Annotated in this window: 46 protein-coding genes and 1 pseudogene (1 of these 47 only partly in view); 30 read left to right on the top strand and 17 right to left on the bottom strand. The window is 66.2% G+C overall.

Annotation, left to right across the window (positions count from 1 at the left end):
* From tssM to F7R19_RS19210, 4 genes are all read right to left on the bottom strand, one after another.
* Window positions 1–1,842: type VI secretion system membrane subunit TssM (gene tssM / locus F7R19_RS19225; protein ID WP_150981659.1), on the bottom strand; the 1,842-nt coding region annotated here is incomplete at its 3' end.
* A 46-nt stretch (window positions 1,843–1,888) separates the two neighbouring features.
* Window positions 1,889–3,451 carry a hypothetical protein gene (locus tag F7R19_RS19220; protein WP_150981658.1) on the bottom strand — a complete coding sequence of 521 codons (1,563 nt, stop codon included), beginning with the start codon at window positions 3,449–3,451 and terminating at the stop codon, window positions 1,889–1,891.
* 46 nt (window positions 3,452–3,497) lie between these two features.
* On the bottom strand, window positions 3,498–3,764 hold the full coding sequence (locus F7R19_RS19215; protein WP_061959593.1) for a PAAR domain-containing protein: 267 nt from the start codon (window positions 3,762–3,764) through the stop codon (window positions 3,498–3,500).
* A gap of 52 nt (window positions 3,765–3,816) precedes the next feature.
* Window positions 3,817–4,668, bottom strand: coding sequence for a M15 family metallopeptidase (locus F7R19_RS19210; protein WP_150981657.1), 852 nt, complete (start codon window positions 4,666–4,668; stop codon window positions 3,817–3,819).
* A gap of 183 nt (window positions 4,669–4,851) precedes the next feature.
* Here F7R19_RS19210 and F7R19_RS19205 point away from each other — a divergent pair, with 183 nt between their 5' ends.
* From F7R19_RS19205 to F7R19_RS19185, 5 genes are all read left to right on the top strand, one after another.
* Entirely contained in the window at window positions 4,852–5,691 is an 840-nt protein-coding gene (locus tag F7R19_RS19205) for a hypothetical protein (RefSeq protein ID WP_150981656.1), read from the top strand.
* A 90-nt stretch (window positions 5,692–5,781) separates the two neighbouring features.
* A complete protein-coding gene (locus tag F7R19_RS19200) occupies window positions 5,782–8,643 on the top strand; it encodes a type VI secretion system Vgr family protein (RefSeq protein ID WP_150981655.1) in 2,862 nt (953 codons plus the stop codon).
* A gap of 3 nt (window positions 8,644–8,646) precedes the next feature.
* A complete protein-coding gene (locus F7R19_RS19195; RefSeq protein WP_150981654.1) occupies window positions 8,647–9,537 on the top strand; it encodes a DUF4123 domain-containing protein in 891 nt (296 codons plus the stop codon).
* Entirely contained in the window at window positions 9,534–10,163 is a 630-nt protein-coding gene (locus F7R19_RS29805; RefSeq protein WP_170292615.1) for a DUF3304 domain-containing protein, read from the top strand. Before F7R19_RS19195 ends, F7R19_RS29805 begins: the two co-directional genes overlap by 4 nt.
* A complete protein-coding gene (locus F7R19_RS19185) occupies window positions 10,153–12,150 on the top strand; it encodes a T6SS phospholipase effector Tle1-like catalytic domain-containing protein (protein WP_150981653.1) in 1,998 nt (665 codons plus the stop codon). The genes F7R19_RS29805 and F7R19_RS19185 overlap by 11 nt, the downstream gene beginning before the upstream one ends.
* An 88-nt stretch (window positions 12,151–12,238) precedes the next feature.
* Here F7R19_RS19185 and F7R19_RS19180 read toward each other — a convergent pair whose 3' ends face one another.
* From F7R19_RS19180 to tssJ, 6 genes are all read right to left on the bottom strand, one after another.
* Complete coding sequence (locus F7R19_RS19180) at window positions 12,239–13,192, bottom strand: hypothetical protein (protein WP_150981652.1); 954 nt, start codon at window positions 13,190–13,192, stop codon at window positions 12,239–12,241.
* Entirely contained in the window at window positions 13,189–14,499 is a 1,311-nt protein-coding gene (locus tag F7R19_RS19175) for a hypothetical protein (protein ID WP_223505680.1), read from the bottom strand. Before F7R19_RS19175 ends, F7R19_RS19180 begins: the two co-directional genes overlap by 4 nt.
* A 181-nt stretch (window positions 14,500–14,680) precedes the next feature.
* Window positions 14,681–17,437, bottom strand: coding sequence for a type VI secretion system Vgr family protein (locus tag F7R19_RS19170; RefSeq protein WP_150981650.1), 2,757 nt, complete (start codon window positions 17,435–17,437; stop codon window positions 14,681–14,683).
* A gap of 16 nt (window positions 17,438–17,453) precedes the next feature.
* The gene (gene icmH, locus F7R19_RS19165) at window positions 17,454–18,248 is read right to left on the bottom strand and encodes a type IVB secretion system protein IcmH/DotU (protein WP_150981649.1); all 795 of its coding nucleotides are present in this window, start codon (window positions 18,246–18,248) and stop codon (window positions 17,454–17,456) included.
* A complete protein-coding gene (tssK, locus tag F7R19_RS19160) occupies window positions 18,245–19,591 on the bottom strand; it encodes a type VI secretion system baseplate subunit TssK (RefSeq protein ID WP_061959604.1) in 1,347 nt (448 codons plus the stop codon). The genes icmH and tssK overlap by 4 nt, the downstream gene beginning before the upstream one ends.
* 48 nt (window positions 19,592–19,639) lie before the next feature.
* Window positions 19,640–20,272, bottom strand: coding sequence for a type VI secretion system lipoprotein TssJ (gene tssJ / locus F7R19_RS19155; RefSeq protein ID WP_150981648.1), 633 nt, complete (start codon window positions 20,270–20,272; stop codon window positions 19,640–19,642).
* Window positions 20,273–20,619: 347 nt separating this feature from the next.
* Between tssJ and F7R19_RS19150 the strand changes: the two genes are divergently transcribed.
* From F7R19_RS19150 to F7R19_RS19095, 12 genes and pseudogenes are all read left to right on the top strand, one after another.
* Complete coding sequence (locus tag F7R19_RS19150) at window positions 20,620–21,312, top strand: outer membrane protein assembly factor BamD (RefSeq protein WP_150981647.1); 693 nt, start codon at window positions 20,620–20,622, stop codon at window positions 21,310–21,312.
* 47 nt (window positions 21,313–21,359) lie between these two features.
* Complete coding sequence (gene tssB, locus F7R19_RS19145) at window positions 21,360–21,884, top strand: type VI secretion system contractile sheath small subunit (protein WP_061959506.1); 525 nt, start codon at window positions 21,360–21,362, stop codon at window positions 21,882–21,884.
* Window positions 21,877–23,364, top strand: a complete 1,488-nt coding sequence (gene tssC / locus F7R19_RS19140; RefSeq protein WP_061959505.1) for a type VI secretion system contractile sheath large subunit — start codon at window positions 21,877–21,879, stop codon at window positions 23,362–23,364. Before tssB ends, tssC begins: the two co-directional genes overlap by 8 nt.
* A gap of 110 nt (window positions 23,365–23,474) precedes the next feature.
* The gene (locus F7R19_RS19135; RefSeq protein ID WP_061959504.1) at window positions 23,475–23,978 is read left to right on the top strand and encodes an Hcp family type VI secretion system effector; all 504 of its coding nucleotides are present in this window, start codon (window positions 23,475–23,477) and stop codon (window positions 23,976–23,978) included.
* A gap of 64 nt (window positions 23,979–24,042) precedes the next feature.
* Complete coding sequence (tssE, locus tag F7R19_RS19130; RefSeq protein ID WP_061959507.1) at window positions 24,043–24,516, top strand: type VI secretion system baseplate subunit TssE; 474 nt, start codon at window positions 24,043–24,045, stop codon at window positions 24,514–24,516.
* Between the two features lie 46 nt (window positions 24,517–24,562).
* Window positions 24,563–26,414, top strand: a pseudogene (gene tssF, locus F7R19_RS19125) (type VI secretion system baseplate subunit TssF).
* On the top strand, window positions 26,378–27,550 hold the full coding sequence (tssG, locus tag F7R19_RS19120; RefSeq protein ID WP_150981646.1) for a type VI secretion system baseplate subunit TssG: 1,173 nt from the start codon (window positions 26,378–26,380) through the stop codon (window positions 27,548–27,550). The pseudogene tssF and the gene tssG overlap by 37 nt, the downstream one beginning before the upstream one ends.
* Window positions 27,551–27,565: 15 nt before the next feature.
* Window positions 27,566–30,226, top strand: a complete 2,661-nt coding sequence (tssH, locus tag F7R19_RS19115) for a type VI secretion system ATPase TssH (protein ID WP_150981645.1) — start codon at window positions 27,566–27,568, stop codon at window positions 30,224–30,226.
* A gap of 43 nt (window positions 30,227–30,269) precedes the next feature.
* Window positions 30,270–33,020 carry a type VI secretion system Vgr family protein gene (locus F7R19_RS19110; protein ID WP_223505682.1) on the top strand — a complete coding sequence of 917 codons (2,751 nt, stop codon included), beginning with the start codon at window positions 30,270–30,272 and terminating at the stop codon, window positions 33,018–33,020.
* A 4-nt stretch (window positions 33,021–33,024) separates the two neighbouring features.
* The gene (locus F7R19_RS19105; RefSeq protein ID WP_150981643.1) at window positions 33,025–34,167 is read left to right on the top strand and encodes a DUF4123 domain-containing protein; all 1,143 of its coding nucleotides are present in this window, start codon (window positions 33,025–33,027) and stop codon (window positions 34,165–34,167) included.
* On the top strand, window positions 34,164–36,776 hold the full coding sequence (locus F7R19_RS19100) for a T6SS effector BTH_I2691 family protein (RefSeq protein ID WP_150981642.1): 2,613 nt from the start codon (window positions 34,164–34,166) through the stop codon (window positions 36,774–36,776). The genes F7R19_RS19105 and F7R19_RS19100 overlap by 4 nt, the downstream gene beginning before the upstream one ends.
* Before the next feature lie 29 nt (window positions 36,777–36,805).
* Window positions 36,806–37,921 carry a DUF6708 domain-containing protein gene (locus F7R19_RS19095; protein WP_061959494.1) on the top strand — a complete coding sequence of 372 codons (1,116 nt, stop codon included), beginning with the start codon at window positions 36,806–36,808 and terminating at the stop codon, window positions 37,919–37,921.
* Between the two features lie 52 nt (window positions 37,922–37,973).
* On the opposite strand, the gene F7R19_RS19090 is transcribed toward F7R19_RS19095, so the two are convergent.
* Window positions 37,974–38,465, bottom strand: a complete 492-nt coding sequence (locus F7R19_RS19090) for an LEA/WHy family protein (protein WP_150981641.1) — start codon at window positions 38,463–38,465, stop codon at window positions 37,974–37,976.
* A 344-nt stretch (window positions 38,466–38,809) separates the two neighbouring features.
* Between F7R19_RS19090 and F7R19_RS19085 the strand changes: the two genes are divergently transcribed.
* Window positions 38,810–39,262, top strand: coding sequence for an Hsp20/alpha crystallin family protein (locus tag F7R19_RS19085; RefSeq protein WP_061959492.1), 453 nt, complete (start codon window positions 38,810–38,812; stop codon window positions 39,260–39,262).
* 34 nt (window positions 39,263–39,296) lie between these two features.
* A complete protein-coding gene (locus F7R19_RS19080; protein ID WP_150981640.1) occupies window positions 39,297–39,734 on the top strand; it encodes an Hsp20/alpha crystallin family protein in 438 nt (145 codons plus the stop codon).
* A 151-nt stretch (window positions 39,735–39,885) separates the two neighbouring features.
* Here the strand turns inward: F7R19_RS19080 and gcvA are convergent, their stop codons facing one another.
* Window positions 39,886–40,794, bottom strand: a complete 909-nt coding sequence (gene gcvA / locus F7R19_RS19075) for a transcriptional regulator GcvA (RefSeq protein WP_150981639.1) — start codon at window positions 40,792–40,794, stop codon at window positions 39,886–39,888.
* 146 nt (window positions 40,795–40,940) lie between these two features.
* Here gcvA and F7R19_RS19070 point away from each other — a divergent pair, with 146 nt between their 5' ends.
* On the top strand, window positions 40,941–41,783 hold the full coding sequence (locus F7R19_RS19070) for a DMT family transporter (protein WP_150981638.1): 843 nt from the start codon (window positions 40,941–40,943) through the stop codon (window positions 41,781–41,783).
* Window positions 41,784–41,878: 95 nt separating this feature from the next.
* Here F7R19_RS19070 and argC read toward each other — a convergent pair whose 3' ends face one another.
* Complete coding sequence (gene argC / locus F7R19_RS19065) at window positions 41,879–42,856, bottom strand: N-acetyl-gamma-glutamyl-phosphate reductase (protein WP_150981637.1); 978 nt, start codon at window positions 42,854–42,856, stop codon at window positions 41,879–41,881.
* 196 nt (window positions 42,857–43,052) lie between these two features.
* Between argC and F7R19_RS19060 the strand changes: the two genes are divergently transcribed.
* A complete protein-coding gene (locus F7R19_RS19060; protein WP_061959488.1) occupies window positions 43,053–43,937 on the top strand; it encodes a LysR family transcriptional regulator in 885 nt (294 codons plus the stop codon).
* 144 nt (window positions 43,938–44,081) lie between these two features.
* A complete protein-coding gene (locus tag F7R19_RS19055) occupies window positions 44,082–45,314 on the top strand; it encodes an MFS transporter (protein WP_150981636.1) in 1,233 nt (410 codons plus the stop codon).
* A gap of 51 nt (window positions 45,315–45,365) precedes the next feature.
* Here F7R19_RS19055 and F7R19_RS19050 read toward each other — a convergent pair whose 3' ends face one another.
* On the bottom strand, window positions 45,366–46,388 hold the full coding sequence (locus F7R19_RS19050) for an acyltransferase (protein ID WP_150981635.1): 1,023 nt from the start codon (window positions 46,386–46,388) through the stop codon (window positions 45,366–45,368).
* A 396-nt stretch (window positions 46,389–46,784) separates the two neighbouring features.
* Here F7R19_RS19050 and F7R19_RS19045 point away from each other — a divergent pair, with 396 nt between their 5' ends.
* The 3 genes from F7R19_RS19045 to F7R19_RS19035 all read left to right on the top strand — a co-directional run bounded on the left by F7R19_RS19045 (window position 46,785) and on the right by F7R19_RS19035 (window position 50,816).
* Window positions 46,785–47,300, top strand: coding sequence for a sigma-70 family RNA polymerase sigma factor (locus tag F7R19_RS19045; protein ID WP_150981634.1), 516 nt, complete (start codon window positions 46,785–46,787; stop codon window positions 47,298–47,300).
* A complete protein-coding gene (locus F7R19_RS19040; protein ID WP_150981633.1) occupies window positions 47,297–48,271 on the top strand; it encodes a FecR domain-containing protein in 975 nt (324 codons plus the stop codon). The genes F7R19_RS19045 and F7R19_RS19040 overlap by 4 nt, the downstream gene beginning before the upstream one ends.
* Before the next feature lie 97 nt (window positions 48,272–48,368).
* Window positions 48,369–50,816, top strand: coding sequence for a TonB-dependent siderophore receptor (locus F7R19_RS19035; protein ID WP_150981632.1), 2,448 nt, complete (start codon window positions 48,369–48,371; stop codon window positions 50,814–50,816).
* Between the two features lie 54 nt (window positions 50,817–50,870).
* Here the strand turns inward: F7R19_RS19035 and F7R19_RS19030 are convergent, their stop codons facing one another.
* Window positions 50,871–51,509 (bottom strand): histidine phosphatase family protein, encoded by a 639-nt coding sequence (locus tag F7R19_RS19030; protein WP_150981631.1) that lies wholly within the window; start codon window positions 51,507–51,509, stop codon window positions 50,871–50,873.
* A 184-nt stretch (window positions 51,510–51,693) separates the two neighbouring features.
* Here F7R19_RS19030 and F7R19_RS19025 point away from each other — a divergent pair, with 184 nt between their 5' ends.
* Window positions 51,694–51,906 (top strand): CbtB domain-containing protein, encoded by a 213-nt coding sequence (locus tag F7R19_RS19025; RefSeq protein WP_150981630.1) that lies wholly within the window; start codon window positions 51,694–51,696, stop codon window positions 51,904–51,906.
* A 12-nt stretch (window positions 51,907–51,918) separates the two neighbouring features.
* Entirely contained in the window at window positions 51,919–52,653 is a 735-nt protein-coding gene (locus F7R19_RS19020) for a CbtA family protein (protein ID WP_150981629.1), read from the top strand.
* Between the two features lie 40 nt (window positions 52,654–52,693).
* Here F7R19_RS19020 and F7R19_RS19015 read toward each other — a convergent pair whose 3' ends face one another.
* On the bottom strand, window positions 52,694–53,026 hold the full coding sequence (locus F7R19_RS19015) for a CzcE family metal-binding protein (RefSeq protein WP_150981628.1): 333 nt from the start codon (window positions 53,024–53,026) through the stop codon (window positions 52,694–52,696).
* Between the two features lie 412 nt (window positions 53,027–53,438).
* Here F7R19_RS19015 and ydfG point away from each other — a divergent pair, with 412 nt between their 5' ends.
* The 3 genes from ydfG to F7R19_RS19000 all read left to right on the top strand — a co-directional run bounded on the left by ydfG (window position 53,439) and on the right by F7R19_RS19000 (window position 55,965).
* A complete protein-coding gene (ydfG, locus tag F7R19_RS19010) occupies window positions 53,439–54,194 on the top strand; it encodes a bifunctional NADP-dependent 3-hydroxy acid dehydrogenase/3-hydroxypropionate dehydrogenase YdfG (RefSeq protein WP_061959520.1) in 756 nt (251 codons plus the stop codon).
* Window positions 54,195–54,289: 95 nt separating this feature from the next.
* Window positions 54,290–55,363 carry a catalase family peroxidase gene (locus F7R19_RS19005; RefSeq protein ID WP_223505684.1) on the top strand — a complete coding sequence of 358 codons (1,074 nt, stop codon included), beginning with the start codon at window positions 54,290–54,292 and terminating at the stop codon, window positions 55,361–55,363.
* Window positions 55,364–55,377: 14 nt separating this feature from the next.
* Complete coding sequence (locus F7R19_RS19000; protein ID WP_150981627.1) at window positions 55,378–55,965, top strand: cytochrome b; 588 nt, start codon at window positions 55,378–55,380, stop codon at window positions 55,963–55,965.
* A 20-nt stretch (window positions 55,966–55,985) separates the two neighbouring features.
* Here the strand turns inward: F7R19_RS19000 and F7R19_RS18995 are convergent, their stop codons facing one another.
* A protein-coding gene (locus tag F7R19_RS18995; RefSeq protein WP_150981626.1) for a creatininase family protein crosses the window boundary here: on the bottom strand, window positions 55,986–56,731 show its 3' portion. The gene runs 4 nt beyond the window's last position; the window shows 746 of its 750 coding nt (coding positions 5–750); its start codon lies beyond the right edge, outside the window; the stop codon is at window positions 55,986–55,988.

Raw genomic sequence — 56,731 nt, 5'->3', positions numbered from 1 at the left:
CATGGCGACGGCGGCCGAGGCCGGCGCGGCCGATGGTGCGGCGGACGCGGAAGCCCCGGTGGCCCCGGCGGCGACGGGCAGGGCGCCCGGTCCTTGCGCGGCCACCAGCGTGGTCGAGGCGGCGCCCGATTCGGGCGGGCGCACCATCGCTGCAAGCTGGTCCGGGTGCGCGTTCACCTCGGCAAGGAAGCGCTCGATCGCGCCGCCCACCGGCTTGAGCATCACCTGGCGCAGGCCGTTGTAGTACTCGTCCAGCAGCTTGTGCTGCAGCGTGTCGCCCTGATACAGGCCGAGCGTAAGCGCCACCGGATGCTCGCTGCGATAACGCTCCAATTGCTCGATGCGGTCCTGCAGAATGTCCAGTGCTTCGAGGCGTGCGCGCAGATCGACCCGGTTTTCCTGCATGCGCACGATCTTGTCGAGATCGGCCTGCACATTCGCAGTGAGCTGGCGGTTGCCGATGTAGGACCAGGTCCAGCCGCCCAGCAGCGCGCCCAGCAACACCACCAGGCCAAAGAACGTGACAAAGCGCGCGCGGATCTTGGCCGGGCTGGAGAACTGGCGCACGGTCTGGCGATCGGCGAATACCACCTTCGAGAACAGGTCGCGCAGGAAGAAGCCGTTCTTCGAAAACACTTCCTGTTGTTTGGTGGTGCCGTCGAGCTTCAGTCCGAAGCGGTTGGCGATGCGTTCGGCCGAAATGCTGTTGGTGGCCGATTCCTGCACCGCGCTGGTGAAGTAGAAGCCGCGGAATACAGGCTTGTACTGGAACGGATTGTCATCGAACAGCGTGATCAGGAAACTGCGCAGCGCAGGCTTGATCGAGGCGAATTCCAGCGGAAAACTCAGCAATCCCGGCGACAGCTTGCCGCCGCGCGCCTGCGCAATCTGCGCCACGCTGATTTCCTTCAAGCCGTCGTAGAGTTCGTCGAAGCGGGCGTCGAACGTGCCGGCCACGTCGAGCTTCTCGCCCGGAGCGAACGGCAGCGTGGCGCCCCAAACGCGGTCGCGCTCGTGCTTGTCGCTGTCGCTGAAGAATTCGGTAAAGCCGGTGATCAGGTCGGCCTTGGTGAACATTACATAGACCGGCGCGATCACTTCCAGGCGCTCGGTCAACTCCTGCACGCGCTGGCGCAGATTCTTCGCCAACTGGATGGCAAATTCGGGGCGGCTCTGCGTAATCTCGGGAATGCTGACGGTCACCACGATGCCGTTGATCGGCGCCTTGGGCCGGTAGCGCTTGAGCAGATCGAGAAAGCCCAGCCACTCCTTGCGGTCCTCGTCGTGCACCGCATAGCGGCCGGCGGTGTCGAGCAGGATGCCTTCGGTGGTGAAGAACCAGTCGCAGTTGCGCGTGCCGCCGATGCCGTGGATCACCGCCTGGCTCTTGTCGGCAAACGGAAACTGCAGGCCGGAGTTGAGCACCGCCGTGCTCTTGCCCGCGGCCGGGTTGCCGATCACGATGTACCACGGCAGTTCATAGAGCGCCTCGCTGCCGGACATCTGGCCCAGCTTGGAGCCCTTGATGGTCTTTACGGCGTCGACCAGGCGGCTGCGCAGCACTTCCACTTCGCCGCGCTTTTCCGATGGCGCTTCCTCGACCGCGTCGTTGGCCTGCTTTTCCAGCATCACGCCGAGCCGCGAGCTGGCTTGCCGGGCGCGCACATGGCGCCAGGCAAAGGTGATCAGCCATGCCACGATCAGCAGGCCAATCGCCACGCCCACCCAGATCAAGCCGAGTTCCAGCGATTTCGCCAGAAACAGCAGGACGATGGTCAGCGCCACGACACCCAGCACGGACAACGTGCGAGTGTGGGTCAGGAATCTGAGGATACGTTGCATAAGGGGCGGTCTGGAACTTTCTATCTCTGGATTGGATCGTGCAGGGTCATGCGGCAACTGCCGCCGCGTCCTGCGCATCTTGAGGGGCCTCTACATCGGCACCGGCCGGCGGCGACATGGCGATCGCGCCGCGCTGCTGTGCGTCGCTGGCGCTGATGGCCAGCACCGGCGCGCCGGCTTCCTGCGTCATCTGGTGAGCCAGCGCCACGCAGAGCAGTGCGCTGGCGGCGCCGGTGTAGCCGCACGCGGCGCCTACCGGCAGCAGATCGGTGGACAGGTCGCGGTCCGGGAAGCGATCGGAAAACACTCGCGCTACTTCGAGCGTGCGAACCGGATGCGGCACGATGTCCGCAAGCACCGCGCCGATTTCCGGCGGCTGTGGTTCGGCGGCGTCGCTGGCCGCGGCTGACGCGTTGTCGCCATGTTTGTCCTGGTTGTCGGGCGTCTGCGCGGCGGGCGTCAACTGATTGACCGCTTGTGCAATCAGGTTGGCCAGCACGACCGTGCGAGGCAGGCCCTTGTCGGCCGATGGCGCATCGAGCCGGGCCACGCAGGCACGACCCAGTTGCGTCGGCGCGCTGGCGTCGTCCACGCCGATCTCGCTGGCGAACGACGCGACGGGGGGCGCCAGCAGCAGGCCCGCAGCGGCTTCCGCCGGCACCACGCCGTGCGGGCAATCGGGGCCGAACAGCTTGTCGTGATGGCGCAGCGCAGCGACGGCCCGCTGGCCGATCAGCGACTCGGCCGCCACCAGCGCGCGCACGACGCGCTCGGGCTGGCGATTGAGCGTGGTGACGGCGCGATCGAGCAGCAACAGCGCGTCGGCATCGCCGCGCGCGGCCAGCGGTTCCAGCGTGATGCGATCCACCGGCCACAGCGCGGCCAGTTGCTGGCGCACCAGCCCGGCCGCCGCCGCTTGGTGGGCCGGGTCGGTGGCGCGGGGCAGCAGCAGCGTCAGTACCAGATGGATCGGTTCGGACTGCGCAGCGCTCGCTGCGGCGGGCGCCGGAAACAGCCTGGGGTAGCGCGCGAACGCTTCGGCCAGCAGGCGCTGCGAGATGTCGGCGGCCAACGCCACCATGCGCACCGCTTCGTCGCTCCAGTCCAGCTCGGCGTCGATTTGGCGCAGCGCCGCGCGCGTAGCGTCGAGGTCCATGTCGAGCTCTGCAATCGGCGCCGCATAGAGCGGATTGCCGTCGTGCAGCGCGTCGCCAACTTCTGGCCGCTTCTGCGCGACCAGCGCAGCCAGCGTCATCGCCGCGCCGGCGCCGTGCGTGCTGCGCAGCGCGCTGGCCAGCACGGGCGCATGCCAGCGGCGCGTGGGATCGTCGGACTGGGTCTCGGGCAATTCGCCGCCGGCCTGCGCCGCCTCAGTGGCGGCCGCGGGCGTGGCGCGCATGGCCAGGACGTTGCGCCGGATGCCGTCGAGCGCGCCGCGGATGACGAGGTAGGCGGCGATCATGCCGGCCGGCAGCAGGAACAGATGCGTGACGATGTCCGTGGAAGTCGGCATGCGGTTGATCGACTGCCACCAGAGGAGCGTGGCAATCCACACCACGGCAAACACCGCGATGACCGACAGGCTGAACTTGAGAACGCGTACGAACATGGCGAATAAGAGAACGCGGGGCGGGGCGCTGCGCGGCGTGGCGCGTTCAAGCGCTGCCGGTCAGGCCCTGGGTTGACAGCAACGTGCAGCCGCACGACCCCTTGTCGCCATGGCGCGCGGCGGCGCGGCCATCGATGATCACGTTCGGATCGCCACTGACGATGGTGACCTGACTATGGCCGGGCCGCGGGCAGATGACGTGATCGCCCACGCAGGCGATGCCCTTGCCGCCGGTCGTCATGGTGCCCGATGCGCTCACCACGGTGCCGCCGTGGTCGGTCTTGTCACCGAGCACGATGAATGGCTTTGTCATGTTTGCAATTCCTTCCCAATGCATCCCGTCCAATTCGCCGCCGCCGTGGTCGTCATGGCGCGGGCTTCTTGCCAAGCACGCCGGCGCGGCGCAGCTCGACGTGACCCAGGTCCATCATCTTCCAGCGGCCGCCCCAGGTAAGGCCCGCCGATTCCGCGATCTGACCGTACAGCTCGTATCCGCGCATCGCCCACGGGTCTTTCTCGCTGATCACCAGCTTGCCCTCGCGATAGAACGCGCAGTCCGCCGCCAGCCCGTACTGGTGATAGCTGTGGTACGCCCCGGCCTGCGTGACATTGCTGCCCAGCGCCGCCAGCCTGGCTTGCCGCTCGGGGCTGCGATAGCCTTCGAGCAGCGCCATCTCGTAGCCGTGTTCGTCGCGCATGAGCTTGAACACCAGCAGCAGCCGCTGCTTGAACTCTGCGTCAAGCTGCTCCCAGTTGCGGCTCGCCTCGCGGATCGCCGGCCGGATGCGCTCCACCTCGGCGGTGGTAAACACGTCCGGCGGCAACGGCGGGGGCGGCACCAGCCGCTCGCCGTTGAGCAGCGCGGCGATCTTTTCGTCGGGCTCGCGCGATGCATCGTCGTCGAACTCGAACACGTGCTCGCCCCGCAGCGCCAGCGCCACCAGCGGCGGCGTGGCCACCACGCCCGCCGCGCACAGCACGAACACGCGGCGACGCGCCACAAAATGCCTGAACGCATCGGCAGAACTGGCCGCCTGCCCGATCGACGAACGCAATGTGCCGGCCGAGCGCGCACCGGCGGCCGCGGTGCCCGCGCTGACGCGGTGCCAATGCGCGCGCGCGGTCGTGAACACCCGCTGCCGCACATCTGGCAGCAGCAGTACAGCGGCGGCAGCCACCATCAGCAGGAAGTAAAGGGTCAGGGCCAGGTAGATCATCGTTATGTCGAGCCGTGCATGACCTCACCCGGAGTACCGATGCCTGCGGCGCGGGCAATAGTATATTTGCAGTTATGCCAAATACGACATTAAAATCACCTCGAATTTATTTTGATACCGCGTCCGGACGATGACATATTGTGTCAATTTTGCCCGGACCCCAGCCGCGTTCCGAGGGCCTTGATGAGTACCAGCGACGAATCGAAACGGGATACACCCCCGACGCTCTTTGGCCCCCAGCAAGGGCAGGAGGGCGGCGCCGACGTACGCATCCTGGCTGGCCTGGAAGGGCGTGTGCCGACCGCCGCAGCCGTGCGCCCGGGCGCCAGAACCGCCCGCGGCGGCCGCCAGCGCGCGATTCTGGCGTTGGTGGCTGTGCTGATGCTGGCGGGCGTGGCCTCCGCGTGGTGGGCCCACGAGCGCGACGACGTGGTGGCCGCCAACCCGGCGCCCGCGCCGGCCCCGGCGACGAATGCCGCCCCGGCGGATCCGTCGGAGCCGACGCCTTCCACTGCATCTGTGGCCGGGATGGCACAGCCTCAAACTGAAACGGCCGTTTCGAACGTGACACCCGACGGCGCGGCAGACGCAACAGTCATCGATGTGTCATCTGCCGCTGCGGCGCAGTCGGCAAAGCGTGATGAGGTGGCGCTCGATCAGCTCGGACGCACGCCGGAATCGGCCACTGCGGCCGCCATGGCCAGCCTCGCGGCGGTTGGCGCAGCCCATGCGGCCACGCACAAGCATGCCGGCGATGCTCCGAAATCGTCGCCCGCGGTGGCAAAAAATACAAATGCCAAAAGTGATGGAAGTGCTGCGAAGGCTGAGGTAAAGTCTGGCAGCGCCAATTCACTGGCCAAGGCCGGTTCCAGCGATCGCAAGAAGGCCACGCGCAAGAAGGCGCCGGCCTCGCGCGCGGAGGACGATCCGGATGCCGATGTGCTGGCTGCGCTGATGGCGCCGCCGCCGTCTTCGACCGTCGCCACCAAGGGCCGGACCCGGTCCACCACCCGCACGCAATAGCGCGCCCACGCCGCGTACGCCGGACATTCGCCTGCCGCCGCATCCGCGACGCATGCAGGCGAAGCCCGCAGCAGCCGGCGGCAGACTGCCATGGATACCAGCAGCCAGACCCCAGATCTCCTGAACGCGTTTTCGCCCGCAGGCCGGCTGTACCGGCTAGAAGGCGAGGGCGCGGTGCAACAGCTTGCCGTGGAAGCCTGGATCGGACGCGAAGCGCTGTCCGAGCTTGGCGAAATGCGCGTGATCGCGGCCAGCGCCAATGCGCAGATTCCGCTCAAGGAGTTCATCGGGCAACGTGTCACCTTGTTTACTCGGCTGGCCGATGGCAGCGAGGCGCGCCGTTCCGGCCTGGTGCGCAGCGCCGAGAAGCTCGGCGCCGATGGCACGCTGGCGCGCTATCGCCTGACACTGGTGCCCTGGCTCTGGCTGGCCACGCAGCAACGCCACAGCCAGGTGTTCCAGGACCGCACGCTGGCCGATATCGTCGGCCTGCTGCTGTCGCCTTACGCGCCATTCCAGTCGTGGCGCTTCACCGCCAATGCACAGCAGCGCATCGACGAGATCGGCGCGCGGGCGCATGTGAGCCAGTATCGCGAAACCGACTACGCCTTTTTGTCGCGCCTGCTGGCCGAGGCCGGTCTCGGCTTTGCCTTCGTCGAAGACGAGCAGGCGCCCGCGCAGCACACGCTGACCATTTTTGCCGACAGCGCCGCGTTGCCCGAGGACTCATCGGGCGACGTGCGTTATCACCGCGCGCACAGTCAGGAAGAGGCCGACGCCATCCAGCAGCTGATCTGCCATACGCGCATGAGCGCGCCCGGCATCGCCGTGGTGGCGTGGGATCACGGCGCCAAGCGCAGCATGCGCGCGCACGCCCCGGCACGGTTTGGCGGCAGCGCGCAGTGTCCCGATTCGTACCTGTCGGTCAGCCAGTCCGTGGTCAAGGACGAGGCCGGCGCGCAGCGCCTGGCGACACAACTGATGGAAGGCATCGAAGCGCGCGCCCAGCTGTTTGCCGGCCGCGGCAGTGTGCGCACCTATGTGGCGGGCGTGCGCACCCGGGTGACCGATTGCCCGCATCTGCCTGGAGGCGATAGCGGCGCGTATCCGCTGCTGCTGGACGTCGTGGAGCATTGCGGCATCAACAATCTGGTCGCGCAAGCGCGCGCGTCGATCGATAGCCGGCTGGGCAAGCTTGCCGATGCGCTGGTGTTCGATGCGCCGCCCACCGCGCCCGAGAATGGCCCGCAGACGATAGGTTTTCTGGTCGACAGCGCAGCCATCGAACGCCGGAATGTGGATGCCCATCTGCTTGCCGCCGCGCGCGAACAGGGCTATGCCAACGCTTTCCGGGCGATCCATGCCGATCGGCCATGGCGTCCGCGCGTGACCGATGCGACGGGCGCAAGGCTCTACGCCAGTCCAACCGTGACCGGTGTGCATACCGCGCGCGTGGTGGGACCCGAAGGCGAGACCAGCGCCTCGGGCGCGGAGCATTACGTCAGCCCGCACGGCGAAGTGCGCATCCGGTTTCCGTGGCAGAAGGGCGAGCGGCCGGACGACCGCAGTTCGCGCTGGGTGCGCGCCGCACAACGGCAGGCCGGCGCGGGCATGGGCTGGCAGTGGCTGCCGCGCATCGGTCAGGAAGTGCTGGTCAAGTTCGTCGATGACGATATCGACCAGCCTGTCGTGGTGGGCGCGCTCTACAACGGCCAGGGCGAAGGCGGCATTGCGCCCAGCCCCGGCGGCAAGGCCAGCGACAGCGGCAACGCCGAGGTGTACAAGCAGGCCAGCGATACGGCGCCCAGCGCGCAGGCCAACGTGGCCGGCGGCGCTGCACCTGCGTGGCATGGCATGAGCCAGGATCAGGACGGCCATCGCAACGCTGCGGCGCTGAGCGGTTTCAAAAGCCGCGAGCATGGCGGCGAAGGCAGCAACCAGTTGGTGTTCGATGACAGCGACGGCCAGCTGCGCACGCAACTGGCCACCACGCTGCAGTTTTCGCAACTGAACCTTGGCCACTTGATCCACCAGCAGGACAACACCCGTGGCAGTTTCCGCGGCCACGGGTTCGAGCTGCGCACCGATGGCTACGCCGCCGTGCGCGGGCAGGCCGGCGTGCTCGTCACCACTTACTACGACGCGCAATCGCAGCGTCCCGTGCCGACCGGCGACAACGCCGCCGGCATCGCGTTGATCCGACAGGCCCGCACGTTGACACGGACGCTGAGCGATGGCGCCGTGTCGCACCAGGCCCCCGCGCTGGCCGTGGCGCGCGGCGACCAGGCGCCGCTTGGCAAGCTGGAAACCGCCGCGCAGGGCATGGTCGACGGCAAGGACTTGTCCGCCGCCCAGGCCGACGCCGCCGCGCGCAACACGCGCACCCCGGGCAAGGTGCCCGCGCAGGGCGCGGCGATCGTGCACCTGAATGGCCGCGCCGGCTTTGCGGCCATTGCTGGTCAGCATCTGCAGATGGTCAGCGGGGAAAGCATCAGCCTGAGCAGCGGCGAGGACACCAATCTGGCCGTGGGCGGACAGGCGCGCTTTCACGCCAAACAGGCGTTCGGCATTGCCGCCGCGCTGGAGAAAGCCGGCGACGACAACACCGGCATCCGCTTGATCGCCGGCGAAACCGATATCGACATGCAGGCGCAGCACGACGTCATGAAGCTGCAATCGCAGGGCGACATGAAGGTGGTGTCGCGCAATGCCGCCGTCGATTTCGCCGCCGCCAAACGTATTCGCGTGGCCACGGCAGGCGGCGCGTCGATTACCATCGAGGGCGGAAATATCACCGTGGAAGCCCCCGGCGTGATCACCTACAAATCCGCACAACGCAAATTCGATGGCCCGACCCAGGTGCAGGCCGACCTGCCGCTGATGCCGAACAACGTCTGCAAGGAATGCCTGGCTGCCGCGCAGGCATCGGGCGCGCCGTTTGCGGCCAGGTAGCCGATGATGTCGCGCCAGGAACCCACGCCGCAGGAATCCCCGCTTTGGCAGTCGCTCGATGCGTTGCCGCCATCTGGATTGGGCGTGCATCGCTATCTGCTGGTGAACCAGGGAGCGCTGCAGGGGCAGGCTGCGCTGGTCTCGCGCCTGCTGACGCTGCCGCATCATGCGCTGCTGGGCCAGGACGCCGACGCCTGCAGCGACGGCGTGACGCCATTCCTGCTGCGCATCGATACCGGCATCGCCAGCCATCGGCATCAGATCGCTGCGCTGGCCGATGCGGCCTGCTATGCCAGCGCCCTGAGCGTGATCGACAGCGCGCTCGAATTGCGCGACCTGGCGCGCGTGCTGACCGCGCGCACCGAGGTGCTGCTGTCCGACGACATGCCGATGCTGCTGCGCTTCTTCGATACGCGCGTGCTGTTTGCGCTGCTCGAAACACTGACCGAGGCGCAGTGCGACGCGTTCCTGTCATGTGCGGTCCACTGGTGGGCCGCCGATCGCGAAGGCGCCATGGTGCCCTGCACGCGGCTGGATGCCGGCGGCGTCGATACCTTTACCGCGCCGCTGCGGCTCACGACGGCGCAGGAAGTGGCGATGATCACGGCATCGGAACCGGATGCCGTGATGGACCTGCTGACCACCCGCGGCACGCCCCGATTCATGGCGATCCCATACCCGGCGCGTTATCCCGTGGTGCGCGCGATCGTCGAGCGCGCACGCGGCTGGGGCTTGCGGGATCTGCCGGACATGCAGTCGTTTGCCATGCTTTGCATGCTGGCCGGCATGGATTTCGACCAGCGCGAGCCGTGGGCCGCACTGCTGCCCGAAGTCAGCGACGGCCGCCTGACATTCAACGAGGCGCTGCACCGCGCGGCGGAGCAGGAAGAATGAACCGCAAGGATGCCCAGATGTTGTCGAGTCATACCCCATCATTCATCAAGCGCCTGCTGGCCATGCTGTTATGCGTGCCGGTGTGGGCCGCCGCCAGCGCGGCGGAATTGCAGATGTCGCCCAAGACCCGCGCGATGCTCGAATCGGGCGGGCCGAGCTTCAATGGCACGCGCCTGTACACGGGGCCGCATCGCACGCCTGCGGGGATGGGCGGGCTGACCATCGTCGGCTACAACTACACCGATACCTACATCGGCAGCTTTACCGTCAATGGCGCGGGCGGCGGCAATATCGAGGTCTCGTCGAAAACGTCCGGCGGTGGCGGCGGCACCTGCTGCGCTGCGGTGCCAGCCGATACCGCATTGCCCATCACGATTGATATCGCCTGGAAGCGCGATGGCAAGGTGCCCTGGTGTCGGCAGACCATTTTGCTGGACGGCCCGGTGCCGGCCGATCCGCAGTATCTGGAGGTGCATTTCTTCCAGGACGGCACGATCAAGGCGGCGATGTCCGACTATCCGTCGCCGCCGCGCCTGCAGCTCGATCGCGTCAGCTACGTCAAGCGCAAGGCGTCGGGCAACGTGAACCACGACAGCAAATACGGTAGCTGTGGCCATGACGACTAGTGCCGAAGCGAAGAAGGTGGCGCCGCTCGACCAGCCGCGGGAAAACCTGGCCAGCGGTGCGGATGCTGCGGACTGGGATACGGCCGGCGTGGCGCCACCCGGCAAGCCGCGCAAGGCCGGGGCCAACGCGGCGGCCGCCGGTGTCAACGAACAGGGCCAGCAGCGGCCGCCGGCGCCGTGCCCGCAGTGCATCACCGTGTCGTTCTTCTTCGATGGCACGGGCAACAACATGGACGCGGACACGCCGACCGGAGAACACAGCAACGTGGCCCGGCTCTATCGCAGCCACTATGCCGACGACGATATCAAGCATATCTACCGTCGCTACATTCCTGGCATCGGCACCTATTTCCGCGACATCGGCGATCCGGGCGGCAAGATGACCGGCAGCGGCATGGGCGCGCTCGGACAGGCGCGCCTGGACTGGGCGTTCAAGGAACTGGCCAACCTGCTGATCAAGGCCGAGGCGCGCGCCAACAATCCGTCCAACAAGATCGTCAAGCTGCGCATCGCGATCTTCGGCTTTTCACGCGGCGCCGCACTGGCGCGCGCCTTCGCGCGCGATCTGCAGAAAAGCTGCGTGGGAAGTCGCGGCAACTTCAAGGTGCGGGGCGGCGCGCTGGGGACATCGGGCAAGGTCGTGAAGGGTGGGTACCCGATCGAGGTCTATTTCATGGGCATTTTCGACACGGTGGCATCGGTCGGCCTGCCCATGAGCACTAACAATGCGCCGGTCAACCGCCGGCGCAGCTTCAGCTGGCGTTCGGCGTTGAGTTACCCGTACGGCGGCATGCAGTCGGACCAGGACCTGAAAAATCTCGCCTTTGGCGAACCGGGCGCGGATCCGTCGCCTGGGCCCGCCGATGGTCACGGTGCGTGGGGCGATGGCCTGCGCATTGCCGATCTGGTTACGCAATGCATGCACATGGCTTCGGGCCACGAGATGCGCAACTCGTTCCCGCTCGACAGCGCGCTGGACGGCAATCAGTATCCGCTCGGCACCCATGAGATGGTGCTGCCCGGCGTCCACTCGGATGTCGGCGGCGGCTATCGGGAAGGCGAGGGCGGCAAGTCCAGCGTTCTGGCCATTGTGCCGCTGCGCATCATGCTGGAGCGCGCCGTGGCAGCGGGCGTGCCGATGCGCAGCCTGTCGGAGCTGGCATCGGCCGACGAACTGAGCGATTTCGCGCTGGACGACGCGGGGCGCCAGCGTTACGACAAGCTGCTGCCGCTGTGGAACGCCTATATCGCGCAAGTGCCGCAGGGCCTGCCGCTGGGCAAGACCGTGCTCGCGCATATGAAGCTGTACTGGCGCTTTCGCTTGTCCGCTGCGGTACGGCGTTCGGCAGGCGCCAACGCCACGCAGGAACAGAAGCGCATCCAGCAGAACGAGAGCGGCTTCGCCAAGGACCGCGCGGCGCTAAGCACCGCAGCGAAGGACAAGGCGCGCGATTACTACCGGCTCCAGGCGCAGCGCGCCGATGCGGAATCCGCGCTCAGCGCGGCGCAGAGCAGCCCCGGCTACGCCAACCAGACCGACATGTGGCGCGGCATGGTGACGGACCTGAAGAAGAAGGAAGAGGCGGCCCACGACGCCTGGCGCAAGGCACAGGCGCGCGTGGACGGTGCGGCCAACGACGGCGACCTGCTCGAGAACATGAAGGAGTTCGACGCGTGGCTGCTCGAGGACGCCGAGGCGCTGCACAAGTGGCACAAGGACGACCCGTCCAAACGCATGCGGCCGCACTACCAGGCGATCGTCGATGCCTACACCGAAGTCGTGGTCAACCGCAAACCGCTGGCGGAATCGTCCGACCTGTACCAGTTTTTCTCGGTCTACGTGCACGACTCGCTGGCGGGCTTCGCGCTCGACAACACCCGCACCTCGGATCCGCGCGTGCTTTATATCGGCGACGACAATAAGGAAAAATACGCCTCGCTGGAGCGCCGCAAGCAAACCACGGGCGGCGAGATGCAGACCGCCTGAGACGCGAGCCGCGCTGGCCGGAAGCGCGGCGTTTCAGCGGCGGTGACGAGCGGTCAGATGCGGACGCGCGCCCGCTGGCCACGCATGTTCAAAGCTGCGGGTCCGTCTGGTCGCGGTCCCATTGCCAGATGGTTGCGCCGTATTCCGTCCCCGCTGCGTCGGGGAACACTTCGCCTTGCTGAAAGTAGCGGCGCGAATTGGCGATGGCTGGCGTGTACCACCAGCCGCTGCGCGGGCAAACCTGCTGGCCCGCGACACGTCCGGTCAGCCGATTACCGCTCGCGGCGGGCAGCAGATCGGTCAGGCCATCGGCGACCGTGGTGCCGTCCACGCGACGCACGCGGGTCCACAGAGCAGGGGACTTGGAGGTGTACTGCTGGCCATTGAAGCCAATGCAGGCACTCGGGGCGGGTTTGCCGGCCACCAGGAACTGCGCGCAGGAACTGTCCTGATCGGGCAGATAGACGCCGGATTCGACAACCGGCTCATTGGTACGGACTTGAGTCAGGGCATCGAGCGCATAGCGGGGCCAGGCCGGTGGTGCTGCCAATGGGCCGCGGGCGTTGGCGTCGTAGCCGGTGGAAAGCGTCGACATGACCCACGATGCATAGATCGTCTGGTCGATGTTCATGGCATGCGCATGAGCCAGATTCAACAGTTCCTCATAGCGCGCCGCCGCATCGGGTTCGACTTCGTCGAACCAGTCGAGCGAAAAATCGCTCTGTCCGCGAACATCGCCCGTGACGCCCACGGCGGCCCGTAAGCCCTCATGGTCGCCATGTGTCAGGCGGATAAAGCCATCGTCGAGGATCCGCGCCGTGCTGCGAAAGTTTGGCAAGACACGCTGGCCCCAGACGATATCGGGCTGTAGCGGTTGCGGCCGGCTGCGGTAATCGGCCGGCAAGCGGGCGGTGAACCGGTTCAGGCAATCCTCGACGTGCGCGAGCATCGCTTCCCATGCCGCACGCATCGCGTCGAAGTACTCGACGGAGCTGTAGCGTTCCAGCAGAAAGACTTCCTGTGGGTAAAGTGGCGTGCTCACTTTGGCCCCCCCATCGGGTGATTTGCGGGCAGATTGCTCATGTTCAGATTATTTGTCAGCTTGGGCAAACCGAGGAATTCGTCGGTTTCACCCGGGAAATCCGTATAGCCCCAGTTGGTTGGCTGCCGTTTGCCGATGAACTCGGGGTGCAGCTGGGTCGGGTCCAGCACGATCTGGTTGGCGCCGCCCTCCAGCACGTATTGCGGATGAGCCTTCAACGTCTGGCTGGCGGCCGGGCCTTCCCACACATGGAGGCCAGCGCCGGGCGGAACGGTATAGGTGATGAATTCCCCATTGCGGTTCCAGTGACGCCACACCGCAAAACGGCGGCGCCAGTCGTCGCGGCCCTTCAGCTTCATGAATTCTTCCTTGCGCATCCAGCAAATGCTGTTGTCGGCGGACGACGGGTCCACCACACGATAAAGTACCTCGCCCGGCGCGATGGTGACGGGTTTGGCTTCGTGGAATGTCGCATAGGCGCCTTTCAACGGATGCCTTTCCCCTCGCTGAAGTATCGGGTCGAGGCTCGGCCAGTTGGCCGGCGCGGGCGGTGCGGATCGCAGCGCTTCGAACTGGCGCAGTCCGGTGTTGTCGATCCAGCCCACACGATGGCGCTCCAGCAGGGCGGCTTCGTCATCCCAGTTCAGCCATTGATACTTGTGCGGGTTGATGGCATCGACATTGGCGCGATACAGCATATCCCCCTCGATCTCGAGCCGGCGCGCCAGTTTCTCCAGCCATTGATTGAGGGGAGCAAGGATTTCGCCGACGCGGCTAGCCATCTGTTGCCGGATGCGCATCACCGTCTTCAGAAGATCGCCTGCGCGGGTGCCCATGCTTGCCGTGCCCCAACGCTGGATCAGGTCTACGAAATAGCGCAGCGCATCCAAGATCTTGTCGAAGGCGCGCGCCAATTCGGCGACCGTCAGGCTGCTTTTCACCTCAAGCACCTTCTTCGATAGCCAGTGATAGGGGTTGGCGACGTTGATGGCCCGGAAGGCGCGGCGCACCGCCGGTGTTTGCAGATGTCCGTTGAGCATGTTGATGCCGGCCTCGACGAACGGCTTGCTGGCCTGCCAGAAATCGGAATCCAGGGCCGCACGGCCAACGCGGAACACGGACTTCCGACCGTAGGCGAACAGAATCTTGCAGCAGCCCTTGGCGAGCGATCCCAGTACTGGGAAAAGGCCAATCAGTGTCAGGACCAACGCCACCCATGCCCATCTGTCGGACGTGTCGTTATTGATCTTTCGGCAGTTGGCCACGACATCGCGTACGTCGCAGAGCTGATCGACGAACGGAATCATGGAAATGACGGTGCCCGTGACCACCTGACCGGTCGATTGGTCGTCGGCAAAGTCTCCCTGAATCACCACCCAGATCCATTCGGCCGCAGCCGCCAGATTCTGTTTGCCACTGTCGATCCAGCCGCCGGGTGCGCTCTTGAACCAGGCGAGCGCGTTCTCAAGTTCATCCCACATTGTGTTGTTATCCCAGCTTGGAACGCGATGCCTGAATCAGTTTGGAGACTTGATCCCACGGCTCGTCGTTGCCGGGTTCCGGAAGCTCGTACTCGACGCGAACGGCGCGCGGCGGGACGTTTTCGTGTCGTGCGTGGCCGGCGGCGTCAAGCTTGCCCGAGACGACCTGGCCATCTTCGAAATGGATCTTGTAGTTCTGCCCAACGAATGGCTCGCCTTCCATGTCGCGATGGTTGACCTCGATCCAGTGGGTCATCTCGGTACTGCCGGTCGGTAGCGCAGGCAGTGCCGCAGCCCGTCCGCCGCCGCCGCTGAACGGATGGCCCGCGCCTTTCACATCGAGCAACCCCTGCGTTTCGAACGTGATCTGACCGCCGTCGAGCGTGATGATCGATGAGCCGCCGTGCAGCACCACCTTCTGCTGGGCCAGGATTTCGACCGAATCGTTCGATGAAGTCACGGTCACCTGTTTGTCGGCCAGGATTTCCATCGCATCCGCGTGGGCCTGTAGCGAGAACGGTCCGTTTGCGGCCACGGCCTTCAGGTCCTGACGCTGGGCGAACAGGGATACGCCCTGCGCGGCGGCGATTGCCGTGACGCTGTCGCTGGCGAGGTGCCAATCCGATTGCGTCGTGCAGTGCAAATGGCGCCCGGCGTAGACCGTTGTGGTCATCGGCGTGGTCATGGCGATGGCCGTCGGGGCCTCGGTGACCAGCAGCGGCACGGCAAAGCGGTCCACCGGCGCACCGTCCGGTTTTGCCGCCTTCTGGCCGTTGACCGTATCGCGGTACTTGCCGTCCTGGGTGGGATCGATGGCTTTCTGCAAAGCGTCGAAGTGTTCGTTCGCGGCCAGCGGCAACGCCGCTTGCGCGCGTGCGGCGTCGGACAGGCGGCTGGCGGTCTGCTGGGCCGCCTTGAGCTGGCCCAGCGCTTCGCTGACGTCCAGCGCGGCGCCGGCCGCCCTCGGTTGCGCCGTGGTCGATAGCAGCATGCCTTCGCCCGCGCGCACTACGGCCCACGCGTCGCTGCGCAGTTCGGCACCATTGCCGCGCCACGCGCCGCGATTGGCGTCCTGGGGATTCTGGCTGACGAGATAGCCGAGATTGAATTGCGTATCGGCCGTGGACGACGCCATGCGCATGCGCAATTGGCCCGGCGTGTCGTCGACCACCCATTGGTTGTAGCCGTCGCCGCCCATGCCTTGCGAATGCCAGCCGGACAGCGCGTGGCCGATGGCCGGTTCGGCGGCTGGCCAAGGCGGGTTGTCCTGCTCGTTGTGCAACTGCATGGCGGCGAGCGGGCGGTCGATATCGCCGTCCAGGAACGTCAGCAGAACTTCGGTGCCAACGCGCGGCAGATGGTGTGCGCCCCAGTTGGGGCCCGCTACGGCGCCGGCCACGCGCACCCATGCGGTCACCTGGGTGACATCGCTGGCATCGGGCGCGTTGAGGTTGCCGCGCTCGGGCGCGCGCAGCCACGGAAACCGCACGCGCACGCGATGATCGCGATCGGTCTGCAGCGGCGTTTCGCCTTCGGCAATCACGATCGCCGTCTGGCCTTCGGGAGCGGTGGGGCGGGGCAGATGGCGCGGCACGATCGGCGTGCTGGCCTGCACGGCCTCGAACGTGTTGCGGTAACCGCCCATGTCTTCGTCGCGCGCGCTGTCCAACAATGAACCGATGTCCGTGGCCAGGTTGTTGGTGGCTTCGTGGCGCACCCACAGCGTGACGAAGCGGTTGTCCCCGTTGCCGAAATGTTCGGTCAGCGTGAAGCGCTGGCCCTCGCCGAGCGCCCGTACCGTGCTGGTGCCGTGATAACGCAGGTGATCGAGTTCTTCCGCTTGCAGGCGCAGCGTTGCCACGGCCGCGGCGCTGTCCGCATCGTTGAACCGATAGGCGCCGCGCGCCGTGTAGGACTCCAGCGATGGCAGCTTGCCCACCGGTTCGGCACTGGCCTGCGCACCGGTCGCGGTCAGCTGCTTGTAGTCCCACGATGCCAGGCTGACCGCATTGGTGCCCACCGCGCAGGATGACGACCAGCGCGTAATGCTGTCTTCGGTCTCGGTGATATCGGCGCGATGAAAGCGGATGCTCGATTGCGCGCAATCGGGCGCGGTGGTCCGGGCGTCGAAGATCACGAGCTTGTGGCGTGCCTGCGCGTCCTGTTGCGCGTGGCCGCCATCGCCATCCTGCTCATGCTCGAAGCGATACGACAGTCCTTCCTCGGCCAGCAGACGCTGCATGAAATCGAGATCGCTCTCGCGATACTGCGCGCAGATCGAGCGCTTGCGCAGCGTCTGCGACACCGCATTCTGGTAGCTCGCGACGTCGTAGTCCTTGAAGAGGTCCTCGATGATCTCGAGCGCGGTCTTGTCCTGGTAGACAAAGCAGTCGACCCGAGCCCGCAGCCGCGCGATCCATGGCGCGGCCGTCAGCCGGTAACGGGCCAGGCCGCCGTCGCCGCCCAGGCTGGCGCAATCGACCACAAAGCCATGCCAGGCGCGATAGCTGCCGTCGGCCAGCATCTGGCGCAGCGTGATTTCCTGGCGCGCCAGTTCGGCCGTATCCAGGTGCGCGGAGGTGGACAGGCAGTCGATCTCGATAAGGAACGGCTGGGATACCGCTTCGGTCACGGTATAGCGCTCGACCACGAGGTCGGCAGCGGGCAGGGCGGTGGTCAGCTGGATTTGCCGCGAGCCCTGGCCCAGCAGGGCGTCGGTGAGGGCCTGCGGCGCGGAGGTGTCGGCGCCGGGTGTCGGACTCATGATCGCGGGCCCCGTGTCAGGGCAATGAGATGGTCAGGTGCGAAAAACGCGGCCCCAGCTTGATGACCTGCGAATACGCCTGCATCGAATCGTTGGTCTTGCTGTTGAGCGAGGTCGACAGCCCCAGGTACGCCAGCAGCGCGATCAGCGCGAACACCGCGCCGAAGATCCACAGCGGCGTTTCGCGCTTGAGCTGGTGCGCCACCTTGTCGGGCAGCGGCCAGTGCGGGGCAAACGCGGCGCGCTTGCCCTTGATGGCGGCAATCTCGTCGCCCACGCGCGCGGTCAGGTAGGCGAGTTTTTCCGGGCCTTCGAGGATGTACTTGCCGCGGAATCCCAGCAGCAGGCACATGTGGAACACCTCCAGCGCCTGCAGCCGCGCTGCGCCGCGTGCGCGCAGCGCTTCGAGCTTGTTGAAGAAGTTCTCGCCAGCCAGTTGCTCGCCAAACAGCACCAGTTGCAGCGGGCGACGCTCCCAGTCGGCACGCATCGGGAAGTTCGACGACAGGATGGTTTCGTCGATGGCGGCACAGAACGCGTACTTGGCATCGAACACGTCTTCGGCCGGCACGTTCATGCGCTTGGCGCCGCGGTCGAAGTCATCGAGGAATGCGCGCACGCGCTGCAGAAATTCTTCCGCCGTGCCCGGCGCCTGCTTGTTGCGCAGCAGGAACAGCATGAAAAAGCCGTCGTAAAGCATGTCCAGCAGCGTGCGCGCGTGGCGCGTGCCGGCATCGGCGGGATCGTGCGCCGGGCCAGGAGCGGGCGCATGGGTGTCGCCAAACAGCGAAGGGGTGGAGGTTGCGCTCATGAAGTCACCGCAATCAGTTCGAGTTTCAGTTCCCGGATGCCGGCCGGGGTGTAGATCGTGATGTTGCCCGCCTGCAGCATGCGTTCATACAGCGCGCCGCGGGCTTCCAGGGCGAAGTAGCACGCGCCTGGGCGGACCGGAATGGCCGGCGGCACCTGCGGGGTGTAGCTCACCGGCACGCCGGGCATCGACGACAGCACGAGTTTTTCCACGTCGTCGGGCGCGCCCACCTTGAAACGCGCCGGAATCGCGTCGGCCAGTTCCGCGGCGGGCATGTCGGCCGATACGGACAGGTAGAAGCGCGTCTTGTCGTCGATCTTGCCGGAATCGAGACGGCCGGCATGGAACGACGGGCGCGTCTCGTCGAGCTTGATCGCAAAGTAGCGCGTGGAGATCACCGTATCGAGCAGCTCGCGGACGATGCCGTCGATGCGCGCGAAGGCCGGGCCCGGATTGTCGTGGTCGTACACGGGCAGGTCGGTCAACGCATAGGCCTTGGAAAAGGTCATCAGCGATCCGGCCAGCCGCAGCATTTCCTGAAACAGGCGTTCGGGATGCAGCTCGGGATGGTGGTAAAGATGCGACAGCGCGGCGAAGGCGGCGTTGGCCGTATGCAGCAGCCAGAACGACGCGATGTCGCCCGAACGGAATTCGATGATGTCCTTCGACGGCTCGCGATGAAAGCCGTACAGCGCGCTGACCTTGGCCTGCAGCGCATCGAGCATGCGGCGCAGGCGCTGGTAGAGCACCGCCGACGCGTGGATCGCCAGGCTGGGCGCGACGAACGATTCATCCAGCTCGAAGCCGCCGGTCGCGGTACGGCGGATGCGCACCACGGGCAGCGAGATGAACTGCTCGCGCGGATCGGTCTCCGCCACGAGCTTTACCGCCTTCTTCAGATACGTGATGGCTGCTGGCTCGGCCTCGGTGAACAGGTCCGCGGTGTCGCGCTGGTCGCCCACGAAGCGCGACGACGGCGCGCCATCCTCGGCTTCGCGGTAATTGCCGCCGGCATCGCGCAACGGATACAGCGCCAGATGAAAGGTCAGCTCGGACACGCCGGCGGGCAGCGTTTCCAGCACCAGCGGGGCCGGCAGTTCGTCGCCCTGCGGCGCCGCATAGCATTCGCCATCGGGAAAGAACAACGACAGCTCCGTGGCGCGCAACACGCCGCTGGCCAGCGCGTCGGTATCGAAGCGCGCGTGCTGCACGCCCCAGCCATAGGGCTGGATGGCGCGCACCGCGGTGTGCAGGCGCGACTCATGGTAGGCGTCCTGCTGCTGGAAATGCTGGGGTCGAAGAAACAGTCCTTCGCCCCAGAGGATCTTGGAGGAATAGCTCACGATTACCTTTTCTGTGCTGCTGTGGCGCTGCCGATATCTGCCGCGCCGCTAGGCGTTGCACGCGGTCGGAGACAGCATGTTCAGACCGGTGCGCGGCACGCCGTCGCTGGGGGCCACCGGATCGCCCACGGTCAGCGTCATGGCGCAGGCGTGCAGGCCGATGGTGACGCCCGATTTCTCGCTCTTGACCGCATCGACGGCAAATTTCCAGCGCTGCGCGGCAGGGCTGCGGAACAGCGCCACCACGCCAAGCGCATTGGCTTCACGCGACACCTTCTCGGTCACCTCGTAGCGCTGACCGGGAATCAGCGTGATCTCGCGCACGTTCACCAGTTCGGCGCCCAGTACCTGCTTTTCGCGGGCCGGATCGGTGAACGCGTCGTAGGGCGCCTGCAGGAAGCTGGTGGATTCCCTGAGCGTGTACACACGCACCACAAGCGCGGCCGGATGATTGTCCCGGGCGGCGTTGAGATTGGTGCCGGCATAAAGCCGCAGCGGCACCTGGCGCGGCGGTTTCTGCGATTCGGGCACGTTCGACGGCTTGAGCCCCACGGCCTCCAGCGCGCCGCTGGCCGCACCGGCCAGTACCTGGCCTCCCACTGCGCAGGACGCCAGCAGGGCAATCGCCGCCAGCGCGGCGCCCACGCGTATCGAAACGCCCAAAGTTCTTGAAACGCTCATGCCCCGGCCTCTTCTTCCCCGTTGCCCCGCGAAGTTACATTTCGTAACAACATCCGCCGTCGATGTAGTAAAAATGAAAAATATGGCGTATTTACAAACGGTTCCTTATACGACCGGAACCGTCTTTACCGGTCTTTGTGTGTGATTCGAGGAATGTGGTGTTGAAAGTCACAGTTGGTGGAGTGTACTATTCCCGCGGATCGGGGCCAACACCAAGGTTCAAACGCATATAGGGCCGTGTTGCTCATTAAATTGTCATTTGCATTTCCGCTGACAATTCTGTTGAATTCAGGCTTTCTTCCGGTCCCGCGGACATACCAACGCCAAGCTGCGATACGGTCAAAAACATGCTCGACACTCGCTTTACCCGTTCCCTGATCGCCTTTGGCGCCGCTGCGCTGATTGCCGGCTGCGCCTCGACGTCGCCCAGTACACCGTCGGAAGACTCCTATAACCAGGGCATGTCGCAGGCCGAGGCCGCGTTGACGTCCGGCCAGAAAGAACAGGCGCTGAGCCTGTTCGAACAGGTGGCGCGCAACAACCCGGCGCGTGAAGAGCCGTGGTCGCGCATCGCGCAGATCCAGTACGCGGACCAGAAGTACCCGCAGGCCATCGTGGCTGCCGAGGAAGCGCTGCAGCGCGATGCCACGGACCGCAAGGCCAAGAGCATCCTGGCCGTAAGCGGCCTGCGCGTGGCGCGCCGCTCGGTGATGGAGTTGCGCGACGACAGCGCGCTGGCGGGCGACGTGAAGACCGACGCGCAGGTGCTGGCCAAGATGATGCGCGAGACGCTGGGCGAGCAGGTGCTGTTCCCCGACGAAAAGCCCAAGGCCCAGCCCGTGGTGAAGCGGCGCCCCGTGGCGCGCCCGACTCATGCCCAGGCGAATCAGGCAGCAAACGCCGCGGCCGGCGCCGCGACGAATGCCGTGACCGGTGCGGTCCCGCCGGCAGCTGCCACCGCGCCCGTCACCGCGCCTGCGCCTGCGGCCACCGCGGCGCCTGCCGCGCGCGGCGGCGATCCGTTTGGCGCGCTGCGCTGAACCGGCGACGTTCCAAACGTCGGTTTGAAACGACTGGAGTCCATCAGATGGCCAAGAAGGAAAGCGTTCAGAAGCGCCTGACCAAGGTACGCCCGCCCCGTGTGCAGCTCACGTATGACGTCGAGAAGGGCGATGCGATCGAACAAAAGGAATTGCCGTTCGTGGTGGGCGTGGTCGCCGACCTGTCCGGGCAGTCCGAAGTGGCGCTGCCCAAGCTGCGCGACCGAAAATTCGTCAATGTCGATCGTGACAATTTTGACGATGTGATGGCCGCTGTGGAACCGCGCGCGGCCTTCCAGGTGCCCAATCAACTGACCGACGAGGGCGGCAAGTTCGGCGTGGAACTGAAGTTCCGCTCGCTGGAAGACTTCAGCCCGGAAGCCGTGGTCGAGCAGATCGAACCGCTGCGCAAGCTGCTCGAGGCCCGCTCCAAGCTGGCGGACCTGCGCAACAAGCTGGCCGGCAACGACAAGCTCGAGGACCTGCTCAGCGAAGTGCTGACCAACACCGAATCGCTGCAGAAGCTCGGCAACCACAGCGGCAACGAACCCAAGGGTGGCCAAGATGAGTAACGCGCAACTGGCGGCGGCGCCCCAGGCGCAGGCGGCGGAGGGCGGCAGCCTGCTGGACCAGATCGTCGACCAGAGCCGCGTGGCCAAATCGGAAGCCGAGCACGCCCGCGCCAAAGACATCATCGGCGAACTGGTCAAGGAAGTGCTGGACGGCACCGTGGTGGTGTCGGACAACCTGTCCGCGACGCTCGATGCCCGCGTGGCCGAGCTGGATCGCCTGATCTCAGCGCAACTGTCGTCGGTCATGCACGCGCCGGAATTCCAGAAACTGGAAAGCACGTGGCGCGGCATGAATTACCTGGTCAAGGAAACGCAGACCGGGACGATGATCAAGATTAAGGTGCTCAACGCCACCAAGCGCGACCTGGTGCGCGACTTCAAGACCGCGATCGATTTCGATCAGAGTGCGCTGTTCAAGAAGGTCTACGAAGAAGAATTCGGCACCTTTGGCGGCGCGCCCTTCGGCGCCCTGATTGGCGATTACGAGATCACGCGCCAGCCTGAGGACATTTACTTCATCGAACAGATGTCGCACGTGGCATCGGCCGCGCACGCGCCGTTCATCGCGTCCTCGTCGCCCGAACTGTTCGGCCTGGAAACCTTTGCCGATCTGGGCAAGCCGCGCGATCTGGCCAAGGTGTTCGACACCGTCGAATACGCCAAGTGGAAGTCGTTCCGCGAATCCGAAGATTCGCGCTACGTCGGCCTGACCATGCCGCGCTTCCTGGGACGCCTGCCGTACAACCCGAAGGACGGCACGTCGGTGGAAGGCTTCAACTTTGTCGAGGACGTGGATGGCACCGATCACGGCAAGTACCTCTGGTGCAATGCCGCCTGGGCCTTCGGTGCGCGCCTGACCGCAGCGTTCGAGGACTTCGGTTGGTGCGCGGCGATCCGCGGCGTGGAAGGCGGCGGCCTGGTGGAAGACCTGCCGACCCATACCTTCAAGACCGACGACGGCGAGATCGCGTTGAAGTGCCCGACCGAAATCGCCATCACGGATCGTCGCGAGAAAGAACTCAGCGACCTCGGCTTCATTCCGCTGGTGCACTGCAAGAACTCGGATTACGCCGCGTTCTTTGCCGCGCAGTCGGTGCAGAAGCCCAAGAAATACAACACGGACAGCGCCAATGCCAATTCGGTGCTGTCGGCGCAGCTGCAATACATCTTCTCGGTGTCGCGCGTGGCCCATTACCTGAAGGCCATGATGCGCGACAAGATCGGCAGCTTCGCGTCGGCGCAGAACGTCGAAAACTTCCTGAATCGCTGGATCTCGCAGTACGTGCTGCTCGATGACAACGCATCGCAGGAGCAGAAGGCGCAGTTTCCGCTGCGCGAAGCGTCGATCCAGGTTTCCGAAATCCCAGGCAAGCCGGGCGCTTACCGCTCGGTGGCCTTTCTGCGACCGCACTTCCAGCTCGATGAACTTTCCATCTCGCTGCGTCTGGTAGCAGATCTGCCGCAGGCCGCCAATCAGTAAGGGAACCGCAGGCATTGCCCGCCGCGCTCCACGGCGCGGCGGGGCGGCCCGCGCGTGAGGCAGATCGCTTCGTCTCAGTGCAAACAATTCGTTATTCCTCAGAGGGTCTCATGAAGGACATCTACGTCAAGTTCGGCAATCCGGTGATCAAGGGTGAATCGGCGGACAAGGATCACAAGGACTGGATCGAAGTCACCAGCTGGTCGCACAGCATCAAGCAGCCGCGTTCGGCCACCGCGTCGACCGCAGGCGGGCACACCGCAGAGCGCTGCGAACACGGTGAGATGGTGTTCACCAAGGATATGGACGTGGTCAGCCCGCTGCTGTATCAGCACGCATCGGGCGGCACCACGTTCGACGAGGTGACCATCGATTTCATGCGTGCCGACGGTGAAGGCAAGCGCGTGAAGTATCTGGAAGTCAAGCTGAAGAACGCCATCCTGGGCGCCGTCGATGCCAAGGTGGCCACCGAAGGCCTGCCGACCGACGTGTTCTCGCTCAAGTACGCGGCCGTGCAGTGGAAGTACACGCAGCAGAAGATTGGCGGCAACCAGGGCGGCAATTCGCAGGGCGCCTGGAGCCTGACCAAGAACGACAAGACCTACACGGTCTAAAGCGTGATGGGCGACACCGTGGCGCATGCCGCAGTGCCGTCCGTCTGCAACCGCCATGGCTGCCATCAAGGGCTTTGAACCGAGTCTGCTCGACAAGCTGTGCGACGACGAGCCCGGCGCGCCGCTGCCCGCGGCCATGCGGCGCCTCTCGCTGGAAGAGCTGAAGGCGACCGTGGCGCGCGACATCGAGTCGCTGCTGAATACCCGCATCGCATATCAGGAAGCGGATCTCGATGGACTGATCGAATGCCGGCGATCCGTGCTCACGTACGGGCTCAACGATTTTGCGGGCATGAGCCTGGCCAGCTATCAGGATCGCAAGGACATCTGCGACTCGCTCAAGCGCGCCATCCAGCGCCATGAGCCGCGCCTGCAGCACGTGGTGGTATCGCTGGACATCAGCGAGCGCGCCACCAATGCCCTGTGCTTTGGCATTTCCGCGGTGCTCGTGGTCGGGCCCGCCCGCGAGAAAGTTGCGTTCGATGCCATGCTTCAGCCGTCCACGCTGCAATACACGGTGAGTCGCGGCCGCGGCTGAACCGCGGGCGCGCCGCATCGGCTTCCCATCTCGCCTGGCACACTTCATGGAAGAGCTTCTCCCATACTACGAGCGCGAACTGGCCTACCTGCGCCGGTATTCGCGCGATTTTGCCGAGCGCTATCCGAAGATTGCCGGCCGGCTGGCCATGTCGGCGGACAACTGCGACGACCCGCATGTGGAGCGGATGATCGAGTCGTTCGCGTTCCTGACCGCGCGTATCAGCAAGAAGCTTGACGACGATTACCCCGAGCTGACCGATTCGCTGCTCGAGGTGATGTACCCCCATTACCTGCGGCCGTTTCCGTCCTGCTCGATCGTGCATTTCGAGGCCAGCGCGGGCACCGACAAACTGACCGCGCCAATTGCCATCGCGCGCGGATCGATGCTGGAAACGCGCGACATCGGCCGCACCCGCTGCAATTTCCGCACGGCCTACGATGTCCGGCTGTCGCCGGTGTCGGTGGCCGATGCGCGCTACGATCCCACGGTGCTGGCGCCGCGTACGGTGTCGCTGCCCAAGGGCGCCACCGGCGCCATCCGCATCACGATCGATGCCGGACCCGAGCGCGATCTCGCCCGGGTCGGCCTCGATTCGCTGCGCCTGTATCTGGACGGCGAGCCGTCATTCATCTCTGTGCTCGGCGATGCGCTGCACCTGCACACCGCCGCGGCCTACGTCGAAGGCAAGCTGCCCGGTGTATGGCACCGGCTCAAGGACGTGCCCGTCAAGCCGGTCGGCTATGCCGAAAACGAAGCGCTGCTCGAAACGCCGGCACGTTCGCATCCGGCCTATCGGCTGCTGACCGAGCACTTTGCGTTTGCCGAGAAATTCAACTTCATCGACATCGACCTCAAGGCGCTGTGCCGCGCGTTCGGCGTCGATGCCGAGGGCCGGTGCGGTGTGCGCCGTGCCACGCTGCATCTGGTGCTGCGCGACCTGCGCGCCGATTCGCCCGCCGCGCGCCAGCTGGAGAACCTGCGCGCCGATCATCTGCGCGAGCATTGCTCGCCGGTGGTCAACCTGTTCGATCTCAGCGCGGACCCGATCGACCTCGACCACACGCGCGTGGCCTATCCGGTCGTCGCCAGCAGCCAGGCGGCGTCCTCGTACGAGGTGTATTCGATCAATCGCGTCACGCTGGTGCGCAAGGGCGAGCAGGGGCAGGTGCTGGGCGAGTTCCGGCCGTTCTATTCGCTCCATCACGGCGAGACGCCAGGCGACACGCAGGGCTACTGGGTGGCGCGCCGCAATCCGGTCATGCTGGCCAAAAGTCCCGGCTTCGAGACGGAACTGTCGCTGGTCGATCTGCACTTCGATCCCGTCGTGCCGCAGACCAGCACGCTGAGCCTGAACGTTACGTGTTCGAACCGCGATTTGCCGGCGAGCCTGGCCTTTGGCAGCCGTGAAGGCGACCTTACGCTGAAGGGGTCGTCGTCGGCGCGCACCATCCGCTTCCTGCGCAAGCCCACGGCGTCGATGCGCCTGGCCGGCGGCCGCGAATCGCAATGGCGGCTGATTTCTCTGCTGGCGCTTAACCATCTATCGCTGGTGCAGAACGGCTTGTCGACATTGAAGGAGATGCTGCGGCTGCACGATCTCAGCCATGCGGGCGTGACGGCGCGGCAGATCGACGGCCTGGTGCAACTGGAATACCGGCCGACCACGCAGTGGCTGGCGGGCAAGCCGTTCGCCACGTTCGTGCGCGGGCTGGATGACGCTCGATGAAGATGCCTTCGTCGGCACTGGCCTGCATCGCTTTATCCGCGTGATGGACCATTTTTTCGGGCTCTATGTGCATCTGAACAGCTTTGTGCAGCTCGTCGTCGTCTCGCACCGTACCGGCAAGGAACTGATCCAATGCGCTCCACGAAGCGGCGAATCGATCCTTCTGTGATGCGACGGCTGCTGACGCAGCCGCATCGCTTCCACTTCTTCCAGGCGGTGCGGCTGCTGCAGAACCAGTTCGCGCGCGAGGCGCGCACCCCATCCGCGCTCGGTGAAGCCAGCGGCATCGATGGCGTCGATGTTGTCGATGGCGCCGAGGTGCCGCGCCAGCGCGCCGCATCGCCCGAACACGTGCTGGCTACGCGCGTGCGCTTTCCCAATACGCTGCGCCTGTCGTTCCCACCCAGCGAGATCGAGAGCCTGCAGGCGCCGGGACTGCCGCCCGACGCGCTTGACGACGATGCCGCATTCGCCGAGGCGGTGGCGGCGGGCAAGCTCGATTCGGTGGCGCTGACGCCGGCGTTCTTCGGCATGCTGGGCGCGCAGGGCGCCTTGCCGCTGCACTACACCGAAATCGTGATGGAGCGCGAAAGCGTGCGGCGAGACCGGGCGCCGCGCGCGTTCTTCGACATCTTCTCGCATCGCGCTGCCGCGCTGTTCTACCTCGCGTGGCAGAAGTACCGCCTGCCCATGCAGCATGAGATCGATCGCACGCGGCACTACTTGCCGCTGTTGCTGTCGCTGGGCGGCATCGGCGAGCGTGCCGCGCGTGCGGATCTGCACGAGGCGCCCGGCACGATCCACGACGAGGCGCTGGCGGGCTATGCCACCGCGCTGCGGCACCGGCCGGTGTCTGCGGCATACCTGGGCCGCGTGCTGGCCGACTATTTCCGGGTGCCGATCCGCATCGAACAGTTCGTCGGCGGCTGGTACAACGTGCCGCCCGCGCAGCTGTCGCAGCTCGGCCTCGGCAACAACGTGCTTGGCGCGACCGCGCTGGCGGGCACGCGCGTATGGCAGCGCGACTTGCGCGCGCGCGTGTGGATTGGCCCGCTGGCGCGCGCCGACTATCGACGCTTTTTGCCCGATGCGCCCGATGCGCAGGCGCTGCGCAAGATGATGACCGTGCTGGGCGGCGCCACGCTCGAATATGAAGTCCGCCTCGTGCTGCGCAAGGAAGACGTCGGCGGCAGCGTGCTGGGCGGTGCCGGCGGCGGGCGGGTCGGCTTCGACACGTTCCTCGCCACGCGCCCCGCCGAGCGCGACCGGGACGACGCCCATTACACGCTGCAGCCTGTGCACTAACCCACCACGACCACCATGGCCACACCCCTGAAGACCCTGATCGCCAAACTGAACGGCACGAGCCGGCAGGCCGCCGAGCGCGCGGCGTCGCTGTGCATGGCGCGCGGCAACTACGAGGTGGATATCGAGCACCTGTTTCTGGCGTTGGTGGAAAACCCGCGCAGCGACGTTTCGCGCGCCGCGCAGGCATCGGGCATCGACAACGCCGCGATGCAGCGCGACCTCGAAGCCGAGATCGGCAAGTTCCAGACCGGCAACAGCCGCACGCCGGCATTCTCGCCGTGGCTGCCCCGGCTGTTCGAACAGGCGTGGCTGATTGCGTCGCTCGATTCGCAGATCACGCGGATCCGCTCCGGACACTTGCTGCTGGCGCTGCTGACCGATCCCGCGCTGGCGCCGCTGGCCGAGCGCGGCACCCGGTTGTTCGCCCGCTTTCCCGTGGAGCGGCTCAAGCATGATCTCGATGCGCTGACGAAAGGCTCGGAAGAAGTCGAGCAGGCCGTCGATTTCGTCGATGGTGCGGGCGGCGCGGCGGGCGAGATGCCGCAAGGCAAGGGCGCGTTGTCGAAGACGCCGGCGCTGGATCAGTTCACGATCGACCTCACGCAGTCCGCGCGGGACGGCCGCATCGATCCCGTAATCGGCCGCGATGCCGAGATCCGCCAGATGATCGACATCCTGATGCGTCGACGCCAGAACAACCCGATCCTGACCGGCGAGGCTGGCGTGGGCAAGACAGCCGTGGTGGAAGGTCTGGCGCTGCGCATCGTGGCCGGCGACGTACCGCCGCCGCTGCGCGGCGTGGTGCTGCGCACGCTGGACATGGGATTGCTGCAGGCCGGCGCGAGCGTAAAGGGCGAGTTCGAGAACCGCCTGCGCGGCGTGATCGACGAGGTCAAGAAGAGCCCGCAGCCGATCATCCTGTTTATCGACGAGGCACATACGATCATCGGCGCGGGCGGGCAGGCAGGCCAGAACGATGCCGCCAACCTGCTCAAGCCCGCACTCGCTCGCGGCGAACTGCGCACGATTGCGGCCACCACATGGGCCGAATACAAGAAGTACTTCGAAAAGGACGCCGCGCTGGCGCGCCGCTTCCAGGTGGTCAAGGTGGAAGAGCCGACCGAGTCGTTGGCCGTTGCGATGCTGCGCGGCATGGTGGGCCTGATGGAGAAGCACTTCAACGTGCGCGTGCTCGACGAAGCGATCGTCGAGGCGGTTCGGCTGTCGCATCGCTACATCAGCGGCCGGCAGTTGCCCGACAAGGCCGTCAGCGTGCTCGACACCGCATGCGCCAAGGTGGCGCTGGGCCAGAGTGCCACGCCGGCAGAGATCGAGGAAGACCAAAAGGCCATGGCGCGCATCGATGGCGAGATTGCCGCATTGCAACGCGAGGCCGCCGTCGGTGCGCCGCATCAGGCGCGGCTTGACGATCTGGCCGTGCGCAAGGCCGCGCTGGCGCAGCGCATCGCCGACGCCACCGCGCGGCTGGACCAGGAGAAGGTGCTGGTCGAGCGCATGGTGGCCCTGCTGCGCGAGCGCGATGTTGCTGGCGATGGCGCCAATGTCAATGCGGGCGCCGCGGCGGGCAATGACGAGTTGAACGCGCTGCGCGCGCAACTGGCCGATCTGCAGGGCGACCGGCCGCTGGTGCCGGTGCAGGTCGACGGCCATGTGGTGTCGGAGATCGTTTCGGCATGGACCGGCATTCCGCTGGGCCGCATGGTCAAGGACGAACTGCAGACGGTGATGAAGCTGAAGCCGCTGCTTGAAGAGCGCGTGGTCGGCCAACCGCATGCGCTGGAAGCGGTGGCCCAGCGCGTGCGTACGGCGGCGGCCAATCTCGAAGATCCACACAAGCCGCGCGGCGTGTTCCTGTTTGTGGGGCCGTCCGGCGTAGGCAAGACGGAAACCGCGCTGGCGCTGGCGGACATCCTCTATGGCGGCGAACGCAAGCTCATCACCATCAACATGAGCGAGTACCAGGAAGCGCACAGCGTGTCGGGCCTGAAGGGCTCGCCGCCGGGTTATGTCGGCTATGGCGAAGGCGGCGTGCTGACCGAGGCCGTGCGGCGCAATCCGTACAGCGTGGTGCTGCTCGATGAAGTGGAGAAGGCCCATCCCGATGTGCTGGAGATGTTCTTCCAGGTGTTCGACAAGGGCTGGATGGAAGACGCCGAAGGCCGAACCATCGACTTCCGCAACACCATCATCATCCTGACCTCGAACGTCGGTTCCGCCGCGATCATGCAGGCATGCCTGAACAAGAGCCCGGAAGAGATGCCCGATGCCGACGGCCTGGCCGAAAGCCTGCGGCCGGCGTTGTACAAGGCGTTCAAGCCGGCATTTATCGGCCGTACCAAAGTGGTGGCGTATTACCCGATCTCCGACGACATCCTCACGGAGATCATCGTGCTCAAGCTGCAACGCATTGCGCAGCGCGTGCATGCCAATCACGGCGCGAGCTTCGAATGGGACAACGGTACGGTGGAGGCAGTGCTCAACCGCTGCACCGAAGTGGATACCGGCGCGCGGGCCGTGGACCACATCCTGAACGGCACGCTGCTGCCCGAGATTGCACAGTCCGTGCTCGCGCGCATGGCCGAGGGCGAGAAGATCGAGCGCATCAAGGTCAGCGTCGGCAAGAACGGCGCCTTCCGTTACAAGGTCAACTGAGATCCAACAGGAGCGGGGGCAGGCAATGGGCGGACTCTCCGATATGACGAACCAGCTGGGCGCGCTGATGCGTTCGGCCTTCACGCAGCAGGACCGCCTGCTGCGGCTGAAGACGCCGTTGGGCGACGACGTGCTGCTGGCCGAAAGCATGGTCGCGCATGAACGGCTCGACGACGGCGGCTTTCGCATCGAACTGACCGCGCTGTCCGACGATGCGGCGATCGATCCGGCCGCGATCATCGGCCAGCCGGTGCGCGTGGATCTGCTGACGCAGCACAGCCGTACCGCATTGCGGCCGTTGCACGGCCATGTCACGCGCTTCGAGCGGCTGGGCGCCAACGGCGGCCTGGCGCGCTATCGCCTGCGCGTCGAGCCATGGCTCGCGTTCCTGCACCATCGGCGCGACAGCTACCTGTTCCAGGACATGTCGGTGATCGATGTGCTCGACAACGTGTTTGGCGACTACCGCGGCCAGGGCATGCTGGTGCCCGAGTGGCGCTGGGACCTGGCCGACCGCGACGCATACGCGCGCCGCAGTGTGGTCACGCAATACGAGGAAAGCGATTTCGCCTTCGCCACGCGGCTGCTGGCCGAGGAGGGGCTGTTCTACTACTTCGAGCATGAATCGGGCGACGGCGACACGCTTGGCGTGCATCGACTGGTGATCGCCGACAGCAATCGCAATTTCGCCGACAACGTGCAGTCGCGCATCCGCTTTGGCCGCGCCGACGCTACCGCGCAGGCGGACGTGATCGACCACTGGCACGGCGAGCGTCAACTGCATACCAATGCGGTCGAATTTGCCAGTTGGGACTATCGCGCCGCGCGCACGCATGGCGCGACGCTGGCGTCCGCGCAGGACAATGGCAAGGTGCAGATCGCGCTGCGCGACGATGACTATCCGGGCCAGTACTGGTTCGAAGATGGCGATCAGGCGGCACGCGCGGCGCGCATCGCGATGGAATCGATCGAACTGCGCAACAAGCAGTTTCATGGCGGCGGCAGCGTCCGCACGTTGGCGCCCGCCACCTGCTTTACGCTGCAGGATCACTACGAGCACGACGGCGACGAGGGCGACCAGAATCGTCGCTTTGCGGTGCTGGCGGTCACGCATACCGCGCGCAACAACTTCAACGAGCGCTTTGGTCAGGCGTTGCGCGCTGCGCTGGGCAGTGTTCTCGATGCGGGCGGCGATGCCGGCAACGCCGAGGCCGAGGTGCCGTTCTACCGCAACACGTTTATCGCCGTGCGCGCAACCATTCCGTACCGGCCCGCGCTGCGCGGCGAGGACGGGCGTTTGCTGCATCCGCGGCCGACGGTGGTGGGCAGCCAGACGGCCATCGTGGTGGGATCGGACGATCCGCTGCACACCGACCGCGATCATCGCGTGAAAGTGCAGTTCCACTGGCAGCGCGGCGGCAATTCCGCCACGCGCCAGGGACATCCGGCCGGCGATGACAACGCGCAGGCCAACGCCGCGCTCGGCGCATGGGTACGGGTGGCCGCCGCGGTGGCCGGCGACAACTGGGGCAGCGTGGCACTGCCGCGCGTCGGGCAGGAAGTGGTGGTCGAATTCGTACATGGCGACATCGACCGCCCCGTCATCGTCGGCGCGACTTATAACGGCAAGGGCAGCGTCGATGCCCAGGCCAACCAGCAAGCGGGCGGCAGCGCCCGATCCACGGGCAACGCGCCCGCATGGTTCGCGGGCGAGGGCAAGGACGACGAGGCCTACGCGCACAACGCCGTGCTTTCCGGCATCAAGACGCAGGCGATGGCTGGCAGCCAGAAAGGCAGCGACGGCTTCAACCAACTGGTCTTCGACGACACCGCCGGGCAGGCACGCACGCAGCTGTCCACCACGCAGGCCGACGCCGGGCTGATGCTCGGCCATCACAAGGCGCAGAACGACAATGCGCGCAACGCCGATCTGGGACATGGCGCGGCGCTCTACACCGCCGCCGCCGGCAGCGTGCGCGCCGGTGCGGGGCTGCTGCTGAGCGCGCACCGCGCCAGCGTGACACAGCCGTTGCTGCATAACGACGACGCGGTACAGCAGATCGAACAGGCGCAGCAGCGTATCGAAGCGCTTGCGGACGTGGCCGCGAAACAGAAGGCCGCCAGCGAAAGCGAACCGCAGGCCGCGCAGATCCCGGCCATCGCCGCGCTCAAGCACAGCGCCGAGGTGCTGGCCGCCGAGCAGGATGCGCAAGGCGGCAAGGCCGTGGCCTACAGCGAGCCGTACATGCTGGTGAGCGCGCCCGATGGCGTGGTGGTATCGACGCCCGGCGACAGCACGCTGGTCGCGGGCAAGCATGCGATGCTGACGGCCGGCGCCGATTGCAATCTGGCCGCGGGCCGGAATCTCAGCGTGGCGGTGGCCGAGGGCATCAACGTGTTTGCCAATGGACAGGGCGCATCGGGTGGCGCGGGCGGCGGTGCAAGCGGGCTGCAGATGCACGCCGCCAACGGCAAGGTGGTGGCGGCCAGCCTCAAGCGCGACAGTCGTTACGCCGCGGACAAGACCGTCACAATCGCATCGACGCAGGGCCAGACGCTGGTGCAGGGCAAACAGCACGTTGCGCTGAAGGCGGGCGGCGCACAACTGCGCGTGCTGGACGGCCGGATCGAGCTGTACGCGCCGGGCAAGGTGGAGTTCAAGGGCGGTCAGCATAATTTCGTGGGGCCGGGCGGAGCGGGCGCGTCGAACACGCTGCCCAGTGGCGCGTTGCAGGGCTGCAGCACGCAGGCCCAGAGCAGCGCCGACGCCAACGCGCCAGTGCTGACGAGGTAGCGCGATGATTCTCAGGGAACTGGAACAGGCGCAGGCACGGGCGGACGAAAGCATCGATCCGCCGGTCGACGATGCCGTCGAGACATGCCCCCACTGCATCGCGCTGTGGCGCCAGTTTGTCGGCGGATCGCAAGCCGCGCGGTCTGCGCGCGGAACTGGCGATGCCCGCGGGCGCGCGTATTTTCTGCTCAACAGCTGGCGCGACAATCCATTCGCCGAAGCTTTCGCCGTTGCGTTCCCCGAGCATGCCGCGCAACGCACCGCGGTGCCCGATCCGTTCTTTGCCAACCAGGAAGATGCCGCGCCGGTGCTGGTGCCGATGCCGGACATCCTGCTGCCGGACGGACTGCCCGGGACCTTTGCGCAGGCCGGCGCGGAGCAGTGGATCGCGCGCGCGTTGACGGTCTCGTGCCGGCAGACTGCGCAGCGCTTGGGCGTGGTGCCGATCGGTGGCCTGCTGGTGTCGGACCGGCCTGCGGCCATGCTGGCCGCGCACCTGCTGGCGCTGGGCATGCAGCCTTCGCCGGTGGGCGACGCGACGGTGTTCCGCTACCAGGATCCCGCCGTAATGCAGCTGCTGTGGCCCGTGCTGGACGATGCCCAACGTGCTGCGTGGCTGGGGCCCGTGGTGCAGTGGTGGTCGCTGCGGCAATACTGGCAGCCGTGGGACCTGCTTGCCGAGCCGCCGTGCGACGCAACCTGGTGGCATGCACAAGCGCAGCCACCGTCGCAGCCGCTGCAATCGCCGCAGGCGCTGCAAGCCCGCACGGAGCCCTGGCAGTCGCCCGTCGGGCGACTGCTGCGCCTGTCGGCGGCGCAATGGCATCGTGGGGGCTTTTATCGCAGCGCGCAGGAAAGCTGGATGGACCTGTTCATCGAAACCCCGGACGTGGCGGACATGCCCGATGGTCCGCGCATGTTGCGCATGCTCGATGACGGCGCGGCACTGGGCCTGGTCTCCAACGACGCATTGAAGGACTACATCTGGCTGTCGTGGCGCGGCGCCAATGGCGGCTTGCCGGTGGACTGGACGGCCGACCCTTTCCGCGCGCGGCTGCACGCGGCGCTGGACCTGCTGCGCAGGCGTCCGGGCACCTATCTTTCCTCCGCATACCACGAGATCGCGCAACCGACGCACACGCCATGACCTGCAAGACACCCTGCCAGAACTGCAGCCGTACGGGCATGCCGATTCTCTTCACGCGCTACGCCGTGGGATATAGCGTGCAGCAGCCCACCATGGACACGCTGAAGCAATATGTGCCGCGCGGCCAGTTGCAGGCGTCGCCGCAAGGCATTGCGCTCAAGGCTGCCGCCTACAACGTGCGCATGCTGCGCGCGGGCTACCTGTACCTCCTGATCAGATGGAAGGGCGGCAAGCGCGCGATGCGCGGCTACGTGGTGCATCCGCACGGCTATCTGAATCCGTTTTCGGTCGGGCAGCCCGAGACCGCTACCGCCAAGGTGGCGTGCGAGCGCGATGCGCGGCAGGCCAACAACAGCCTGGTGTGGATCGAGGATGCGGCGAACGTCGAAGACATCTCGTATTTCTTCAACTCCGATCCGATCGAGGTCAGCCATCTACTCCATGACGTGGCCAAGAAATGGCCGAGCCATACGCAGACCTTCGACGTGGCCGGCTGGCTGAAAGGCACCACGGCGCAGAAGGACAGCGTGACCCCTCAGCAGCTCGACGCGCAAGTGGTGGAGTTTGGCGCGCTCAAGAACGACCGCCTGCGCGACGCCTGCGAGGCGATGATGTTCGGCCTGATGGGCGCGAACCCCGAAGAGCGCAAGTGGGGCGATTTCGAAGTGGACGTCGAAGGCCAGTCCTATGAGCCGTACGGCGGTTACGGCCAGACCTATCACTACAAGCTCACGCGCAAGCAGCCGGCCTACAGCGCCGCGCACGGCCCGCGCCTGGAGGGCATGCGCGAGTTCCTGCTGGCCAACCAGGGCGCGGTGCTGGCCTGCAACGATCCGATGGGCATCACGCAGGAACTGGGACATCTGCAGGCGGAGGCGCAGGTCGTCTACACCGCGTGGCAGGCGCGCAGCGCCGAGGGTTTCCATGGCACGGTGAGCAACGAATGGGTGTACCAGTCCGCGCTGGGCGGCGAAGCGCTGCGCGACCTGGTGAAGAAGGGCGCCATCGACGCAACGGGCAAGAAGATCGCCAGAGGGCGATACGTGCCGCAGATGCCTTTGTCCTATCCGGGCGTGCCGATCTATCCAAGTTCCCAGCCGACGACGCGACCCTACGACAAGGAAGAGGCGGCTCGCATGCAGGCCGAGGCCGCCGCCAAGGGCGACAAGGAATTCCGGGAATTCTTCGACGTCAACGCCGCAGCGGCCATTCGCGCGGCGCAGCAAGCTGCCTTCAACGATGGCGAAGCCACGAAGTCGCGACTCGGTGCCGACCAGCTTGCGTGGCTGGACAGCGATGCCCTCAAGCTGGTCGCCAGCCGATACAGCGCCGACGACAGCAAGATCAATCTCAGGGGCGGCGGCGCAGCGCTTTCGATGCGCCTGTGGGCGGCCTTGGCGGGCGTGGAAGTCAGCAAGGCGGGCCGCGACTGGCTGAAAAAGATCGATGAATGGCAGCACGAGATTTTCTCGCGGGCGCTGTCGTTCAATTCCGATACGCTCAAGCGCGCGCTGCAACAGGCCGAAGCGGCCGTCAAGGCATCGCAAGACGCGGCGCCGTTGCCCAATGCCGATCCGAAAGTGGCAATGGCAGACAGCATCACCACGTACTTGAAGCGGTTTGCCGCTCAGGTATCGCTTGGGGACAAGGCCATCGGTTTTCTGGAGGCGTTTCCGGCCATCAGCGAGTGCGACAAGCTGCAAAAATTCGCGTGGCCGTTGCATCTGGCATCGCTGATGTCCGTCAAGCTGATGCAGGGGATCAACGGCCTTCCCGGCAAACAGTTCGAGGCGGCAATCATGCGCTACGTGGTGCGCGTGTCGCTGGTAGCCATGGGGAAGAAGTCTGCGGAGCAGGCCGCGTCGCTGGCGCAGGCCGAACGCGACCGCGTCCGCAATGCCCAGCGTGCGATGGAGAACCGCTCGTTCCGCGTCGATTTCCGCGCCCGCGCCCCAGGCGCGCGCGCTGCTGCGCTCGCCGGCATCATGGACACCGGCTTTGCGATTCTCAAGGGATGGCAACTGACCGCCAAGGTCGATGCCCGATCGGGGATGGAGATGACCCAGAACATGCTGCAGGCGGTCGGCAGCATCATGGACTGGCGCGCAAAGGTTTATGAAGAGACGATCTACAAGGGCCTGCGGGCCCACGAGATTTTCACTGCCCCGGGCATGCAGGCAACGATGTCGCGTTTGCAGGTCTCGCAACTGAGAGCCCTGAGAATTTCCGCGGCAAAATTCCTGATTCCCGCTGCGATCATCGGCGCATTCTTCGATTTCATGGATGCCATCAAATCGATCGATCGCGGGCAGTGGCTGCTGGGCAGTGCCCAGCTCGTCAGTGCCTTGGGCGCTGTGTTTACCGTCGTCGGGACCGGAGTGGCGGCGCTGAGTACGGGCGCCTGGGCGACCGTGGCCGCGGTGCTGGGCGTGGTGGGCGTGGTATTGGCCGTGGTGGCGCTGATCGCGATCTGGATCCTCAGTGAAGACGAATGGGTGACCTGGCTGCGCGATAATCCGCTGAACCTGAAACGCAAGGGGCTCAAGCCTGTTCATGACAATCTGCAGGACACCCTGCAACAACTGGCAAATGCGCAAGGCGCGGTTTGATGCTGCGCTGGCGCTGAGGTGCGCAAGGCATGTTTACACAAGAAGCAATTTTTCATCACCAGCGTGGCAAGAGCCTGCAGCGCGCGCGTGACCGGATCGAGGCGGAGAAGCGTCGCAACTGGGCCGTGAACGAGCCGGGGCCGGCTACCGGGATCAACGTTCCCAATGCGTCGATCTTTGCCCAGAACGATGTCTACCTGGAGCTGACGAATCCCGGCTGGTCGTCGCAATGGCGGATGGTGTTCGGGCTCTCGTGGGTGATCCTGTGCATACCGATCCTGGTTTGGGTGACCTACGGCATCACCTTGCATCCGCTGTTGTTCAATGCGTATCTGCTCGGCCTGAAGCGCGTGGAATATGTACCGGAATCGGCGGTGCTGCTCTGGATAGGCTGGCTGTTGATCATGCCGCTAACGCTGGTCGCATGTTTGCTCGCGTATGTGAGCCTGAGGCGGCGCGGGGCGGGATCGGCATTCTTCACCTATGCCCGCGGCCGGGTCCGCTTCAATCGCGTCACACGCAAGGTCTACGTCTTGCGCCCCGGCTACGCCGGCGGCAGCCGCATCTTCGATTGGGACAGACTGGTGGCGCTGATTGCAGACACCCGCTCCATCCGGAACAAGCCGCTGGCCGACCGGTATCTGGTGCTCTATCACCGCGCGCGCGCGGAGGAGCCTGCGGATCAAGAGGACGCCATCTACGTGGGCGATGACCTGCTGGACGAGGAAGGTGTTGCCGCGCTGTGGGAATACATCCGCCTGTTCATGGAAGAGGGGCCGTCCGTCGACGCGATACCACCGAAGGCGCCCGCCAGCTATCGCAAGATTCCGCGCGACCTGCCGCCCGTCTACACCACGTACTGCGGCATGCCCGACCGTGACCAGTACAAGCTGGAACGGCGGCCCGGCATGATGGAAACGACGTATCACATGATCAGCCAGATGACTTGCACCTGGCCGCGATTTCCAGCGGCATGGCACAGCGATTCGGGCGTGGGCGAACCGGAGGATCGTCCCGTGCAGGCCGGCGCGGTCATGACGGCCATGGTCTATCGCGCCAAGGGCAAACTCAGCAAGGCGGACGAGGTGGAATTCCTGCGGCGCTGGGGCACCAAGGAAGCGCTGGCCGAAGCCATGGCGGCCTGAGCGCCACGCGTCCTATAAAAGTTCTGATGCGCACCAGCCGCACCGGCCATCGTCAGGGCGCAAACATGCCGTCGGTCGGCAACGACAGTTCGCCCTGATCGACGAAGCGGGTGCCGCCGATCGACGCGCCCGCCAGCGTGCCGCGCAATTCGTACGGAATCCTGCCGGCCGCCGCACCGCCAGCGAAGGCGAAAGCCTGGCGCAACGCGGTGAATGCCGGGACCGTCAGCGGCACGCTCAATACTGTCTCGCCGAAACGCGGCACCACGCCGGCCTCGTCGCTGACACCGCTGGCGAACGGTTTGCCGTTCAGGTCCAGCTGCAGCGATACGCCTTGAAATTCCAGCGGCGTGTCGTTGGGGTTCTGGATGCGCAGTTTCACATTGAACCGCATCTCCAGTCCCTCGCCCGCCAGCGGTTCCAGGCCCGCCACATTGACCCGCAGCGGTTCCCGGCCGGTCAGCCCGGCACACCCGGCGATGCAGGCGATGCTGACCGCGGCGAGGAAACAGCGGACGGCGCGTGTGAAACCGGTGGCTGCCATGGCAGGTACCTCGTTCTGGAAGTGGCGCAAGCCAGTGGATACGGCGGGACATCGCACCGATGAAAGCTCGGTGACCGACGTGGACTGATCCAGTGTAGGTGATCGGCATGCCACTGCGCGGGCGCAATCGCGCGGGTGCGCACCCCCTGGCTGGCCGTGTGCGCAACCCGCCGGCGGTGGTCTTGAAATTTCTTTGGCCGCGCCTATCTTGCCCTTGCTCAGGCAGTCGCGCCGCCATGTTGCGGTGCGCTGCGTGTTTCGATTTGTTTGTCGGTGGCAATGACGAGCGAACTGGAGCGCGTGGCCCGTTCGCCCTCATTGCGCGTTTCTCAGGAGGGTAGATCATGAGCGACTTTTTCTTTGGGGGCGACCTCTTCAGCGAATTCGAACGCCTGCAAAGGCAGATGGCGAATCTCGCGGGCGGCTTTCCTTCCAGTCTGCGTGCCGGCCGCACCGGCAACTTCCCGCTGCTCAATATCGGCACGACCGACGATTCGATCGAGATCGTGGTATTCGCGCCCGGCATGCAAGCCGATGGCTTCGACGTATCGATCGACAACGGCATGCTGACGATCAGCGGCGAGCGCGCGCCGATCGATGCGGCGCGCGCAGGCAACGGCGGCGAAGGATCGCGCGTCTATGCGCAGGAGCGTTTCGCCGGCAAGTTCCGGCGCGTCATCGAGATGCCGCAACAGGCCGATCCGGACAACGTGCGCGCGCGCTACGTCAACGGCTGCCTGACCATCAGCGTCGGCAAGCGCGAGGCGTCGCGACCGAAGGCCATCAGCGTCCAGTAAAGCCCAGGCATACGAGTCCCACAGGAGTCAGATCATGAGCGACATCGCAAACACCCAGGTGACGACCAGTGAACCCGCATCGGTGCCCTCAACCCAACCCCAGACGCAGCGGACGGGCGACAACCCATCGCAAGCGCGGCGGCCCACGGTGGTGCCGCCAGTCGATATTGTCGAGGACGCCGCGGGCATCACGCTTTTTGCGGATCTGCCCGGCGTCACGCGTGACAGCCTCGACGTGAAGGTTCACGACGGTCATCTGTTTATCGAAGGCGAAGCCATTGTCGATGTGCCGCCAAACCTGCGCGTGCAGCATCTGGAACTGCAGGCGCCGCGCTTTGCGCGCACGTTCGCGGTCAGCGCCGATTTCGATACGACGAAGATCGAAGCCAATCTCCAGAACGGCGTGCTGCGTCTGACGATTCCGCGCCGCGAGGAAGCCAAGCCGCGCCGCATCGTGGTCAACGCGGGCTGACGCCTGCAGCCGAGCGGAATCGCGATAGAACCAGCCGCCCCCGGCCGCCACGTATCGTGGGGCCGGCGGGCGGCTTTCTACTTTGGACGGCGCGGTTGTGCGATGCCTGAGACGGCCCCGCACCGGGCGCCGGCATTCGATACGACGCATATCATGCGTTGGCGCCGGCAGGCGCGAGTGCGCCTTCCCGTTCGAGCCATGCGCGAAACAGCGCGACCAGTGCATCGTCGCGTTTGTCGTCGGGCACGTAGGTGCAATAGCTGCGCGAGGGCAGACGGGGGCCCGTAAATGGCGTGACAAGCCGGCCCGCGGCGAGATCGTCCGCCACCAGCGCGGTTGGGCCCATCGCGATGCCGATGCCGTCGATGGCCGCTTGCAGCGTCAGGTAGAAGTGGTCGAACGTCAGCGCGGCGGCGGGCCTCAGCGCGGCAATCCGCGCGCTGGCCAGCCAGTCGGGCCACAGCCGTGGAAGACTCGAGGTATGCAGCAACGTATGGTGCCGCAGGTCTTCCGGTGCGCGCAGCGGCACGCGCGCCAGCAGCGCCGGACTGCACACTGGCAGTCTTTCTTCGCGCAGAAACGGCTGCATCGAATAGCCATAAAAGGTATCCGGGCCGCCGCGGATGATGAGGTCGTAGCGCTCTTCCAGGCTTTCCAGCGCGCCGTTCGAGGTGTCCACCCGGACTTCGATCTCGGGATGCGCGGCGCGAAACTTCGCCAGTCTCGGCACCAGCCAGCGCAGCGTGAAGGTGGCGGGCGCGTTCACGGACAGGGTGGGCGACTCCGTTTCGGGCACGCCGTATTGCGCCGTGGCCTGCGCAAGCTGTTCGAATAGCGGGCCGATTGCCTTCAGATACGCCTTTGCTGCAGGCGTCAGCGTTACGCGGCGGTTATGGCGTTCGAACAGCGGTGCATCGAGCCATTGTTCGAGCAGCCGCACATGTTGGCTGATCGCGCCGTGCGTCACATGCAATTCCGCAGCCGCGTCCTTGAAGCTGCCGAGCCGGCCGGCGGCCTCGAAGGCGCGCAGGGCATTGAGCGGCGGTAAGACTCGTTTCATTCGGATCGGATCAGTTTTTCTCGCGCGATGCGGCAATTTATCTGGTTTGTCGGGGCGCGACAAGATAGATATCCTGCATTCTTCCGGTGCTTTCCCGACGTCGCGCGGCACTGCGGCGGTATCCCAACCTTCCCACCTTTTCCGACATGCTCAGTCTTACGGGCGGCTTCGTGCTGCTGGCCGCCGTTCTCCACGCGAGCTGGAATGCGTTGCTGCATGGCAATCGCGACCGCTTCCTGTCGATGGCATGGATGAGCATCGCGATTGCGGTGACGTCCACGTTCGTGGTCGTGTCCCATCCGCTGCCCGCTGCCGCGAGTTGGCCCTACATCGTCGCGTCGGGGCTCGTGCATATCGTCTACAACATCAGCCTGGTGCGCTCGTATCGACGCAACGACCTTGCGCTGGCCTATCCGATCGCACGCGGATCTTCGCCGCTGCTGGTCGCGCTCGGCGCGGCGGTGTTTGCGCACGAGGCGATCGGACCCGTCAGCGCGCTCGGCATCGCGCTGACCTCGGCCGGCATCATCGCGATCGCGCTGCAACGGCATCGCGTGTCGCGCGCCGGTGTGCTCGCCGCGCTGGCGACCGGCGCGACGATTGCGCTCTATACCGTGATCGACGGCATCGGCGTGCGTTTGTCGGATGGCCAGCCGTTGGTCTATACCGCGTGGATGTTCATGTTCTATTGGCTGATGCCGCTGCTGTTCGTCGCGACGCGCGGCATCGCGCCGTTGTGGACGCCAGTGCGCGACGAGCCGCTGGCCGTGGCGTCGTCGCTGGCCGGTGGGCTGGTGTCGCTCGCGGCGTATGGCATCGTGATCTGGGCGCTGCAGTCGGGCGCGATGGGGATGGTGTCGGCGCTGCGCGAAACCAGCGTGGTGTTTGCCGTGCTGATCGGGCGACTGTTCCTGCGCGAAACGGTCACGACGACGCGCTGGCTGGCCTGTCTGGTAGTCGCCGCCGGAGCGGTGTGCCTGGGACTCTGACCCGGGTCGGCAAGCGCGCCTGGGCGGGCCACGCGTGCTCGATCGACGCCGGGCCTCGCACGACGCGACCGGTGCGGCTGGTGACCAGGCGGTTTTCAGGCGGCTTGCGTCGCTGGAACGTCGTTGCCTTGATGGGCGGGCTGGGCGGTGGCGCCTAGCATCAGGTCGAGGTTCTGCACGGCGGCGCCGGACGCACCCTTGCCGAGGTTATCGAACACCGCTGCCAGCAGCACGTGACCGTGCTCGCGGCTGCCAAACACGCCCAGGCGCATGTCGTCGGTGCCGTTCAGCGCTTGCGGGTCGAGCCGCGTGGCGTCGGCCGATTCGGCCAGCGACATCACCTGCACATGCCGTGCGCCCGCGTAGTGATCCGATAGGCAAGCATGCAGCGTTTCGATATCGGTGCCGGGCGCCAGCAGGTCGAGCTGCAACGGCACGGTGACCACGATGCCCTGGCGGAAAGCGCCATAGGCGGGCACGAAGATCGGCCGCCGCGCCAGTCCGGCGTGCTGCTGGATTTCCGGCGCGTGCTTGTGCGCGAGCCCCAGGCCATAGACCTGAAACGGCAGGGCGTTTTGGGCCTGCGGTCCCTCGTAGGTTTCCACGGCGCTGCGGCCGCCGCCTGAATAGCCGGACACCGCGTGGATGGCGAGCGGGTAGTAGACCGGCAGCAGGCCGGCTTGCGCCAGCGGGTTGAGCAGGCCGATCGCGCCGGTCGGATAGCAGCCGGGGTTGCTCACGCGCTGCGCGTTGGCAATGCGTTGCGCCTGGCCCGCGTTCATCTCGGGAAAGCCGTAAGTCCAGCCCGGCGTCGTGCGATGCGCGGAACTGGCGTCGATGACGCGCACGGCGGGATTGACGATCGATGCCACCGCCTCGCGCGCAGCGGCATCGGGCAGGCACAGGATGGCGATATCGCAGCTGTTGATTGCGTCGGCGCGCGCGCGTGCGTCCTTGCGCTGGCCGGCCGGCAAGGTCAGCACGCGCAGATCGTCACGCCCGCGCAGCCGTTCGTGGATTTGCAGGCCGGTGGTGCCCTGGTCGCCGTCGATGAAAACAAGCGGATAGCGCATGGGATGGGTCCTCGTAGGTGGCGTCGTGGTCGGCACCCGGGCGCGCGGCATTTCGTTGCGCGGCGCGCCCGGTACAGGAAGCGCAATCTTGCGCCGACAGCTAGAATCGCGAAAGTTGAATTTCATGACGTTGAAATTCGGATTTCGTGAACGACCGCTTGGGCGCAGTTCGCCCCGTCACCTGGAGTGCCGCATCATGCGCGAGATCAGCCTGGACCGCCTGCGAACCCTTGTCGCCATCGCCGATCTCGGTTCCTTTGCCGAAGCCGCGCGTGCCTTGCATCTGGCGCCGCCCACGGTCAGCCAGCACATCGCCGATCTGGAAGCGCGCGTGGGCGCGCCGTTGCTGACGCGCAAGCGCGGCGAGGTGCGTCCGTCATCGATCGGCGAGACGCTGATCGACCGAGCGCGCCGCCTGCTGGCCGATGCGGACCTGGCTCTCGACGATGTGCAGCGGCAGGTGCAAGGCCTGAGCGGCCGCGTGCGGCTCGGCGCCTCGACGGGCGCAATCGCGCACTTGCTGCCGCAGGCGCTGGCCGTGCTGGCCGAGCAGCATCCCGATATCGACGTGCAGGTTGCGGTGCTCACCTCGCAGGAATCGCTGTCGCGGCTGGCGGCCGGCACGCTCGAGATCGGCCTGGTGGCGTTGCCGCAGGCGCGCGTCGCGGGGCTGACCATCCGCCCCTGGCGGCGCGATCCGGTGCAGGCGTTCCTGCCTGCAAGCTGGCCGTGTCCGGCGCGCATCACGCCAGCGTGGCTGGCCGCGCGCCCGCTGATTCTTAACGACAGCACCACGCGGCTGTCGCGCCTTACCGCCGAGTGGTTCGCCACCGGCGGCTACCGGCCAGCGCCGCGCATCCAGCTCAACTACAACGACGCGATCAAAAGCCTGGTCGCCGCGGGCTATGGCGCGGCGCTGCTGCCGCACGAAATCACCACGCCCGCGCCAGATCCCCGCGTGGTGATGCGGCCGCTGCGCCCGGCGTTGTGGCGCAGGCTGGGGCTGGCGCACAGCGCCGAGCGCGTGGAGCGCGCCACCGAATACGTGCTCGATGCGCTGTGGGCGCTGCGGGCAAAGTAGGGCGAAGTAGGGCGTTACGCATCGCCGCGTTCGCTTCTGCAGGGCAGTCCCGCATCGGTATTCGCGCGGATTCATTTTCCTTGACGATTCAACGAAAATGGCGCTCCCGGCCTGGCAACGGCCGTCGATAACAAGAGCGTCCGCATGTCCCGCCTGTCCTCGCTGCGTCCCGTCATGCCGATCCTGATCGGCGCCTCGATCATGCTGTCGCTGGCCATGGGACTGCGACAGAGCCTGGGCATCTTCGTGCCGCCGCTGACGCGTGACATCGGGATTTCGGTGGGCGATTTCACCATCGCCGTGGCGGTACAGAATCTGACGTGGGGTTTGCTGCAGCCGTTTGCCGGCGCGCTGGCGGTCAGGACCGGATTTCGTCCGCTGATGCTGGGCGGCGCGCTGTTGTACCTGATCGGCCTGGTGTTGCTGGCGACGTCGCACGGCCTGTGGACCGTGGTGCTGGGCGCCGGTGTGCTGATCGGCATGGCGATGGCTTCGACGGGCACGGCGATGGCCATGGCCGCGGCTTCCAGCGCCGTTACTCCACAGGTGCGCAGCCTGGTGCTTGGCTGCGTGTCCGCATCGGGATCGCTGGGTGCGATGATCGCCGCGCCGCTGGGGCAGGCCATCGCCACCGGCTGGGGCTGGCGCACGGGCGTGGCGGCGTTCGTGGTGCTGGCGCTGGTGATGTTGCCCGCCGCATGGTTTGCCGGCCGCACCGACCGATTGCGCGAACCCGTCTCGCTGGCCAGACCGGAACTAAGCGGCCGGCAGGCGCTGATGGCGGCGCTGCGACATCCGCCGTTTATCGTCATGGCGCTGGCGTACACCGTGTGCGGCATGCAACTGGTATTCCTGACCACGCACCTTCCCGCCTATCTCGACGTCTGCGGCATGGATCCGATGCTGTCTGCCAAGGCGCTCGGCATGATCGGGGGTTTTAACGTGCTGGGCAGCCTGTTCTTCGGATGGGCCGGCGGGCGCGTCAACAAGCTGCTGCTGCTCGGCGGCATCTACGTCTGTCGGTCGCTCGGCTTCGTATGGTTTTTCCACACGCTGCCGACGCCTGAAAGTACGCTCGTGTTTGCCGCCGTGATGGGCTTCCTGTGGCTGGGCGTTTCGCCGCTGGTGCAGGGCTGGATTGCCCAGACATTCGGCCTGCGCTGGCAGGCGATGATCGCGGGCGTGGCGTTCTTCAGCCATCAGATCGGCAGTTTCATCGGCGCGTTCGGCGGCGGCTGGCTGTACGACCTGATGCAGAACTATTCGATGGCGTGGAAGATTGGCGCGTCGCTGGGACTGACGCTGGGGCTGATCCAGATCGCGTTTGCGTTCCTGGGAAACAACCAGACGCCGCGCCTGGCGCCGCAGGCGGAATAGGCGCGAACGCACCGCAACGCGGCGCGCGTGCGCCGCTCGTCCGTCACTGCGTTACTGCATCGCCGCGTCGATCTGGCGGTCCTTCGCTTCCCACATGGCCTTCAGCCATTGGTGCAACGCGCGCCGGAAGGTTGGGTCCGTGGCGTAATTGCCGGCGCAGAAGTCCGCCGGAATCGGCGTCTGCTGGATCCGCACCACGATCCTGCCCGATCGGCCGCAGGCCAGATCCCAAAAGCGCGGTGCGCCATCGGGATAGATGATCGTGGCATCGACCATCGAACGGAACTGGGCGCCCATCGCGTTCAGCGTGGCCGCCAGCGCACCGGCCCGGGGTTTGAGCAGGTGGCGATACGGCGACGCCTGCGCCACGCGCTTTGCTTCGGTAAAGCGGGTGCCTTCGGCAAACACCATGACGCTGGTCGGCACGAGCTGGAATTTTTCGCAGGCGCGCTGCGCGATTTCGCGATCGCGATGGGCCAGCGCCGGATTGCGGCGCAACTTCGCCTTGCTGTAGCGCTTGAGGAACGGAAAGTCCAGCGCCCACCAGGCCAGCCCGATGACCGGCACATACAGCAAGGTCTGCTTCAGGAAGAACTTGAGCAGCGGGATGCGCTTGTTCAGCACGCGCTGCAGGACAAAGATATCGACCCACGACTGGTGATTGCAGCTGACCAGATACCAGTCGTCCGGCTTCAGCTCAGTATTGATTTCGATGTCCCAGATGTCCGGCTGCAGGCGCGTGATCCAGCCGGTATTGCGCGAGATCCAGCCCGTGGCGATGGCGTTGAGCCACGGATCGACGCGCCGGCGCACGGCTGGCGTTGGGAATGCCAGCTTCACCAAGGCCAGCGGCACGATGGGCACGACGCTCAGCAGCGTGTTGAGCACCAGCAGCGTCACGCTGACCACGCCGGTGAGCCACGCCAGGCGCCTCTGCTTGCGGGGCGCGGGCCGGGCCGTCGACGGGGCCGGCGCGGCAGTGCTGTCGGAAGATGGGGTCGAGGGGGACGACTGCGAGGAAGACGAGGGGGAAGGCAAGGCGGAAGAAGAAGGAGAAGAAGAGGGCAAATTCATGGCCGTCAGTGTGCAAGAGCCGCGTCGGCCTGCGCTTGTCCGCGGTCAAGCCGGGCGGCGTTGCCTCAAGAAATTACGATTTGGTGGGGACGCCGCGCGTCGGCCCGGGCAAGGCCGGCCGGCGATGTCGGCGCAACGGCGCCGGCAGTTTGCCACGTCCAGCCACTGCGCGACAGGACCGATGACGATACGTCCGCAAAAGTGGCGCCAAATATACGCGGGACGGCGGTTTCTTGCTTGCCTTATCGTATCCCGGCTACAATTAAATGATAATGATTCGCAAAAGCATCTGGCGAAGCCGTGTTATGGGCTTCGCCAGGAACATTGCGACGTTCCGGGTCATCCGTTTTTTCTTCCGCCAATCGAGCCGATATGGCGGGTTCCAGCAAGCAGACCATGTCAGGCAGTCCGCCATCCCCCGCGCCGCACCTGGGCGCGTTCTATCGCGACCATCACGGCTGGCTGTACCGCTGGCTGCAGCGTCGGTTGGGGCACGGCGGCAGCGCCGCCGATGCGGCGGATCTCGCGCAGGACACCTTCACGCGACTGATCGGCACGCGCGACCTGGCGGCCGTGCAGGAACCGCGCGCCTATCTGACCACGGTGGCCAAGGGCCTGATGATCAACTGGCTGCAGCGACAGTCGCTGGAGCGGGCCTATCTGGAGGCGCTGGCGGCATGTCCCGAGCCGTTGGCGCCGTCGCCCGAGGATCGCGCCATCGTGCTCCAGACCTTGCATGACATCGATGCGATGCTCAATACGCTGCCGCCGCGCGCCAAACGCGCCTTTCTGCTGTCGCAGCTCGAGGGCATGAAATACGAGGCCATCGCCGAACAACTGGGCGTATCGCTGACGTCGGTCAAGCGCTATATGCAGCAGGCGTTTCGGGTATGTCTGGGCGCGATGTCATGACGCACGACGCCTCCATCGACGCGCGCATTCTCGACGAAGCGGCGCAATGGCTGATGCGCCTGCACGCCACCGATGCCAGCGCCGACGAGCGTCTGGCGTGCGCGTGCTGGCAGGCGCAAAGCCCGGTTCACGCGCAGGCGTGGGCGCGAGCCGAGCGCCTGATGGCGATGATGGGCGGCCTGCCGCCGGAGATCGCCATGCGGGCGCTCGATCGTCCCGCCAGCCCGGCGCGACGCAAGGCGCTCGCGCGGCTGGCCGGCTGGCTGGCCGTGGCGCCGGCGGCGTGGGCGGTAGCGCGGCTGGCACCCTGGGAGCAATGGGTGGCCACGCACGGCACCGGACGCGGCGAGCGGCGCGAGGTGCGGCTGGCCGACGGCACGCGCATCACGCTCGGCCCGATGAGTGCCTTCGATGTGGAGTTCGACGCGCAGCAGCGGCGCATCACGCTGCGGGCCGGAGAAATCCTGGTGGAAACGGCGCACGATCCGGCCGCCGTGGCCCGGCCGTTTCTGGTCGAAACCGCGCAGGGCCAGCTGCAACCGCTGGGCACGCGCTTCGACGTGGCAATCGAGGACGACGCGACGCGCGTGGCGGTCTTCGAGGGCGCAGTGCGTGCGCGGCCGCGTCGGCCCGGCGCCGAAGCGCGCGTGCTGCGCGCCGGCGAGCAGTCGGTCATGTCAGCGGCGGAGGTTGCGCCGCCAGCGGTGGCCGACGACAGCGTGGCGGCATGGACGCAAGGCATGCTGGTGGCCGACCGCATGCCGCTGGCGCAGGTGGCCGCGCAACTGGCGCGCTATCGCAGCGGCATCGTTCGGTGCGATCCGGCCATCGCGGCGCTGCCGATTTCCGGCGCGCTGCCGGTGGCCGACAGCGACCGCACGCTGTCGATGCTGATGGCCACGTATCCCGTTGACGTGGTGCTGCGCACCGCGCTGTGGGTCACGCTGGTGCCGCGCGGGCCCGGCGTCTGAGACCGGCAAAATTTTTCGTTCGAGCTGGTACTTTTCGCGCGTTCGGCTGGCAAGGGAAGAGAACCACCTTGCCATCCACCGAAGAGGACCGATTTTCATGGCCGTCATCCGCTCCCGTTTTTCCGAGCAACCCACCCATCGCGCCGTCAGGCTGGCCGTGCTGGCGATGTCCCTGGCTGCCGCCACGCTGCCGCCGCTGGCGCGGGCCGACTCGGCCGTGCAGGCCGACGCGTCCGCGCGGCAGGCGTTCGACGTCGCACCCGGACCGCTGGGCCGTACGTTGTCGAGCGTTGCCGCGCGCAGCGGGATCGCGTTGTCTTTCGATCCGGCGCTGACCGAAGGGCTCGCCAGCCCCGGCGTGTCGGGTCGGTACACGCCCCGTGAAGCGCTTGAAAAGCTGCTGGCTGGCACCGGCCTGAGTCTGGTGGAACGCCGCGATGGCAGCTTGATGCTGACGCCGGGCGGCGGCAACCGCGGCGCAGCCGAGGCCGATAACCACCGGCTTCCCGCCGTCACGGTTACCGCGGCCGGCGCCGAGAGCGGCCGTAGCGCCGTGGTTGGCTATGTGGCGCGCGAATCGGCCACCGCCAACAAATCCGATACCAGCCTAATGGCCACCTCGCAATCGGTGTCCGTGATCACGCGCGACCAGATGTCGGACCAGGCCGTGCAGAGCGTCAGCGACGCGCTCAAGTACACGGCCGGTGTCAACGCCGATCCGTATGGTGCCGACCCGCGCGCCGACTGGTTCTATATCCGCGGCTTCAACGCCGACGTCTACTGGGACGGCCTGCGCGTGCCGCAGATCGCCAATCGCGCCGGCAGCTACGCGGCGTTTCGTGTCGATCCGTCCTCGGTCGAGCGCGTGGAAGTGCTGCGCGGCCCGAGCTCCGTGCTGTACGGCGCGGGCAATCTCGGCGGCTTCGTCAACCTGATCAGCAAGGACCCGCAGGCCGAGCCGTATCGCGAGCTGGCGCTGGACTACGGGTCGCATAACCGGCGCCAGGCACGGTTCGATTTCACCGGCCCGCTCAACGACGATGGCACGCTGCTGTATCGCGTCAACGGCCTTGGCCGCCTCAGCGACACGCAGACCTACAACGTCACCGACAACCGCGTCAACATCAACCCGTCGCTGACATGGCGCCCCAACGGCACCACCAGCCTGACGCTGTCGGCCACCTACCTGTACGACGACATGGGATCGTCGGCCAGCTACGGGCCGGCGCTTGGCATGGTGACCCCGTCGCGCTTCGGCAAGATTCCGCCCAGCCTGCTGACCGGCGATCCATCGTTCGACAAGTACCGCAAGACGCAGGCGGCCGTCGGCTATCGGCTGGAGCATCGCTTCACGGATCAGGTCGTGTTCCGCCAGAACGTGCGATACACGCACCTTGATCTCGACTACAAGTCGCTGTTCGGCAGGTCGCTGGCGGCCGACCAGCGCACGCTGAACCGCACCGCGTACCAGGCGCAGCCAAACCTCAATGGCGTGCAGGTCGACAACAACGTGCAGGTCGATGTCGCGACGGGGCCGGTGTCGCACAAGATCGTCACGGGCGTGGACCTGCAATGGCAGGATTTCCACAACCGCGTGTGGAGCATCAACGGCCCGTCGCTGGACCTGTACGCGCCCGTCTATGGCCTGAATCCGGCGCTGCCGGTCAACGCCACCACCAGCACCGACCAGCAACAGAAGCAACTGGGCCTGTATCTGCAGGACCAGCTGCGCTGGGGCCACTGGGTGTTGTCGCTGGCGGGCCGGCAGGACTACACGCGCTCAAGCACGCGCAACAACCGCACTGGCGTCACGACCGATCAGGATCCATCGAAGTTCACGTGGCGCACCGGCCTGCTGTATGAGGCGCCGATCGGCCTGTCGCCCTATGTCAGCTATTCGACGTCGTTCCTGCCGACGCTGTCCACCAACCTGGCCGGCGATCCGCTCAAGCCCACCACGGGGCAGCAGGTGGAAGCCGGCGTCAAGTACCAGCCGCCGGGCAGCCGCTCGATATTCACGGTGTCGGCTTTCAATCTGACGCAGCAGAACGTATCCACCACCGATCCGGCCAATACCGCCAACACCATCCAGACCGGCGAGATCCGCTCGCGCGGCGTGGAACTGGAGGCGCGCACCAGCCTGATGTCGCGCCTGAACCTGGTGGCCAGCTTCACCTATCAGGACCCGGTGGTCACGCGCAGCAACGGCGCGGACCTGGGCAAGCGTCCGTACGGCGTGCCGCGCACGATGGCGTCGGCGTGGGCCGACTACACGCTGCCGCCGCTGCACGACGTGCGACTGGGATTCGGTGGCGGGGTGCGCTATATCGGCAATACCGCTGGCGACGCGGCCAACACGTTCGACGTGTCGTCGGTGGTGCTGTTCGATGCGTCGGTGCACGCCGATTTCGCCTCGCGCTGGCGTCTGCAGATCAACGCCGCCAACCTGTTCGACCGCGAATACGTGGCGGGCTGCAACTCGACGATCCAGTGCTACTACGGCAACGGCCGCACTGTGATCGCCACGCTCAGCACACGCTGGTAAGCGCGAAGCCGCCGTGCCGTAGGACTGCGGCCCCGGCGCATGCCGGACCGGTGGTCAGCCGCCGTGCGCGAGCGGCACGCTCATCGACGTCACGCGCCAGCTATCGCGATAGGCCGACAGCGTGGTGATCGACAGCGGCGCGATATCCAGTTGCCAATAGGCGGTGGGCGGGGCCTTCAGCGCGTGGATCAGCGCGGCCTTGATCACGCTGGCGTGCGTGATGACGAGGGTGTGACCGGCAGTGCCGGCCGCATCGCCCACAGTGTCGCCCGTGCCGGCGGTGTCGATCCCGGCGCTGACCCGATCGGCCCAGCGCCCGACGCGCGCGATGGCGTGGCATATCGACTCGCCGCCATGCGCATCCATATGCGGATCGACGAGCCAGCGCGCCAGCGCGTCCGCCTCCGACGCCGCGACGTCCTTGAGCGCCAGCCCGGCCCAGCGCGCGTAATCGATCTCGCACAGCGCATCGTCGATGTTTGCCGCAAGATGTAGCGCGCGCGCCGTATCGCGCGCGCAGGGCATCGGGCTGCGCAGCACGCGATCGACGTGTCCGATTGCCGCGCCAAGCGCCGCGGCGACGCTTGCCGCCGCGGCGCCTTGCGCGGGATCGAGCGGCTCATGATTGGGGAAGCGGCCGGCGCGCAGTGCGGCGGTGGCGGGGACGCAGAGCAGGGTCAGGCGGGTTTTCATGCGCGGTGAGGGCCAGTGGACTAGAATGCACGCAGTTTCGATGCGGGGAAGCTGGTTGGATTCCAGCACGGTCGCGCCACTGTATCTCACCCTGACGGCTTTTCACGCCGCGGCGGTGACAAGTCAGACCTCCGCAACGATGTCATCGACCCGCGACAGGACGCGTCATCCTGAAGGAGCCATCATGCAAGCCAGCGCCACGCTTTCGCCCGCCATCGAGCCGGTCTCGATCCCTGTTCGTGAACTGTTGCCGTGGGCCGTCTTCGGCAGCATGCTGCTGCTTCTGGCGATCTATTTCGTCGGCGTGGAAGAGGGCGCGATGGCGATCTTCAACACCATGTACGTCCACGAGTTCGTTCACGACGGCCGCCATCTGCTCGGTTTTCCCTGCCACTGAGAAGGCGCTCCCATGGTGAGAAGTCTGTTGGTCCGCGGCATGGTCGCGGGCTTTGTGGCCAGCCTGTTGGCGTTTGCTTTTGCCAAGGTGGTCGGCGAGCCGCAGGTGGCAGGCGCCATTGCGTACGAGGCGCACATGACGCACGCGATGGGCGCAAGCCATGCGCATGAAATGCCGGAACTGGTCAGCCGCGAGGTGCAGGCGGGCGCGGGGCTGTTTATCGGACTCGCCGTGTTCGGCGCTGCTGTGGGCGGCCTGTTCGCGCTGGTGTTTGCCTTTGTCCACGGGCGCGTCGGCGCGCTTGGCGCACGCGCGACGTCGGTGCTGCTGGCGCTGCTCGGCTATATCGCCATCGTGCTGGTGCCGTTTCTCAAGTACCCGCCCAACCCGCCAGCCGTTGGCGATCCGTCCACCATCGGCATGCGCACCGGGCTGTTCTTCACGATGATCGGCCTGTCGCTGGCAGCGATGGTGGTGGCCGTCGTGGTGGCGCGGCGCCTGCACGCGCGCGGCGATGCGTGGCGCGCGACGATCGGCGCGGGACTGCTGTTTCTGGTGCTGGCCGCGCTGGTCCACGCGCTGCTGCCCGAGATCAACGAGATCCCCGACCATTTTCCGGCCGTGCTGCTGTGGCGCTTCCGCGTCGCCGCATTCGGCATCCAGGCGGTGTTGTGGGCCGCGCTAGGGCTGGTGTTTGCCAGTCTGGCGCAGCCGCTGCTGCAAGCGCGGCGCATGCGCGCGGGCTGATTCGCCCGGTCCCGCTCGCGCCGCGCCTGTCATTTTTATCTCATCCCGCGCGATAAATCTCGCTGGGCTCGACATGCAAATACACATCGCGGGCCTGCGCCACGCCGGGCATCAGCAGGTCCAGCCGCGTAGTCGTGCCGTTGATCGCTTCCAGAAACGTCCATCCCAGGCTTTGATCGCCCGCGCGGAGCGTCACCGATTCTCCCGACGCGACGCGGATGTAATGGGTGTCGGGCGTAACGTCGATGGTGCGCGTGACGACCGCGGACGGGGCGGGATTGCCGAACAACGCGGCATCGTGGCTGGGCGCGCCGGCCCAGGCAAGTACGGGCGCAAGCAGCAGGGTGGGGAGCAGAAGGGTCTTCGGAGTCATGGTTCTGGAGGTTCTCGTTCTTGGTGTGGGCCCACATGGCAGTGCGGGCAGTGCGGCCCGATCCTGACGTCGCCGGCATGTCGCTGGTATTGCGCCGGCCCGCTGCCGACATCGATCCCGAAGTCGGTGCGGCGCGCACAGGCCGCTGTCATGCGAGCCATGCCCTGGAGCGATGCTTGCGACCGTTTGCGCGGAGCCAGTGGTCTGGCCGTCCGGACAGAGTAGACCGGGTGCGATGATTCTAAAAATGACTTGATTTCACCAAAGTCATTCGCTTTTTTCTTTTTTTGTCGAATCGGGCCGCCAACGGCGCGCATGGCCGTCGGGCGTGGGGGCGACGCGCGCGGCATCGACCGACGGTGTAGTATCCGTGCCCGAACCTGTACCGAACCTGTTCCAGTTGGAGAAGAAGATGATCGTTTTCGTTACCGGCGCCACCGCGGGATTCGGCGCCGCCATCGCCCGCCGTTTTGCCGGCGCGGGGCACCGCGTGATTGCGGCCGGCCGTCGTGAAGACCGTCTGGCGGCCCTGGCCGACGAGCTTGGGCGCGACAAGGTTTTGCCGCTGGTCCTGGACGTGCGCGACCGCGCCGCGGTGGCCGCCGCCGTGGCCGGCCTGCCGCCCGAATTTGCCGAGATCGACCTGCTGGTCAACAACGCCGGGCTGGCGCTGGGGCTGGAGCCGGCGCAGAGCGCCGACCTGGACAACTGGGACACGATGGTCGACACCAACGTCAAGGGCCTGATGTACATGACGCGCGCCGTGCTGCCAGGCATGGTGGCGCGCAATCGCGGCCACGTCATCAACATCGGTTCGACCGCGGGCGCCTACGCCTATCCGGGCGGTAACGCGTATGGCGCGACCAAGGCGTTTGTGCGCCAGTTCTCGCTGAACCTGCGCGCCGACCTGCAAGGCACGCGCGTGCGCGTGACCGATGTGGCCCCGGGCCTGGTCGGTGGCACGGAATTCTCGTCGGTGCGTTTTCAAGGCGACCAGTCGCGCGTCGAAAAGGTCTATGAAGGCGCCGATGCGCTCACGCCCGACGATATCGCCGAGACGGTATTCTGGGCCGCCACGCTGCCCGCGCGCGTGAACATCAACTTCGTGGAAGTAATGCCGGTCACGCAGTCGTTTGGCCCGCTGGCGATTCACCGCGAAAAGCACTGAGGCGTCGCCAGATCGGTTTTTTTTCGCCGGCGACGGAATAGAACCGAAGTCTCATGTGTTTATCCCCGTGAGTTTTCTCTCATCGGGGGTTCGCATTGACTGACCAATCTTCCAACCGTGGCGCGCGGCCTTGCGTGCCATGCCGGCTCGGCGCGATCGGCGCCGTCGTGCTCGTGCTGGGCGGCGGCTTTGCGTGGACGGCGGGATGGCTCACGCCACAGCGCCTGTCCACGCAGACCATCATCGATCAGTTCCAGCGCAACGCCGGGCTGCATGAGGGTTATCGGCGCAATCACGCCAAGGGCGTTTGCGTCGACGGCTTCTTCGAAAGCAATGGCGCGGCGGCGTCGTTGTCGAAAGCGACGGTCTTTGCGGCCGGGCGTACGCCGGTGACCGGGCGTTTCGCCATTCCGGGCGGCAATCCGCAGGCGCCCGATGGCAGCGTGCCGATCCGCAGTTTCGCGCTGAAGTTTACGCAGGCGGATGGTCAGCAATGGCGTACCGGCATGAATTCCGTGCCGCTATTTCCAGTGCGCACGCCGGAGCAGTTTTATCAGCAACTGATGGCGGCGCAGCCCGATCCGGCCACTGGCAAACCTGATCCCGCCAAATTGAAGGCATTTGCCGCGGCCAATCCGCAGGCGCGGCCGTTTCAGGACTGGATCAAGGGACACCCGCCGTCGTCGGGCTATGCCAACGGCACCTACTACAGCGTCAATGCGTTCTACCTGATCGATGCCGCCGGCAAGCGGCAGGCCGTGCGCTGGTCGATGCAGCCCGAGTTGCCCTATACGCCTGTGGGCGATGGGCAAAAAGCGCAGCCGTCTTTCCTGGCCGCCGCGCTGGCGCAGCAGCTTGCATCGGGCCCGCTGCGCTGGCGCCTGATGTTGACGCTCGCGGCGCCGGGCGACCCGACCGACGACGCCACGCAAGCCTGGCCTGCCGACCGCCGCCAGATCGACGCGGGCACGCTGGTGATCGAACGCGCCAGCGCGCAAGACGACGGCGACTGCCGCGACATCAATTTCGATCCGACCATTCTGCCCGCGGGCATTGCGCCGTCCGGCGATCCGCTGCTGGCGGCGCGCTCGGCCGCGTACGCGTTGTCGTACCAGCGCCGCACGCGCGAGGTCGCGCTCGATGCGCATCGCCAGCAGGCCGCGCAATGACAGGAGATCCCGGCATGAAGACTTCGCAGACGTCCCGCGCGCATGCATCGCATCTGCCGCCCGCGCACGGCAGCTTCAGCGCGCTGCAAAAGCTGCTCCATTGGTCGATGGCGGCGTTGATCCTGGCGATGCTGTTTGTCGGCGTCGGCATGGTGGCCACCGTATCGCGCGCGCATGACGTGTTGATCGACCTGCATCGGCCGCTCGGTGCCGCCTTGCTGCTGCTGGTGGTCGTGCGTCTCGTGGTGCGTCTGCGGCGCGGCGCCCCGGCGTTGCCGGCCAGCATGCCGCCGCCGCAGCGCGCCATCGCCGCGCTGTCGCATTGGGTGTTGTATGCGCTGATGCTGGCCATGCCGCTGATCGGATGGGCGATGGTGTCAGCGGGCGGCTATCCGGTGACGATGATCGGCGCATTTCATCTGCCGCCGATCCTGCCCGTCGACGTGCGCCTGTTCGCGTTGCTGCGCGCGCTGCACACCTGGCTGGCGTTCGCCTTGTTCGCGGTGGTGCTGATGCACCTGGCCGCAGCGCTGTTGCATGCGCTGATTCTGCGCGATGGCGTGTTCGCCGCGATGGCGCCGCGCGTGCGCCCTCGCAACTGATCGGAGCGGCGCGTTGCCGCTCAGGCCGGTACGGGCTTGCTGCCGAATGCGGCGAGTTCGGCGGCCAGGCTGCGCGCGGCCAGTTCCACCAGTGCACGGCCTTTTTCCGGTGTTGCCTGGCCCGGATCGGAACCCATCCGGCCGTCGGGATAGCGCGCGCGGAAATCGAGCGCTTCGCGAATAGGGCCCGACGGCGCAATGCGCGGCGCGTAGTCGGCATACTTGATCGCGTCGGAAAACGCCCATTGCGTGATGGCAATTTCCGATGGCGTGGCATGTGCGCCGTGTCCGGTCGGGAACTGCTCGCGCGCCAGTTCGCCCACGCCTTCGAGGTCCCACCAGTTGCACAGCTTCATCGCAAAGCCGGCGCGCCGGCCGGCAAAGCTCGCTTCGGCGTAGATCTCCGAAAACGCGGCTTCGATCGACGCGATATTGCCGCCGTGGCCGTTCAGGAACAGGATTTTTTCAAAGCCGTGCCGCGCCAGCGAGCGCGTCCAGTCGACGATTGCCGCGATAAACGTGGAAGGGCGCAGCGAAATCGTGCCGGCAAAGCCCAGGTGATGCTGCGCCATGCCGATGTTGAAGGTGGGCGCGACCAGGATATCGGCCTGCTTTTCTGCTTCGCGGCAGATGATTTCCGGGCACAGCCAGTCCGTGCCGAGCAGTCCCGTCGGCCCATGCTGTTCGTTGGAGCCGATCGGGATGACGATTGTCTGGTTGCGCTTCAGAAACTGTTCGACTTCGGACCAGGTGGAGAGATGCAGCA

It is taken from the genome of Cupriavidus pauculus (genome assembly GCF_008801835.1).
Taxonomy (GTDB): Bacteria; Pseudomonadota; Gammaproteobacteria; order Burkholderiales; family Burkholderiaceae; genus Cupriavidus; species Cupriavidus pauculus.
This window is presented reverse-complemented; position numbering and strand designations above follow the sequence as displayed.

Coding starts and splice junctions, on each gene's coding strand:
- F7R19_RS19095 (WP_061959494.1), top strand. CDS start 36,806: ATGTTTACACAAGAAGCAATTTTTCATCACCAGCGTGGCAAGAGCCTG.
- F7R19_RS19060 (WP_061959488.1), top strand. CDS start 43,053: ATGCGCGAGATCAGCCTGGACCGCCTGCGAACCCTTGTCGCCATCGCC.
- F7R19_RS19100 (WP_150981642.1), top strand. CDS start 34,164: ATGACCTGCAAGACACCCTGCCAGAACTGCAGCCGTACGGGCATGCCG.
- F7R19_RS19215 (WP_061959593.1), bottom strand. CDS start 3,764: ATGACAAAGCCATTCATCGTGCTCGGTGACAAGACCGACCACGGCGGC.
- F7R19_RS29805 (WP_170292615.1), top strand. CDS start 9,534: ATGAACCGCAAGGATGCCCAGATGTTGTCGAGTCATACCCCATCATTC.
- ydfG (WP_061959520.1), top strand. CDS start 53,439: ATGATCGTTTTCGTTACCGGCGCCACCGCGGGATTCGGCGCCGCCATC.
- F7R19_RS19050 (WP_150981635.1), bottom strand. CDS start 46,388: ATGAATTTGCCCTCTTCTTCTCCTTCTTCTTCCGCCTTGCCTTCCCCC.
- F7R19_RS19040 (WP_150981633.1), top strand. CDS start 47,297: ATGACGCACGACGCCTCCATCGACGCGCGCATTCTCGACGAAGCGGCG.
- F7R19_RS19080 (WP_150981640.1), top strand. CDS start 39,297: ATGAGCGACATCGCAAACACCCAGGTGACGACCAGTGAACCCGCATCG.
- F7R19_RS19185 (WP_150981653.1), top strand. CDS start 10,153: ATGACGACTAGTGCCGAAGCGAAGAAGGTGGCGCCGCTCGACCAGCCG.
- F7R19_RS19170 (WP_150981650.1), bottom strand. CDS start 17,437: ATGAGTCCGACACCCGGCGCCGACACCTCCGCGCCGCAGGCCCTCACC.
- F7R19_RS19085 (WP_061959492.1), top strand. CDS start 38,810: ATGAGCGACTTTTTCTTTGGGGGCGACCTCTTCAGCGAATTCGAACGC.
- F7R19_RS19200 (WP_150981655.1), top strand. CDS start 5,782: ATGGATACCAGCAGCCAGACCCCAGATCTCCTGAACGCGTTTTCGCCC.
- F7R19_RS19025 (WP_150981630.1), top strand. CDS start 51,694: ATGCAAGCCAGCGCCACGCTTTCGCCCGCCATCGAGCCGGTCTCGATC.
- tssB (WP_061959506.1), top strand. CDS start 21,360: ATGGCCAAGAAGGAAAGCGTTCAGAAGCGCCTGACCAAGGTACGCCCG.
- F7R19_RS19210 (WP_150981657.1), bottom strand. CDS start 4,668: ATGATCTACCTGGCCCTGACCCTTTACTTCCTGCTGATGGTGGCTGCC.
- F7R19_RS19105 (WP_150981643.1), top strand. CDS start 33,025: ATGATTCTCAGGGAACTGGAACAGGCGCAGGCACGGGCGGACGAAAGC.
- F7R19_RS19030 (WP_150981631.1), bottom strand. CDS start 51,509: ATGAAAACCCGCCTGACCCTGCTCTGCGTCCCCGCCACCGCCGCACTG.
- tssH (WP_150981645.1), top strand. CDS start 27,566: ATGGCCACACCCCTGAAGACCCTGATCGCCAAACTGAACGGCACGAGC.
- F7R19_RS19000 (WP_150981627.1), top strand. CDS start 55,378: ATGAAGACTTCGCAGACGTCCCGCGCGCATGCATCGCATCTGCCGCCC.
- F7R19_RS19175 (WP_223505680.1), bottom strand. CDS start 14,499: ATGATTCCGTTCGTCGATCAGCTCTGCGACGTACGCGATGTCGTGGCC.
- F7R19_RS19090 (WP_150981641.1), bottom strand. CDS start 38,465: ATGGCAGCCACCGGTTTCACACGCGCCGTCCGCTGTTTCCTCGCCGCG.
- F7R19_RS19035 (WP_150981632.1), top strand. CDS start 48,369: ATGGCCGTCATCCGCTCCCGTTTTTCCGAGCAACCCACCCATCGCGCC.
- F7R19_RS19110 (WP_223505682.1), top strand. CDS start 30,270: ATGACGAACCAGCTGGGCGCGCTGATGCGTTCGGCCTTCACGCAGCAG.
- F7R19_RS19135 (WP_061959504.1), top strand. CDS start 23,475: ATGAAGGACATCTACGTCAAGTTCGGCAATCCGGTGATCAAGGGTGAA.
- F7R19_RS19055 (WP_150981636.1), top strand. CDS start 44,082: ATGTCCCGCCTGTCCTCGCTGCGTCCCGTCATGCCGATCCTGATCGGC.
- tssC (WP_061959505.1), top strand. CDS start 21,877: ATGAGTAACGCGCAACTGGCGGCGGCGCCCCAGGCGCAGGCGGCGGAG.
- tssJ (WP_150981648.1), bottom strand. CDS start 20,272: ATGAGCGTTTCAAGAACTTTGGGCGTTTCGATACGCGTGGGCGCCGCG.
- F7R19_RS19150 (WP_150981647.1), top strand. CDS start 20,620: ATGCTCGACACTCGCTTTACCCGTTCCCTGATCGCCTTTGGCGCCGCT.
- F7R19_RS19045 (WP_150981634.1), top strand. CDS start 46,785: ATGTCAGGCAGTCCGCCATCCCCCGCGCCGCACCTGGGCGCGTTCTAT.
- icmH (WP_150981649.1), bottom strand. CDS start 18,248: ATGAGCGCAACCTCCACCCCTTCGCTGTTTGGCGACACCCATGCGCCC.
- F7R19_RS19195 (WP_150981654.1), top strand. CDS start 8,647: ATGATGTCGCGCCAGGAACCCACGCCGCAGGAATCCCCGCTTTGGCAG.
- tssG (WP_150981646.1), top strand. CDS start 26,378: ATGCGCTCCACGAAGCGGCGAATCGATCCTTCTGTGATGCGACGGCTG.
- F7R19_RS19220 (WP_150981658.1), bottom strand. CDS start 3,451: ATGTTCGTACGCGTTCTCAAGTTCAGCCTGTCGGTCATCGCGGTGTTT.
- F7R19_RS19015 (WP_150981628.1), bottom strand. CDS start 53,026: ATGACTCCGAAGACCCTTCTGCTCCCCACCCTGCTGCTTGCGCCCGTA.
- argC (WP_150981637.1), bottom strand. CDS start 42,856: ATGCGCTATCCGCTTGTTTTCATCGACGGCGACCAGGGCACCACCGGC.
- gcvA (WP_150981639.1), bottom strand. CDS start 40,794: ATGAAACGAGTCTTACCGCCGCTCAATGCCCTGCGCGCCTTCGAGGCC.
- F7R19_RS19070 (WP_150981638.1), top strand. CDS start 40,941: ATGCTCAGTCTTACGGGCGGCTTCGTGCTGCTGGCCGCCGTTCTCCAC.
- F7R19_RS19205 (WP_150981656.1), top strand. CDS start 4,852: ATGAGTACCAGCGACGAATCGAAACGGGATACACCCCCGACGCTCTTT.
- F7R19_RS19020 (WP_150981629.1), top strand. CDS start 51,919: ATGGTGAGAAGTCTGTTGGTCCGCGGCATGGTCGCGGGCTTTGTGGCC.